The sequence below is a fragment of the Pseudomonas sp. GW456-E7 genome (genome assembly GCF_059424105.1).
Window position 1 is genome coordinate 1 of record NZ_JBWKZB010000020.1, and the last position, 57,671, is coordinate 57,671.

Sequence of the window (57,671 nt, forward strand, 5' to 3'; positions counted from 1 at the left end):
CTTTCGATCTCTCGTCAGCGGGAGGCGAATTCTACAGCGTTACTCGCTGCTGTCAACACCTCTTTTTCAACTTCCTTTCGGCTTCGATGACCTGAAGCAACCTGCTGTCGAAAACTGCGTAACTCTTTGTTTACCAAGGAGTTTTCCGTTTCGACTGCGCCGGAAGTGGGGCGAATTATAGGCCTCCAGAATCTGCCGTCAAGCACTGATTCAGGCTTTCTACCGATATGTGCAAAAACACTGCTTATATATAGACGCGCCTGCGGGGAATGCGCAGTATATTGCCCAACACAAATAGAAACGCCCTTGATTCCCATATTCCGGACGATGCCACCTAATGAATGATCAGCCCCGCAGCCTGGCCTCTACCCTGTTCTCGGTTGGGCTGCTGCTCATAGCCATGGCGTCGATCCAGTCCGGAGCCTCCCTGGCCAAAAGCATGTTCTCCGTTGTCGGCCCTCAAGGGACGACAACATTACGCCTGATTTTTGCCAGTGTGATCATGATGCTGATACTGCGTCCATGGCGGGCAAAGCTCACCGCAAGGTCCCTGCGCACTGTCATCGTCTACGGGATGGCACTGGGCGGCATGAACTTCCTCTTCTATATGTCATTGCAAACCGTACCGCTGGGCATCGCGGTGGCGCTTGAGTTCACCGGTCCATTGGCCGTGGCGATCTACGCCTCGCGTCGCGCGATCGACTTTTTGTGGATCGCCCTGGCCGCCGTCGGCTTGCTGCTACTGATACCGACTGGAGAAGCGAGCGCAGGAATCGATCTGGTAGGCGCCGGTTATGCCTTGGGGGCGGGGGTCTGCTGGGCACTGTACATTTTGTTCGGGCAAAAAGCGGGGGCCGATAATGGCGTGCAAACCGCCGCGCTGGGGGTAATGATCGCTGCGCTCTTCGTAGCCCCTATCGGTATTGTCCATGCCGGCTCCGCGTTGCTGACCCCTTCATTGATCCCCATAGCCCTCGGCGTCGCCGTCTTGTCCACCGCCCTCCCCTACACCCTGGAGATGGTCGCCCTGACCCGCATGCCTGCCAGAACCTTCGGTACGCTGATGAGCATCGAGCCCGCCTTCGGCGCGTTATCAGGCTTGTTGTTCCTTCATGAATACCTCTCGCTGTCGCAGTGGATGGCAATCATGTGCATCATTTTGGCCTCCGTCGGTGCAACCATGACCATGGGCAATTCCACCAGGCCAGCAGTCGCGGCAGATTGATAGCAGATATAACGCAGGTCTGGTATTTGCCGCTCAATTAGGCCATGTTTAGCCCCGCACCCAGAGTCATGCCATGGACAATTTCAGATAGGGATATCGGTACGCTTCAAGCGAAAGCGAATGCAGCCAGACCCGGGCACAAGATCCGGGGACGCTATAAGGACAGTAATGAAACGATTTTTGATGCTGATCGCCGTACTTGCAATTGCGGGCTGCGCAGCGACATCCGACACACAGATCAAGCACGGCAAGAAAGGGCTACACATCAACTGTTCCGGACTGTCTTCGTCCTGGGACAAGTGCTACGCCAGCGCTGCCAACTCCTGCGCACCCAAGGGGTACAAGGTCATCGCCAAATCGGGAGACGCCGTGGAAGAGCCCGGTGATTATCCGTTCGGCCTCAATCCCGCGGGTTATACCAGCCGCAGCATGATTGTCATCTGCAAATAGGCAGGGCCGTCGCGTCAGGTTCCCGAACTTGCGATCTGACGGCCGATTTCATCGTAGCTGGACTTCAGCACCGTGCGCTGGACATCCGGGCTAGCCAGCATACGCGCTACGACCAACGCGCCAATGCATTGCGACAGAATTGCCCACGCCAGGCTGTCGCTTTGCAGGACACCCGCCCAACTTTCCTGAAGGCGACAAATCCAGTGCTCTGCCTGTTGGCGGACACTCACATCGGAACGGGCAATTTCCGCCCCCAATGCCGGTAACGCGCAACCGGTTTCCGGATTCTCGACGTGAGACATGCTCAGGTACAGTTTCAGGCAGCGCTCAAGCTTGTCACGGTCCTGTCCTTCCCCCAGCCGCGCCAGACTTTGACCCAACTCACGCTCGACAATGGTTGCGAACAACTCGTCTTTCGATGAGAAGTGGCTGTAGAAGGCCCCACCACTCAAGCCAATGGCTTTCATCAGGCCGTCTACACCCACCGTGGAAAAACCGGACTTCTTGGCCGACAACGCGCTGCTTTCCAGCAGCCTTTGCCTGGTTTCCAGCTTGTGACTGGCCGAATAACGCATTGCCTTTCCCCTGAATTGCTCACCTTGACGTCTGTCGAATCATAGCATAACGTTCGTTTAGTTAACGATCGTTTACCAAAGGGATCAACCCATGAATAACAAGAAGGTCGTATTGGTCGTCGGTGCAGGTGATGCCACGGGCGGCGCCATTGCCAAGCGGTTTGCCCAGGAAGGGTTTGTCGCCTGCGTCACCCGCCGCAGCGTGGACAAGCTCCAGCCACTGGTAGAGGCCATCAAGGCTGATGGCGGCGAGGCCCACGGGTTTGCCTGCGATGCACGTAAAGAAGAAGACGTGATCGCGCTGGTCGAGCAGATCGAAAGCCAGATCGGCCCCATCGAAGCCTTTGTCTTCAACATCGGCGCCAACGTGCCGTGCAGCATTCTCGAAGAAACCGCCCGCAAGTATTTCAAAATCTGGGAAATGGCCTGTTTTTCCGGTTTTCTCAATGCCCGTGAAGTGGCCAAGCGCATGGCCAGGCGCCAGCGCGGCACGATCCTGTTCACCGGCGCCACCGCTGGCATGCGTGGTGCTGCCGGGTTCGCCGCATTTGCCGGAGCCAAGCACGGCATTCGAGCTTTGGCGCAAAGCATGGCCCGAGAACTCGGGCCGATGAACATTCACGTTGCCCATGTCATCGTCGATGGCGCCATCGATACCGATTTCATCCGTGAAAGTTTTCCCGAGAAATACGCTACCAAGGATCAGGATGGCATCCTCAATCCCGAGCATATCGCCGAAAACTATTGGTACCTGCACAGCCAGCCCCGCGATGCCTGGACCTTCGAGCTGGACCTTCGCCCCTGGAGCGAACGCTGGTAAGCCCTCCCCTACAACAATAAGCAGAGCGCACCGACCATGAGCAAAACCGTGGAATTCCTTTTTGACCTGGGCAGCCCCACCACTTACCTGGCGTATACCCAGCTACCGGCAATCTGTGAGCAGACCGACACCCAGCTGATCTACATCCCGATCCTGCTCGGCGGTGTGTTCAAGGCCACCGGCAACGCCTCCCCGGCGACCATTCCGGCCAAAGGCCGCCACATGATTCAGGACCTCGACCGTTATGCCCGGCGCTATGGCGTGCCACTGAAATTCAATCCGCATTTCCCGATCAACACCCTCATGCTGATGCGAGCCGTGACCGGTATTCAGTTGCACCATCCCGAGCGCTTTGTCGCCTTCATTGACTGCCTGTTCAAGGCCCTGTGGGTCGACGGACGCAACCTCAATGACCCGGCAACCGTGGCAACAGTGCTGAGCGGCAACGGTTTCGATCCCAATGAGGTACTGGCACTGACCGCCGACGAAACCGTCAAGGCGACGCTCAAGGACAATACCGAGAAAGCGATTCAGCGCGGCATATTCGGCGTACCGAGCATGTTTGTCGATAACCAGCTGTACTTCGGCCAGGATCGACTGGACTTCGTGCTCGAAGCCCTGAGTTAGACCTCGATGACCAGCCGCCAGGGTCAAAGCCTTTGTTGACTACATGAGCCGGGCGCTGGAGACAGCGCCCGAACTGAAAGTAATCAAATAGCCGCGGTACGAGTGTTCAGCCACTCAAGGGCCGCACCCTCGACCAATGGGCTCAGGCGTTCGCGCACTTCGGCGTGGTAGGCGTTGAACCACTGCTTTTCGTCTTCGCTCAGCAGCGTGGTTTCCAGGCAGCGGGTGTCGATCGGGCACAGGGTCAGCGTTTCGAACTTCAGGAACTCTCCGAATTCGCTTTTGCCTGCCTCACGGTTCATCGCCAGGTTTTCGATCCGCACGCCCCAACGGCCCGGACGATAGGTGCCCGGCTCAATGGACGTGATCATGCCCGGCTGCATCGCTGTCTGTGGCGCAGGCGCAGCCTGATAGGCGATGACTTGCGGACCTTCATGGACGTTGAGGAAGTAACCGACGCCATGACCGGTGCCATGACCATAGTCGACACTTTCCGCCCAGATGGGCGCACGGGCGATGGCATCGAGCAACGGCGACAGAATGCCTTTCGGGAACTGCGCGCGGGACAAGGCAATCACGCCCTTGAGCACGCGGGTGCAATCGCGTTTTTGCTCATCGGTCGGGGTGCCCACCGCAACCATCCGCGTGATGTCGGTGGTGCCGCCCAGGTACTGGCCGCCGGAGTCGATCAACAGCAGACCGTCCCCTTCGATGACCGCGTGTTCCTCTTCGGTGGCGTGGTAGTGCGGCATCGCGCCATTGGCATTGTAGGCGGCAATGGTATTGAAGCTCAGCGATACATAATCCGGACGGCGCTCACGGGCGGCGGTGAGTTTTTCGTCGATGGTCAGTTCGGTGATGCGCTCACGGCCCAGCGCCGAGTCCAGCCAGGCGAAGAATTCGCACAGTGCTGCGCCGTCCTGCTCCATGGCCTGACGGATGTGTTCGGCATCGGCCAGGCTTTTTTGCGATTTGGCCAGGGTGGTCGGGTTCAGGCCCTCGATCAGCTTCACCCCGCTGTCGAGGTTGTCCAGCAACCCCGCCGTGACCCGCGCCGGGTCGACTTGCAGGCTCGCGCCGCTCGGCACGGCGCGCAGTGCGGCAGCGACTTCGCTGTAATCGCGCAAGGTCACGCCGTCCTGTTCAAGGATGGCGCGCAGTTCGGCACTGACTTTGCTCAGGGCGACAAACAGCGTGGCCTGTTGCTGATTGATCAGGGCGAAGGAAACGAATACCGGGTTGAACGACACGTCGCCGCCACGCAGGTTGAACAGCCAGGCGATGTCATCGAGGGTGGCGATGAAATGCCAGTCGGCACCACGGGCCTGAAGGGTTTCTCTCAGTTTGGCGAGTTTTTCGCCACGGCTGACGGTCGCTTGTGGAGGCAGGTGCTGATAGATCGGTTCGTTCGGCAGGCTTGGGCGGTCGCTCCAGACGCCGCCAAGCAGGTCGATGTCGGTGCGCAGGCGGGCGCCACGCTCTTCAAGTTTAGCGCCCAGGGTCCGTGCCGAGGCCACGGCCATGACCGCGCCATCGACCGCGACGACGCCACCCTCGGGGGTTTGCTCGGCCAGCCATTCCAGTGGCCCGGGTTGACCCGGTTGCAGCTTGACCAGGTCAATGCCGCTGCCCTTGAGTTCCTTGGTCGCCTGCTCCCAATAACGGCTGTCGGCCCAGACGCCGGCAAAATCCGGGGTCACGATCAGGGTGCCGACCGAACCATGGAAACCCGACAACCACTGGCGCCCCTGCCAGTAACCCGGCAGGTATTCGGACAGGTGCGGATCGGCCGACGGCACCAGCAAGGCGTGAATGCCCTCCCGGCTCATCAGTTCGCGGGTTTGCGCCAGGCGCTGGGGCACCGATCCATTGATCGAAAGCTGCGTATTCATCGTGTCTCCTGCTAACCACTTCATCATTATTGTTGAGTGCCGATCAACGTCGGCGCTTCGTCGCCCTATTGCCAGAATGCCGGAGCACTGGCGCAGGCTGCCTTGATCAGTTGAACCGCCTGGTCGATATCCTGCTCGGTGGTGAAACGTCCGAGGCTCAAGCGGATGGTGCGGCTGGCCGAGCGGGCATCATGCCCCAGGGCCAGCAGCACATGGGATGGGGTATTGCTCGCGGAATTGCAGGCCGAGGTCGCGGAAAACGCGATCGAGGACAGCAACGCCGCCGGATTGAACTCGCCTTCTGCGAAGGTCAGGCTCAGGGTATGGGGAATGCGCCGGGTCGGGCTGCCGTTGAGACGCACACCGGGAATGCCCTGCAATTGCTCGAGCAAGCGTTCACGCAATCGCACGATGGTGGCTTTCTCTTCATCGAACGCAGCGGCCGCCAGTGCAAAGGCCGAGCCCATGGCCACGATCTGATGGGTCGCCAGGGTGCCCGAACGCAATCCGCCCTCATGCCCGCCGCCATGGATCTGCGCCTGCAATCGTTGTTGGGCACGCGGACCCACGTACAACGCACCGATGCCTTTGGGGCCGTACAGTTTATGCGCGGAAAACGACATCAGGTCCACCGGCCACTGCCCGAGGTCGATCGCCACTTTGCCCGCGCCCTGTGCGGCGTCGACATGGAACAACGCCCCGCGTTCACGCACCACCTGACCGATGGCGGGAATATCGTTGAGCGTCCCCAGTTCATTGTTGACCAGCATCAGCGACACCAGGAAAGTGTCCTCGCGCATGGCTTCGCTGACCGCTTGCGCGGTGATCAGCCCATCGGCATCCGGCACCAGGTACGTCACGGCGACACCGGCATCCTGCAGTTGCCTGGCGGTATCGAGAATGGCCTTGTGTTCGATCTGGCTGGTGATGATATGGCCACCGCCAGTGCCACGGCCCTGGGCTACGCCTTTGAGCGCGAGGTTGTTGGATTCGGTCGCGCCTGAGGTCCAGACGATCTGTTCAGGTGTCGCGCCGACCAGTTCGGCGACCTGGCGTCGCGCCTGCTCAACCGATTGCCGGGCCTGTTGGCCGAAGACGTGGGAGCTGGAGGCCGGGTTGCCGAAATTGCCGGTAAAGCCCAGACACTCGACCATCACCTTGATGACCCGCTCATCCACCGGCGTGGTGGCGGCGTAATCGAAATACAACGGACGTTTGTTCATAAAAGACTCGCAGAGCGTGTTCCGGGATCAGGAAGCTCGTGACTGTAAACGGCAAAGCGCAGCCTTGTGAGCTGCGCGCTGTTTTCAGAACGTTACCAATACCTGATCGGATGCCGTTAAAGAAGGACTACTTCATTTAAAAGTGCGTAGGAACGCTCCTGAAAAGTCAGCTTAACAGGCATCGGGCAACCGGTTGAAGCAATGCGTCAGCTAAAGCTTTCGAGCAACAGCGGATATAACGACCCCACGAGCAGCGCGGCCATGCCCCAATTGAACAGACGCAGCCAGCGGCGATCCTTCAGAACGTTGCGCAACAGCGTGCCGCAAGCGGCCCAGACACCGACGCTCGGCAGGTTGATGATGGCAAAAACGGCCGCAATCACGATCACATTAACGAAGTAACCCTGCATCGGTGTGTAGGTGCTGATGGCGCCAATGGCCATGATCCAGGCCTTGGGGTTGACCCACTGGAACGCGGCGGCGCCCAGATAACTGATCGGTTTCGCCTCGCTCTGCTGACTCTCCGACATGGGCCCGGAATGAGCGATTTTCCACGCCAGGTACAGCAGATACGCCGCCCCCATGTAACGCAGCACGGTGTAGAGCAAAGGGTAGGCCTGGAATACCGCGCCAAGGCCGAAACCGACCGCCACCACCAGTACAAAGAAGCCACAAGTGATGCCGAGCATGTGCGGAATCGTGCGGTTGAAGCCGAAGTTCACCCCGGAAGCCAGCAACATGGTGTTGTTCGGACCGGGTGTGATCGAGGTGACGAGGGCGAACAGGGCAAAGCCCAGCAGCAGGTCGAGTGAGAGCGTCATGGGTGGCAGTCCGTCAGGGTCGGTCAGGTGTTGACCCTATCGCACACCTTGGGCGAAACCCATGGACAGTTACGCGAAACTTGGAGCAGTACAGTTTTGCTTCAGCTTGGACGACCGTGAAGCTGTACAGATCGCCCGGCGTTCATTTCCCCCTGGTTGTCGTAGCTGAACGACTTTTGCGGCTGGCCGAGCAATTCGGCTTTCTTCGCGTGGTATTCGTCGAAGGACAATCCGCGACGGTTCAGCGCCTCCAGCGCCAGTTCTTTGCTTTCTTCAGCCGTGTAAGGCCGAAGCTCCGGGGAAACATGGCTGGCACATCCGGCGAGTACGGAGACGGCGAGCATCAGCAAAGTGGCGATCATCGGTTTCATTTCTGGCGTCCTGGCGACTGGGTTCGAGGCAATGAACACAGGCTACCCGCGCCTCCCGGGTAGCAGAAATCAACGCTTTCAATAGTGGCTATCAGGAAATGGCGATCATTGTCCTTATCAACACTCGCCCACCAGACTGCAATGCAGTGCGTTGTCGTGACTGCGCTCCAGGCTGTGCAGCACCTGGAACGATCCGAAGGTCACTGACTTCGCCTGATGGACGCGGATCAACTGCCAGAAATCCTGTTCGCCGTTTTCAAAGGCCTGGAACGCGGCCTCCCCTGCTTCGCGGGTTTGCCATTGCAGATAGTTGAGTACGCGCCGGCCATCGTCACTGGCCTGGATGCTGGCACTGAGAAAGCCGCGGTGGTGTCGGGCCAGATGTTCGGTCTGTGCCGACAAGGCCAACACCAGCGCGGGTTGTTGATGCGGCTCGATCTGGAACTCGATCAGCTGGGTAAAGCTGCGATTCTTCGCTGAGGCTTGCATGAAATGTCCCCCACTCACAGGAAGGCGAATCTTGCGATCCGAAGGCGTGCAGGGTAAAACCTCTAGTTAACTAGAGGTCAAGAGGCAATTTTTAAATGATCACCCCGCAAAACCTGCATAAGGAACTCACCGTCGGCCAGGTCGCGGCACGTAGCGGTGTGGCGGTCACGGCGCTGCATTTCTATGAGTCCAAAGGGCTGATCAAGAGCAACCGCAATCAGGGCAACCAGCGCCGCTACCCCAGGGAAGTGCTGCGACGGGTGGCATTGATCAAGGTTGCCCAGCGCCTGGGGATTCCTTTGGCGGAGATCGGCGAAGCGCTCAAGTCGCTACCCGACAACCGGGCGCCGACGGCGGCGGACTGGAAAATCCTGTCGGCGCAATGGAGCCGGGATCTGGATGAGCGCATCAACCAACTGACCCTGCTGCGCGATCGGCTGAACGGCTGCATCGGTTGTGGTTGCCTGTCGATGGAGGCCTGTCCACTGCGCAACGCAGGTGATGTGCTGGGGGAGCGCGGGCCGGGAGCGCACTGGTTGGAGCCGACCTGATGGCACTTATATGGCGTTGCTGCTCGTCGGGCGTTCGGTGAGGCGAAAGCGGCTGGCCTATATTTATTCGGCTGTACAACGAAGCAGGTACTTTCCACTCACAGAACAAGAACAGGGAGATCCATCATGAGTGTCAAACCCATTCCGGAGGGGTATCACAGCATCACCCCCTATCTGGGCATCCACAAAGCTGCCGAAGCCATCGATTTCTACAAGAAAGCCTTCGGCGCCATTGAGGTCATGCGCCTGGCCATGCCCGATGGTGGCATCGGTCACGCCGAACTGCGCATCGGCGATTGCCCGATCATGCTGGGCACACCGTGCGATCAGGGACCGCTGAGCAATCCGGACAATTCGCCGTCCGTGGGTCTGCATTTGTATGTGACGGATGTCGACAAGTCCTACAAACAGGCCATCAATGCCGGTGCCACCGTTGTATCCGAGGTCAAGGATCAGTTTTACGGCGATCGCTCGGGGACCTTGAAAGATCCCTACGGGCATCTGTGGTTCCTGGCGACGCGCAAGGAAAACCTGACTCAGGAACAGATTGAACAACGGGCGAAGGAGATGTTTCAGCAGGGTTGAAATCTTCGATGCCGGAGCGGGCCTCTTCGCGAGCAGGCTCGCTCCCACAGGGGCCCCGCCCCATCCTCCTGGTAATGCGAAACATTTACTTTCATTTTCTCTTTCGGGATTTCCTTTGCTCATCCGTCTTATCTAGATGCAGTCCTGTCGCGTAGGCAAAAGCCACGACTGGACCTTCAGGGCGCTCATCCCTGCGAAGCCCGCAGCCGAGCTGCCTCTCATCCAGGCAAGACCTTCAATATGTCAAAGAAATCCCGTTCAAAAATCTGGTTCCTGGTCCATAGCTGGCTGGCGCTGCCGATCTGGTTTTTCGTGCTGATCGTCTGCGTGACCGGCACCCTGGCGGTGATCAGCCAGGAAATCGTCTGGCTGGCCAACCCGTCCATGCGCGCCAGCCAGCCTTCGGACGATGCACCGCTGCTCAGCTATCAGCAGGTCATCGAGGCCATCAACAAGGCCGAACCGCAGACCGTGGTGCAGAGCATCAGTCGGCCCGACGAGTCGCACTTCGCGCTGGATGTCGAAGTCAGCTATCCCGACGGACGCTCGGTGGTGATTTATGTCAATCCATACAGCGGCGTGATCCAGGGCGTCGCGCCGGAGTTCAACTTCCGCGCCTTCACCCGGGCGCTGCACGGCTGGTGGCTGGTGCCGTTCACCAACGGTTACAGTTGGGGCTGGTACCTGGTGTCCTTTCTCGGCTTGCCGCTGCTGGCTTCGCTGGTCACCGGGCTGGTGGTCTACAAACGCTTCTGGAAAGGCTTTTTCCGCCCGACCCTGCGGATTCGCCACGGTGCGCGGATTTTCTGGGGCGACTTCCACCGCTTGAGCGGCATCTGGTCGATCTGGTTCATCGCGGTGATTTCCATCACCGGCACCTGGTTCCTGATCCAGGCCTTGCTGTTCGACAACCAGATTTCCATCTCCACGGAAAAGATCATTCCGGCGATGTCCCGCGAAGCGGTACCGCTTTCGCCCGATGGGTCGCCCCCGCCGCGCATCGACCTTGATCGCGCGATTGAAATCGCCACGCAGAAGATCTCCGGGCTGGAAGCCAGCTTCGTCAGCCTGCCGGGCAATGCCTACAGCCATCTGGATGTCGGGGGACGTGGTTGGTATCCACTGATGTTCCAGACCGCGACCCTCAACCCGTACACCGGCGAAATCGCCGCCTCGCGCCTGATTTCGGACCGTTCGACCCTGGAGTTCGTCACCGAGTCCATGCGCCCGCTGCACACCGGCGACTTCGGTGGCCTGTGGATCAAGCTGATCTGGGCGTTCTTCGGCCTGTTGCTGAGCATGATGGTGCTCAGCGGCTTGCTGATCTGGACCAAGCGCACGGCACTGGCCACGGCCAATGCCTTCAAGCGCAGCAACAGGACACCGCGCGGCGCCACGGCGCAGCCGGCCACCCGCAAGGAAACATCGGAGGCCAACCTGTGAGCAAAGACATTGCGGTCTCACAACCCTCGCGCCTGAGCGTGTTCTGGCACAAATGGCGCTTTCACCTGAACGTCCTGTTGCTGCTGATTCCGCTCGGTTTCATGCCCAAGTACTTCGCAGATGAAGCATTGATGCGTGGCGACAGTGGCCTGGGCGAACGCGAAGTCGGCGAAGTCCAGGTCGGCCCCTGGAGCCTGCGCCTGGCGGAGTTGCGCAACGCCGCCCCCACGCTCGATGGCCCGGCCGGCTACATGAAGGGTTTCAACGCAGCCCTGTGCGAGGCCTGTATCGGACAGGTCAAGGCCACCTACCTGCGCATCGGCAAACCCCGCAGCCTGCGCGCCGCCGGCGTGATTTTCTTCGGCACGCCGTACCGCATGGGCGCCTCACTGCCCGTCCCGGAAAAGACCACGGCCGACGCCGAGCTGTGGATCACCATGGAAGGCTGGGACGGCGCCATGCATCAGGCATCCATTCCTTTGAGCCAGGCCTCTCCCGCCACCATCGCCTGGCTGAACAAACAAGGAGGCAAACCATGATCAACCCGCTTCGTCCACTCAACACCCTGTTGCTGCTGCTCTGCGCCGGCTTCAGCGCCAGTGCCCTGGCCCACAACCCTATGTGCGAATGCAAGGCCATCGACGCCGAGCAGATCAAATGCACCGGTGGTTTTTCCGACGGCAGCGGCGCTCCCGGCGTGACCCTCGATGTGATCGGCTACGACGAAACCATTCTGGTGCCAGGCAAACTCGGAGCCGATTCGACCCTGACGTTCAAGAAACCCGGCGCCGAGTTCTACGTGCTGTTCGACGCAGGCCCCGGTCACGTGGTGGAAATCGACCAAGCGGACATCCAGGCGCCATGAATACTTCAACGACCCAAGTCGTGCGCCCGGCGGGTGCCGGCCACGAAACCCTCTACGTCCTGCTGTTGTGCCTGATGATCCTTGCGGTCGCAGGTTCGGTGGTGCTCTGGCGCGGGGAATCCCATGAGGTGAGCAGCGTCAACAGCCACCAACTGGATGCACGCCGCGATCTCAGCGCTGCCGAGCAAGGCATCTACGCCGATTTGCGGGTGACCCTGGACGAGATTCATTTGCTGCGCCAGGAACAGCAAACCCTGCCGACTCCCGAGGCCCTCGCCGACGAGGGTTTTGCCCCGTTTGCCCGGGATGCCAGCTCCGTCAGCCGTGGCAGCCATGACTGGCAATTGCTCAACGCCAAGGCCTACTTCGGCCAGAGCCAGACGCCGACGGTCGCCGGTTCATTCCTGATGCGCCTGACCGCCACCGATGACGCTCCGGACATCTGGCTCAACCGCGTCGGCACGCTCACCGCTCCGGCCGACCTCAGCGACAGCGCGCTCGAAAGCGCCGGCTGGCAACAGATCGTCGCGCAATTCGATGCCGGCGTGACCCGCCAGCACCGGCATTGACCCCTCGCCCTCACCCGAGAGAAGACCGCTTTCCCATGCCCATTTCATCTCAACGTTCTATCTTGCGTGTGCTGCTGATCGGCCTGCTGGCCTGCCTGCTGCCATCCCTCGCCAGTGCCGAGGCAGCCAAGCGCCTGCGCATCGGCATCACCCTGCACCCTTATTACAGCTACGTGGCGAACATCGTCGGCGACAAGGCCGAAGTGGTACCGCTGATTCCGGCCGGTTTCAACCCGCATGCCTACGAACCCCGCGCCGAAGACATCAAGCGCATCAGCGGGCTGGACGTGATCGTGCTCAACGGCGTAGGCCATGATGATTTCGCCGACCGCATGATCGCCGCCAGCGAAACCCCGAATGTGCCGGTGATCGAAGCCAATGAAAACGTGCCGCTGCTCGCCGCCACCGGTGTTGCCGCCCGGGGTGCCGGCAAAGTGGTGAACCCGCATACCTTCCTGTCGATCAGCGCCTCGATCGCCCAGGTCAACAACATCGCCCGGGAGCTGGGCAAGCTCGACCCGGCCAATGCCAAAACCTATACCGAGAACGCCCGCGCCTACGGCAAGCGCCTGCGCAAGATGCGCGCCGATGCCCTGGCCAAACTGACCCAGGCGCCGAACGCCGAGTTGCGCGTGGCCACGGTGCACGCTGCCTACGACTACCTGCTGCGCGAATTCGGCCTGGAAGTGACAGCCGTGGTCGAGCCGGCCCACGGCATCGAGCCGAGCCCGAGCCAGTTGAAAAAGACCATCGACCAGCTGCGTGAGCTGGACGTGAAAGTGATCTTCTCGGAGATGGATTTTCCCTCCACTTACGTCGACACCATCCAGCGCGAATCCGGCGTGAAGCTGTATCCGCTGTCGCATATTTCCTACGGCGAATACACCGCCGACAAGTACGAAAAGGAAATGACCGGCAACCTCAACACCGTCGTGCGGGCGATTCAGGAGTCGGGGGCATGACATCGAAAGAAACCATCCTGGCCGATACAGAGTCCCCTGTGGGAGCGAGCCTGCTCGCGAAGGCGTCCGGTCAGTCAGCATCATCGTTGAATGACACCCCGCTATCGCGAGCAAGCTCGCTCCCACAGGTTTTGGGACCGACTCTGGAGTTCGCCGACGTCAGCCTGACCCTCGGGCGCACGACGATCCTCGACAAGGTGACCTTCCAGGTCCGTCCCGGGAGCGTGCATGCGCTGGTCGGCCCCAACGGCGGCGGCAAGAGTTCGCTGATCAAGACCCTGCTCGGGCAAATGCCGCATCAGGGCCGCTTGAGCCTGCAGTGGTCGGCCGAGCCGGGGACCATTGGCTATGTGCCACAGGCGCTGGAGTTCGACCGGGGCTTGCCGATGACCGTCGACGATTTCATGGCCGCCATGTGCCAGCGTCGCCCGGCCTTTCTCGGCTTGAGCAAACATTACGCGGCGGCGATTGGCGAGGCCCTTGAACGGGTCGGCATGCAGGACAAGCGCAAGCGCCGCATGGGTGCATTGTCCGGCGGCGAACGCCAGCGGGTATTGCTGGCCCAGGGGCTGATTCCGCCTCCGCAACTGCTGGTGCTCGACGAGCCGATGTCGGCCCTCGATGAAGCCGGGATCCGGGTGTTCGAACGCCTGCTCGGCGACTGGCGAGCGGCGGGCATCACCGTGCTGTGGATCGAGCACGACCTGGAAGCGGTCGGGCGCCTGGCCGATCACGTCACCGGACTCAATCGCCGCGTGCTGTTCGACGCCACGCCGCAACAGGCACTGACGCCGGAGCGCCTGCTGACGCTGTTCTCGACTTACCCACGGAGCCTTGCCTGATGAGTTACGAAGCTTTTCGCCTGATGGTCCAGGGTTGGGCATCGTCGGGTTATCTGCCCGAGGCGCTGGCCTATGGATTTGTGGTCAATGCGCTGCTCGCCGGCCTGCTGATCGGCCCGGTGCTGGGCGGCCTGGGTACGCTGGTGGTGGTCAAGCGCTTCGCGTTTTTCTCCGAAGCCGTCGGCCATGCCGCGTTGACCGGCGTGGCCATCGGCATTTTGCTCGGCGAACCCTACACCGGTCCCTACGGCAGCCTGTTCGGCTACTGCCTGCTGTTCGGTATTTTGCTCAACTACCTGCGCAACCGCACCGGTCTGGCACCGGACACCTTGATCGGCGTGTTCCTCTCGGTGTCGCTCGCCTTGGGCGCCAGCCTGCTGTTGATTCTGGCGGGCAAGATCAACGTGCACATCCTGGAGAACGTGCTCTTCGGTTCGGTGCTGACGGTCAACGGCAATGACTTGCTGGTGCTGGCCATCGTCGGTTCGCTGGTGATGGCCCTGGCTTTGCCTTTGTACAACCGCATCATGCTCGCCAGCTTCAATCCGCAACTGGCGGCGGTGCGCGGGGTGGCGGTGAAGGCCCTGGATTATCTGTTCGTGATTCTGGTGACGCTGATCACCGTCGCCGCGGTGAAGGTCATCGGTGCGATTCTGGTCGGCGCGCTGCTGGTGATTCCGGCAGCGGCAGCGCGTTTGCTCAGCCAATCGCTGAAGGGCTTTTTCTGGTGTTCGGTGCTGATCGCCACCGTCAGCACGCTGTGCGGGATTCTCGCGCCGATCGTCTTCGACCTGCCGATTCCATCCGGCGCCGCGATCATCCTCGTGGCCGGTATCGTCTTCGCCCTGGCCGCCATTGCACGCGGCATCGTCCCCAGCCTGAAAGGGAACCTTGGATAAATGATTTTTTCTCTGCGCCAACTGACCCTCGCGGTGGCCCTGTGCGGGCTGGCCGCCACGACCTTCGCCGCAAACAACGGCAAACCGCTGCGCGTGCTGGCCTCTTTGCCGATCACTTATGGTCTCGGTGAAGTGCTGCTCAAAGGCACCGATGTCAGCCTCGAACGCGCCGCGCCGGCCAATCTGCCCGGCAGCCGCCAGACCGCCTACTTCACTGGCCGAGGTGCCCCGGCGCTGGCCCAGCTGGCGAAGGATGCCGATGCGGTGATCGGCCTGCGTTCACTATGGCCGGATGACCCGCTGTACCCGATCTCCCGGCGCAGCAATATCCGTATCGTCGAAGTCGATGCCGCCCGCCCGGTGGATGGCGCCCTGCCCGGCATCGCCGTGCAGCCGGGCAACAGGGTCGACGGCCTCAACAGTCAACCATGGTTTTCCAGCAACAACATGGGCCGCATGGCCGATGTGATGGCGGCGGACCTGGTACGCCTGGCTCCCGAGGCCAAGCCGAAAATCGATGCCAACCTGGCAGCCCTCAAGCAACGCTTGCTCAAGCTCAGTGCTGACAGCGAAGCGCGGCTGGCGACGACCGATAACCTCAGTGTGATGAGCCTCAGCGATCACTTCGGCTACCTGATCGGTGGGCTCAATCTGGAGCTGGTGGGGCTGGATGCGCGACCGGATGCGCAATGGACACCGGAAGCGCTCAAGGCGTTGAGCGCGATGCTCAAGGACAACGACGTGGCGGTAGTACTGCATCACCGGCAGCCGTCAGAGACGGTGAAAGCCGCGATTACTGAGGCCGGGAGTCGGTTGGTGGTATTGAGTACCGATGCTGAAGACCCGGTGGGTGAACTGGAGGGGAATGTGGACAGGGTGATCAAGGGGTTGAGCAACGGGCCTTCGGCCTAAGACCAACAGATCGCAGCCTTCGGCAGCTCCTACAGGTATTGCGCATCCTGTAGGAGCTGCCGAAGGCTGCGATCTTTTACCAGGAAGCCCGCTGATTCAAGCGGGCTTTTCAGCCGCCTGCTCATCCATCTTCTGGCGCAGGCTCAACGGACGCATGTCGGTCCAGGACTCTTCGATATAGGCCAGGCATTCCTTTTTCAGCCCGCTTTTGCCCACGGTGCGCCAGCCCTGCGGCACAGCTTTGTAATCGGGCCAGATCGAGTATTGCTCTTCATGGTTGACCACGACCTGAAAGAGGATGTCCTCGCGGTCGAATACTGAAGTCATGCTGTCTCTCCATCGATGTTGGGCGGGCTGCGCCGTGTGCGCAGCCGTTATGTAGAAGGAACGTTGCGCGGCGCGAAAAATTTACTGATCGCGGGTGGCAGCAGCCAGGGCCCGGCCGAAAATCCCGGCTACCTGATCGATTTCCGCAGCGCTGATCACCAGTGGCGGCAAGAAGCGCACCACCGCGCCATGGCGGCCACCGAGTTCCAGGATCAAGCCTCGCTTGAGGCATTCGCGCTGTACCAGGGGGGCCAGGCGGGCGAAGACCGGCGGGTGGCCTTGGGCATCCAGTGCGCCCGTCGGATCGACCAGTTCGACACCGAGCATCAAGCCACGCCCACGAATATCTCCCAGTTGCGGGAAGTCCCGTTGCAGGATGCGCAGGTGCTCGGCCAGGCGCTCGCCCATGGCGGCGGCATGCTCGCAGACCTTGTGTTCGACCAGATAACGCATCACCGCGGAACCGGCGGCCATGGCCATCTGGTTGCCACGGAAGGTCCCGGCGTGGGCACCCGGCAGCCAGGTGTCGAGCCACTCGCGGTAGACCACCACCGCCAGCGGCAGGCTACCGCCGATGGCCTTGGACATCACCACGACATCGGGAATGATCCCGGCGTGCTCAAAGGCAAACATCTTGCCGGTACGGGCGAATCCGCTCTGGATTTCATCGACGATCAGGGCGACGCCCGCCTTTTCGGTGATCCGCCGCACACCGCGCAACCAGTCCAGGTCGGCCGGGATCACCCCGCCCTCGCCCTGCACCACTTCCACGATCACCGCCGCCGGTAATTGCACCCCGGCCTCGGGGTCGTTGAGCAGGTTTTCCAGATAACTCAGGTTGGCTTTCACCCCTTGCGCACCGCCCAGCCCGAACGGGCAGCGGTAATCGTAAGGGTACGGCATGAACTGCACGCCGCTGCCGAGCAAGGCGCCCAGCGGCTTCTTCGGCCCGAGGCTGCCCATCAGGCTCAGCGCGCCCTGGCTCATGCCGTGATACCCGCCCTGGAACGAGATCACGGTGCTGCGGCCGGTGGCGGTACGCACCAGCTTCAGGGCGGCTTCCACGGCGTCGGTGCCCGTGGGACCGCAGAACTGGATCTTCGCTTCAGCGGCCAGGGCAGGCGGCAGCAGGCCGAACAGGTCCTGGACGAACTGATCCTTGACCGGGGTGGTCAGGTCCAGGGTGTGCAGCGGCAGTTCATCGGTCAGCACTTGCTGGATGGCCTGGATCACCACCGGGTGGTTGTGCCCCAGGGCCAGGGTCCCGGCACCGGCCAGGCAGTCGATGAACGTGCGGCCTTCGACGTCTTCGACGTAAATACCCTTGGCGCGCTTGAGCGCCAGGGGAATGCGTCGCGGATAGCTGCGGGCGTTTGATTCCTGCTGGCTCTGGCGGGCCAGCAGCGGTGATTCGTTGAATAGATAAAGCGTCTCGGCAGACGTCGGAGCGACCCGGGCCGGCTGATCTTCGATAAGGCTGGTAGCGACTGACATCTCTCGACCCCTCAATACGGTTTTCCTGTTCTGGAAACGCATCAGCGGGGTGGGGATTTAGAGCCCCCCAAAAAAACTGTGGGAGCGAGCCTGCTCGCGAAGGCGGTAGACCAGTCAACATTTATGTCGACTGACACTGCGCTTTCGCGAGCAGGCTCGCTCCCACATGTGTTCTGCTGTGGTGGTCACACCGGTTGCAGCGGCATCGTCAGCTCGACCCGCAAGCCGTCCGGTCGACTATCGAAATGCAGCGTGCAACCGCAACGCTGAACGATGGCCTGGACAATCGCCAGCCCCAGGCCGCAACCCGTGCTCTGGCCGTTGCGCCAGAAGCGTTGGGTCAGGTGTTGCAAATCCTCTTCGGCAATCCCCGGCCCATGGTCGCGCACCACGAACTGCACACGATTGCCGGTGGTTTCCAGGCTCAACTCCACCGTTTTGTCGACGGGAGTGTGGCGCAATGCGTTGTCGAGCAAGTTGCGCAGCGCGGCGATCGACAGCACGGCGGGCATTTGTACCGGCGCAGCGGAGACCTTGCCCGGCGCCTGAAACCTGATGCGCTGGCGATCACCGCTCGCCGCATCCTGGATCGCCAGTTTTGCCACTTGCTCGGCGTTGCACTGCACACCGTCGTCAAACGACAGGCTGCCCTCGACCCGCGCCAGCAACAGCAATTGCTCGAGGGTGCGGTGCATGCGATCCGCCCCTTCTTCGGCGCGCGCCAGGGATTGGTCCCGGGCGCTACCGTCGGTCATGCGCGCCACTTGCAGGTGGGTCTTGATTGCAGTCAGCGGACTGCGCAACTCGTGGGCCGCGTCACCGGTCAGGCGACGTTCGCGCTCGATGGTCTTGCCGATGCGCTGGAGCAACTGGTTCTGGGTTTCCAGCAAGGGTTGCAACTCGCTGGGCAATGGCTGGATCTGCAAGGGTTCCAGGGAGTCGGCGCTGCGGCGCATCAAGGCGTCGCGCATGCGGTTGAGCGGCGCCAGCCCCTGGCCGATGCCCAGCCAGAGCAGGCACAGGCAACCGAGCAGCGCCACGCCCACCGGTACCGAAGCGGCCAGCAGGATCGACATGTTCAACGCCTCACGCTCGATCTGCCGGTCGGCGGTGGTGATGCGCAGATCACCCCGGGCCAGTGTGAAACTGCGCCACGGCGCGCCGTCGATCATCTGATCGTGAAAACCCAGCTTCTCGGCCTCCAGGGTCTGCTGCGGATCGGTGTGGCTGCGGGCAAGGATTTCACCGCGCAGCGAGCTGACCTGGCACGCCATGCCACCCGGTATGTTCAGTTGTTCGGCGCTGAAGTGGGTGCCCTCGCCCTTGCTCGGCACGGGCGGCAGTTGCTCCATCAGGCCGGCGACCATGCGTGCCGACGCCACCAGGCGCTGGTCGAGGGAAAACATCATTTGATTGCGCAAATCGCTGAGCATCCAGGCCGCAGCCAGGGCCCAGATCAGCGCAAACGCGGCGCCGAGCGTCAGGCTCAGGCGCAAACGCAGACTCATCACTTCGATTCTTCTCCGCCATCAGCCGGCCCCAGGCGATAACCCAGGCCGCGCACGGTCTCGACAATGCCATTGCCGAGCTTGCGCCGCAGGTGATGGATATGGACGTTGAGGGCGTTGCTTTCCAGTTCGTCGTTGAAACCGTAGACGCTGTCCTTCAGTTGCTCGGTGGACAGCACCCGGCCACGGTTATGCAACAAGGCTTGCAACAGCGACTGCTCGCGACGCGAGAGGTCCACCGGCTGGCCAGCGAGTGTGGCTTCGCGGCTGCTCGGGTCGTAGGTCAGGGCGCCGTGTTCGATCAGGTTGACGCTGCGCCCCGCCACCCGTCGTAACAGCGTGTGCAGGCGCGCAGCAAGTTCGCGCAGGTCGAAGGGTTTGAGCAGGTAATCATCGGCACCGGCTTGCAGGCCATCGACGCGGTCGGTGACCGAATCCCGCGCGGTGAGGATCAAAACCGGCAACTCCAGGCCCTGATGGCGCAATTGCTGCAGCAGCTTGAGGCCGTCTTCGTCCGGCAAGCCGAGGTCGAGCACCATCACGTCGAACTCGGCCACCTTGAGCATCGCCCGAGCAGCGGACGCCGTAGCCACGTGCTCCACGGTCAGGCCCTGGGCGGTCAGGCCGGCGACGATGCCGCTGGCGATCAGCTCATCGTCTTCGCAAACCAGTACGTGCATGGGGAGCCTCGTAGAAATAAAGCTGATTAAGCCTTTGACCGATTAAGCCGACATTATGCCGCAGAGGCCTTCGCCACAAGACCGGGACGGTTAATCATCGGTTAATCGCCACACGCCACTGTGCACCTCACTCGTACCGGGCAAAGGCTTATCCATGCATCGTCTGTTTTTACTGTTTACCCTTTTGATCGCGGGCCTGGCCCAGGCGGGAACCAATCCGTTCGACACCAAACCTGAATTTCTCCCGGTTGATAAAGCCTTCACCTTTACCTCTGAACGCCTGGAATCCGGTGAAACCCAGCTCTATTGGCAGATCACCGAGGGCTACTACCTGTACCAGAAACGCTTGAAGTTCGACGGATTGCCTGTCGGGCAGCATCCTGCGCTGCCGGAAGGTGAAACCCACAGCGACGAGTTTTTCGGTGAACAACAAGTCTACCGCCAGGGTCTGGAACTGAAGATACCGGCGGGTGCCAGCGGCCAGGTCAAGGTCAGTTACCAGGGTTGTGCCGATGCCGGTTTGTGTTACCCACCGCAAACCAGGATCGTGGACCTGGGCAATACCAACGTGCAGGGCGCGGCCAACGAAGCACCGGACCAGGCGCTGGCCAGCGGCCTGCAACAACGGGCGCTGGGCTGGAGCCTGCTGGTGTTCTTCGGTCTGGGCCTGCTGCTGGCCTTCACCCCTTGCTCGCTGCCGATGCTGCCGATTCTGGCCGGGCTGATCGTTGGCAGCGGCGCCTCGCCCAAGCGTGGTTTCGCCCTGGCCGGCAGTTACGTGGTCAGCATGGCGCTGGTATATGCAGCGATGGGTGTCCTGGCCGCCTCCCTGGGGGCGAACCTGCAAGCCTGGTTGCAGAATCCCTGGCTACTGGGCAGTTTCGCGGCGATTTTCGTGTTGCTGGCGCTGCCGATGTTCGGCTACTTCGAGCTGCAACTGCCAGTGGCCGTGCGGGATCGACTGGAAAACGTTTCGCGTAATCAGCGCGGCGGAAGCCTGGTCGGCGCGGGTGTGCTGGGTGCGTTGTCGGGGTTGTTGGTCGGCCCGTGCATGACCGCCCCACTGGCCGGCGCGCTGCTGTACATCGCGCAAAGCGGTAACGCGTTGCATGGCGGATTGATTCTGTTCGCCCTGGGCATCGGCATCGGTGTGCCGCTACTGTTGCTGGTGACCGTTGGCAATCGCTTCATGCCCAAGCCGGGCGCGTGGATGAACCTGGTCAAAGGCATTTTCGGCTTCCTGTTCCTCGCCACGGCGTTGCTGATGTTGCGCCCGGTGCTGGATGAGTCGTTATGGGTCGGCCTGTGCGGGGCGTTGTTGTTGATTGCGGCGTACAGTGCCTGGAAACAGTCGGATGGCTTCGGTCGCATTGCTCAACTGTTCGGTGCCAGCTCGTTGCTGCTCGGCTTGTGGGGCAGTCTGTTGATGATCGGTGCGGCCGGCGGCAGTGATGATCTGCTCAAGCCGTTACAGGTCTTCCGCGCCTCCAATTCCGCCGTCGCTGCCATGCCCACCGGCCACGACGCCTTCACTACGATCAAGGACCCGGTTGCGCTGCAAAGGGAGCTCGATGTGGCGCAGGCTCAGGGCCAGTGGGTGCTGCTGGATTACTACGCCGACTGGTGCGTGTCGTGCAAAGTCATGGAGAAGCAGGTGTTTGGCAAACCCCAAGTGCTTGAAGCCTTGAGCGATGTACGCTTGCTCCGCCTGGACGTCACCGCCGACAATGCCGCCAGCCGCGAGTTGCTCGGCCGTTACAAAGTGCCAGGACCACCGAGCCTGCTGTGGATTGGCGCTGACGGTGAAGAACGGCGCAGCCAGCGCATCACCGGCGAGGTCGATGCCGATACCTTCCTGCAACGCTGGATCACCACCCGAGACGCCCGTTGATGCTGACCTTCACTCTCGGCACCTTTGCCATCGCGCTCAATCACCTGCTGCTGATCAGTGCGCTGGCGCTGGCCACTTTTGTCGGCTGGCGGGTGGCCAAGCGTGGCGGAGAAAACCCCGAGTCCGCGCTGTTCAGCCTGTTCCTGCTGGGCATGCTGGCGGCCCGGATCGGTTTCGTGGCGGTCTATTGGGCGCACTACCGCAATGATCCGTGGCAGATCATCGACCTGCGCGATGGCGGTTTTCTCGCCTGGCCGGGGGTGATTTTCGTGCTGCTCGCCACGCTGTATCGCGGCTGGCGTCGCCCGGGTCTGCGCCGCCCACTGGGCTTTGGCGCGGCCAGCGGCCTGGCGTTCTGGTTGTTGGCAACGTTCTCCCTGTCGATTTATGAACAAGGCACACGCCTGCCGGAAATCGCCCTGCGCAACGCCGCCGGTGAAACCGTGCAACTGGCCGACTACAAGGGCGGCCCGTTGGTCATCAATCTCTGGGCCACCTGGTGCCCGCCGTGCCGCCGGGAAATGCCGGTGCTGGAAAGCGCCCAGCAACAACGTCCGGACCTGACGTTCCTGTTCGTCAACCAGGCGGAAAGCATGCAAAGCGTCGCGACCTTTCTGGAAACCCAGGGCCTGAGCCTGTCCAACGTGCTGTTCGACGGCGGCGGGCGACTGAGCCAGGCCGTCGGGTCCATGGCATTACCGACTACGCTGTTCTACAGCCCCGAAGGTCGCCTGCTTGGCAGCCATCTGGGTGAGCTGTCAAACGCCAGCCTGGCTCGCGCACTGGAAAACTTCGACACCGTACCCGCCACCTCTTCAAGGAAACTGCCATGCCCCGCCTCCGCCACCTGCTGACCCTGAGCCTCGGTGCTGCCCTATTGCACCTGCCATCGGTGCAGGCCGAAGAGTTGCCCGATGCGATCAGGAAAATCGAGGCCAAGGGCGCGAAAATCGTCGGCCAGTTCGACGCCCCTGACGGCTTGCGCGGGTATGCCGCGCAATATCAGGGCCGCGGCATGGCGCTGTACCTGACACCGGACGGTAAACACGTGCTGCTGGGCAACCTGTACGACGCCGAGGGCAATGACCTGAGCAGCGCGCCATTGCAAAAACTGGTGTACGCGCCGATGGCCAAGGAAGTCTGGGCCAAGTTCGAAACCAGCAACTGGATCGGTGACGGCAAGAAGGATGCGCCGCGCGTGGTGTACCTGTTCAGTGACCCGAACTGCCCGTACTGCAACATGTTCTGGGAACAGGCCCGGCCGTGGGTCAAGGCCGGCAAGGTGCAGTTGCGCCACATCATGGTGGGCATCATCCGCGAAGACAGCCCGGGAAAATCCGCCGCACTGCTTGCCGCCAAAGACCCGGAAAAAGCCCTGCAGGATCACGAAGCCGCCGGCAAGGGCAGCTCGCTCAAGGCCTTGAAGGAAGTGCCGCCAGCGATTCAGGCAAAGTTCGCGGCCAACATGCAATTGATGGAAGAGCTGGAGTTACAGGCGACCCCGGCGATTTTCTACATGGACGACAAGGGTAATCTGCAACAACAGCAAGGCGCGCCTTCGCCGGACAAGCTGGTGAAGATTCTCGGGCCGAAGTAAGCAGGATCAAAAGATCGCAGCCTTCGGCAGCTCCTGCAGGGCTGCGATCTTTTTTCGAAAACCCTACGCCGGATTGCGCTCAGCCAAAAACTCCAGCAGCGCCTGGGTGACAAACTGCGGATTCTCCAGACTGGAAATATGCCCCGCCTCCGGCACCAGCACCCACGGGCAGCCGATCAACTCAGCCATTTCACGGGCTTCCTCAGGCGGACGCGGAATGTCCTGATCACCGCACATCACCAGAGTGCTGGCAGCGTCCAGCTCGCCCAGCCGGTTCATACAGTCATCACGACCAAAGGTAATGCGCCCCATCGGCACGATGCTTTCACGCAGGCGATCGGCGGGCAAGGCAGCCAACGCAGCACGGAAGTTCCGATACAGCGCCGATTGCGGGTCGATACCGGGGCGAAAGAAGATCGGCACCACGATATCCAGCAGCGCAGGAGTGATGACACCCGCCTCTTCGATCTGCTTCAACAGTGAAAAGTAATACTGGCGGGTCGGCTCAGGTTCCGCGCCGACGTAGGTGTCCATCAGCACCAGCCCGTTGATCCGGTGTGCAGCCGATAAGGCCAGGCGCGTTCCCCACATGCCACCGACCGACAAACCGACCAGCGTGGCCCGCTCGATGTCCAGATGATCGAGCAAGACCAATGCCTGACGCGCCAGGTCATCCAGCGATTCAGTGCCGACAGGCAACGGCCCGGATTGACCGTGCCCCCACAGGTCCAGGGCTATCACACGATACTGTTGCGCCAGCGCGGCAATCTGCGGCGCCCACATGCCCTGGTCCCACAGGTAACTGCCGGCCAGCAGCACCGCCGGGCCGGTGCCTTGATCGATATAGTGAAGGGCTTGTCCATCTATCGTTACGAAGGGCATCGACTGTCTCCGCGGGAAAAATTGAACCGGAAGACTGAGTGGCTGACCGGTCGCAGTCAATCGCCAGAATGTATGCGTTTGTATAAGCGCCATCGCGGGCAGGCGCTCGGAGCCATCGATCGGAATCACCTTTTTTCGCCAGTAAAACTGTCAACTCTGACAGTAGCCGCCACCCTGTTTCGAGTGCATACCTAACCACTGCCAAAATCGCCGATGTAGCGACAGGAGTGGTTACCGTGGCTAAAAAAAAGTCGCCGGAATTGCCGTACCCCAAAGTCAAGTACGCAACCAGTGAGAATCTGCTCTATCCCCTGGATGCCATGAATGGCACCAAGGTCACCGTTTCCTTTGAAGGCATGAGCAAAAGACACAGGATTCAATTGCATTGGGACGGGCCATCAGGGGCAGGCAGGCCAACACTGCCGGTTGTCAATGGCCGTGCCAGTGGCAGTGTGGGGATTCCGATCGATGCGTCAGTCCTCGGTGCCTGTGTCGGTAAAACCATTCCCGTTTGGTACACCGCGACACTGAACGATCAGACGCAAGAGTCTTACCGACTGGAACTGACGGTCGAAATGATTGAACCCGAGCACCTGCCAGCACCTGAATTTTGTGATCTGGAATTGGTTGAAGGCGATTGGTGGCTGGACATGCGTTGGTTTCCCGGCAATGCCCGGATCGCCCTGCCCAAGTGGCCCCTCATTGCCGCCGGACAGCGCTTGTGGATTCTGGCTGTAGGCAATGAACACCTGATTGGCAACTACCGTTTCGCGTGGGTAATGGAAAACCACGTCGTGACAACTCAGGAAGCCGAGTCTGGAGGTGAATTTGAACTGGAGCTCTCGCGCACCTGGCTGGCCGGTTGTGAGGACTATTCCTCCGTCACCTTGAATGTGGCCGTGACGTTCGACGGTGCACCCGGAACACCGCCGGTAGATCCTTCGGTCTCCCTCTTGCCGGAAAACGGCCATGAGCTGCTTCACACCACGGCCAAGCTACGGGTGACTGAAATTGAGGCGTTCGATGACTTTGAAAGCTATCCAAAAAAGGAGTTTCTCAGACCTGGCAGTACTATCGACACACGTTTTTTAAAGCTCGAACTGCCTCGAGACTCTCACACGGGCATCGGGCTCCATGTCGTGCGAACACCCTCCGAAAACTTTCCGGAAATGCTCAAGGGGCAGGCGTTGGCGCTGTGCTGCGCAGGCGCACTAGAACAATTGCGGCGAGCACGCTTACTGCTCAAGTGGAAGTGCAGCCGCATCAGGTTTGCCTACGCGACAACCGGCGAGGGTGCGACCTTCAGGTTCATGGGCGAGGGTGATGTATTGCTTGAGGAGCGCTGGGTGAAAAGCCGGACCTGGGTGAATTTTCAGGCCCCGCAAGGTCACCTGCTCCATTACATCGAAGTGGAAAGTTTAATGCACGGATCTATCGATAACCTGACCATCTGGCATAAGGGAGACCCCAATCCCGTCTGAGCATCCGACGGTACGCCGATGCAGCCTGCATCGACGTACCGTCAGCGTGACCCGTTCAACGGTGATGGAGATCTACAACCCCTCCAGCTCCGCCATCAGGTCATTCAAGCGATCCACCTTCTCCTCGGTGATCTCACTGGCCGCCAATCCGTCGATGTACCCGGCCAATTCCTCCACCGTGCTGCACTCGAACATCGCCCGCAACGGCACGTCCCGTTGCAGGGTTTTCTGCACTCGTGAGGCGATCTGCGTGGCCAGCAGCGAATGCCCGCCCAGTTCGAAGAAGTTGTCGCGAACACCCACCTTCTCGACCTTCAGTACCTCAGCCCAAATGTCCGCCAGGGTCTGCTCCAGATCATTGCGCGGCGCCTGGTAATCCTGGCTCTGCATTTGGCCGATCTCCAGCGCCGGCAGGGCCTTGCGGTCCAGCTTGCCATTGGCGTTGAGCGGCATCTTGTCCAGCCAGAGCCAATGCAGCGGCACCATGTATTCCGGCAGTTCGGCGCGCAGGCGTTGCTTGATCCGCTCCAATCCCTCGGCCGGACTCAACGCAACCTCCGTCGCCACCAGATAGCCCACCAGATGCTTGCCGTTCGCCCCTTCCTGCACACCCACCGCCGCATCGCGGACTTCCGGTTGTTCATGCAGGCGAGCCTCGATTTCACCCAGCTCGATGCGGTAGCCGCGAATCTTCACCTGATGGTCGATGCGCCCCACGTACTCCAACACGCCGTCGCTGCGACGGCGGGCCAGGTCGCCGGTGCGATACAGACGTTCACCCGGCGCGCCGAACGGGTTCGGCACAAACACCGGAGCCGTGCGCAGCGGATCGCTGACATAACCGCGCCCGACCCCGGTGCCGGCGACGCACAGTTCACCCACGGCACCCAGCGGTACCAGTTCCAGTGCCCCATCGAGCACATACAACAGGTTATTGTCGGTCGGCGTACCGATCGGCAAATAGCTGCCGCGGGTCGAGACCAGGTCGACACGGAAGAACGCCACATCATCCGAGCACTCCGCCGGACCGTAGGCATTCACCAGGCCGATCTGCGGATAGCGCAACAACCATTGATGCGCCAGCTCCGGCGGCATCGCCTCACCGGTCGGCAGCATCCAGCGCAGGCCGTCGAGGCTCATGCGCTCCTGGGCGAGCATGCCCTGGATCAGCGATGGCACGCTTTCAAGCACGGTGATGCCCTGGGCTGCAACATGCGCCAGCAAACCCTGCGGATCGTGGGCGATGGTGTTCGGCACGATGTCCACCCGTGCGCCGAACAGCGGTGCGGCGAGGAACTGCCACACGGAAATGTCGAAGCTTTGCGAGGCGGTCTGGGCGATCACGTCGGCGTCGCTCAGGTTCAGGTACGGCACTTTGCTCAATTGGTTATTGAGCATGCCGCGCTGCTCGACCATCACGCCTTTGGGCAAACCGGTGGATCCGGAGGTGTAGATCACATAGGCCAGGTTGTCCGCACTGCTGTAGATGCCGGGATTGTCCGCCGACAGCGCAAGGGCCTGGACCTCCTCCCAGACCAGCAGCCGTGGCCGGCTGGCGCAGCCGAACTCGTCGAGCAAGGCCTGCGCCTGTTCACGGCACGCTTGTGTGCACACCAGCAGTGGCGTGCGGCTCAGTTCGATGATCCGGCTCAGACGCTGGCTCGGCAGGCCCGGGTCCAGCGGCAGGTAACCCGCGCCGGCCTTGAAGCTGCCGATGATCATGCCGAGCAAGTCGAGACTGCGTTCGGCCAGCAATGCCACCGGTTGATCGCGCCCGACACCGGCGGCGATCAACGCATGACCGAGACGGTTACTGCGCTGGTTCAGCTCCAGATAACTGTACTGCCGATCAAGGCAACTGGCGGCAATCCGCTGCGGGTGGCGGACGACCTGCGTTTCAAACAATGAAACGTAACTCTGCTCCAGCGGATATTCGTGTTCGCTCCGGTTGCAGCCATGGAGGAGGAAGTCCTGCTCCTCGGCCCCCAGCAACGGCAGGTCGGCCATGTCACCATGGAAACCTTCCACTAGCGCCAGCAGCAAACGCTTGAACTCGCCGAGCATGCGCTCGACCGTGGCTTCATCGAAGTAGCGCTGGTCGTAGGACAGGTGCAAGCCCAGGTCATCACCCGGATAGCACACGGCCGTCAGCGGGAAGTTGGTGTGGGTCCGGCCCGAATCCGAGGTCGCGTTGAGGCTCTGCGCATGGTCCAGCACCGAGACTTCCACCGGGGCGTTTTCGAACACGAACAGGCTGTCGAACAGCGGCTGGCCTTTGGGCAACTCGCTTTGCTCCTGGATGTTCACCAGCGGCAGGTATTCGTATTCACGCAGTTGCATGTTGCTGTCGAGCAGACCGCTGAGCCACTGGCGCACGCTGCATCGCTGACCGTCCTCGGGCATCTTCACCCGCAGCGCGATGCTGTTGATGAACAGGCCGACGGTGCGCTGCATCTGCGGCATCTCCACCGGACGCCCGGCCACGGTGACGCCGAACAGCACGTCGCGATCACCGCTCAAGCGCCGCAGCACCAGCGCCCACGCCGCCTGGGCGAAGGTGTTGATGGTCAACTGATGGGCCTGGGCCAGTTCGCGCAATTGCGCACCGTCACGGGCATCGAGCCGGGTGTAGCGGTCGCCAACGATCATGCCGCCACTGTCGCCGGCATGTTCACGCAGGAACGGCCGGTCGCTCGGGATCGGCGTGGTCCGCTCAAACCCCTGCAGATTGGTTTTCCACCATTGCCGCGCTTCGTCCAGGCTCTGGCGTTGCAGCCAGCCAATGTAGTCGCGATAACGCGACACAGGCCCAAGCTGCGCTTCCCGGCCTTCGCCGAGGGCGCTGTAGATCTCGAAGAAATCGTTCATCAGCAGCGACCGGCACCAGGCATCGATGAGGATGTGGTGGTTGCTCATCATGAACCAGTAGCGCGCTGCGCCGACGCGGATCAGACGCAAGTGGAACGGCGCCTGGTTGAGCAGATCGAACCCGGCCTCGCGTTCGGTCCTGAGCAAGGTTTGCAGCTTCGGCTCTTGCTCGACTTCGGCGATATCACGCCAGTCGAGGTACTCGATCGGTGTGCTGCCCGGTTTGTGGATCACCTGCAGCATGTCCGCGCCGACGTTCCAGCAGAACGACGCGCGCAATGCTTCGTGGCGGGCGACGACGGCTTGCCAGGCCTGGGCGAAACGCTGCGGATCCAGCTCGCTGTTGATGCGGTAGCGGTCCTGCATGTAGTACAGGCCGGTGCCCGGCTCCAGCAAGGTGTGCAACAGCATGCCTTCCTGCATCGGGGTCAACGGGTAGACGTCTTCGATAACGGCGGCCGGGACTGGCAGCGCATCCAGTTGCGTCTGATTGAGTTGCGCCAGCGGGAAGTCCGACGGCGTCAGGCCACCGGCGTCGTCGCGCAGGCAATGCTCGATCAGACTGCTCAACTCACCGACGTAGGCATCGGCCAACTCGCCGATGGTTGACGGATCGAAGCGTTCGGCGCTGAACGTCCAGCGCAATACCAGTTCACCGCCATACACCTGGCTGTCGACGCTCAGCTCGTTGGGCAACGGTGCATGGGCATCGTGGGCCGCGCCGATGGCTTCATCCAGTGGATGGAACAGCGCGTCCGCACCGAAGCTCTGGTCGAACTGGCCGAGGTAGTTGAAGGTAATCGGTGCCTGCGGCAACGCCGCCATGCTGTGGCGACTCGGCTCATCGGCGAGGTAACGCAGCACGCCATGACCCAGGCCCTTGTGCGGCACGGCACGCAGCTGCTCCTTGATCGCTTTGATCGAGGCCCCCTGCCCGGCGGCTTCTTCGATATTCGACGGCGTCAGGCGCAGCGGATAGGCACTGGTGAACCAGCCCACCGTGCGGGTCAGGTCGATGTCGTCGAACAGCGCTTCGCGGCCGTGACCTTCCAGCTGGATCAGCGCCGATGGTTGACCGCTCCAGCGGCAAAGCACACGGGCCAAGGCGGTCAACAGCAAGTCGTTGACCTGGGTGCGATAGGCACTTGGCGCCTGTTGCAGCAACTGCCGCGTACGCTCGCTGTCGAGACGCACGCTGACGGTTTGCGCATGACGGTTTTGCCGCCCGCCTTGAGGGTGATCGCAGGGCAAATCGGCACTTGGCCCGGCCAGTTGCGCCTGCCACCAGCCCAGCTCTTCGCGCAGGGACTCGCTGCCGGCGTAGGCTTGCAAGCGTGCGGCCCAGTCCTTGAAGGCGCTGGTTTTCGCCGGCAGTCTCACCGACTGCTGCGCGTCCAGTTGGCGATACACGGTTTGCAGGTCATCCAGCAGCACCCGCCACGACACACCGTCCACCACCAAGTGGTGAATGGCGATGAACAAGCGTTGCTGGCCTTCAGGGCCATCGACCAGCAACACACGCAGCAAGGGTCCCTGTTCAAGGTCGAGACTGCGCTGGGCATCGGCGAACAAGGCCGCGCATTTATCCATGGACGAAACACGCACTTGCCACAACACCGGCGCATCGGAAATCGGCTGGTGCAAAGCCTGCCACTGGCCGGCATCCTGGCCAAAGCGCAGGCGCAAGGCGTCGTGCTGTTCGATCACCGCCAGCAACGCTTGCTCCAGGCGATGAGATTCCAGCACCACCGTCGGTTGCAACAACAACGCCTGGTTCCAGTGTTGGCGTTGCGTGATATCGGTGTCGAAGAACCAGTGCTGGATGGGTGTCAGGCGCGACTCGCCTATGATCAAGCCCTGTTCGGCATTGACCTGCTCGCTGCGGGTGGCCACGGCGGCGAGGGTCTGCACGGTCTGGTGCTGGAACAGGTCGCGAGGGCTGAAGTGAATGCCCTGCTGCCGCGCCCGGCTGACCACCTGGATCGACAGGATCGAATCGCCGCCCAGTTCGAAGAAGTTATCGTTGAGACCGACCTGCTCGACGTTCAGCACTTCGCACCAGATCTGCGCCAGCGTGACTTCGAGCTCGTTGCTTGGCGCCACATAGTCTTGGCGATTCAGCTCCGGGTCCGGTGCCGGGAGCGCACGGCGGTCGAGTTTACCGTTGCCGGTCAACGGCATGCTCGCCAGCAGGATCAGGTGCGTGGGCACCATGTAGTCCGGCAGTTGCGATTTCAGATGCGCCTTGAGGGCTTCGCGCAATATCGATTGCTGCGCTTCGCCCTGTTCGGCGACCTCCGTCACCAGATAGCCGACCAGTTGTTTGCCGCTCGGTGCGTCAAGCGCCAGCACGACCGCCTCACGGACCGAATCATGGTCCAGCAGGCGGGTTTCGATTTCACCGAGCTCGATGCGGAATCCGCGAATCTTCACTTGATGGTCGATGCGTCCAAGGTACTCCACCAGGCCATCGGCACCCTGGCGCACCAGGTCACCGGTGCGATAGATACGCCCGCCATCGGCGGCAAACGGATCGACCACAAAGCGCTCCGCTGTCATGCCCGGACGCTGGTGATAACCCTGGGCCAGGCCCGCGCCACCGACGTACAACTCGCCCGTCGCGCCTTGCGGCACCAAGGCCAGGTCGGCGTCGAGAATGTAGGCCACGCGGTCGCCGATCACACTGCCGATCGGTACGCTGCCGGCGCCCTCTTCCAGCACTTCAGGCGCAAGGCTGGCCAGCGGCATGACCACGGTTTCGGTCGGGCCGTAGGCGTTGAAGAACCGGCTCGGCTTGAACGCTGCACGAATGCGTGCCAGGTGCTCACCGGTCAGCGCTTCGCCGCCGGTGATGATCATGCGCACCGGCAGGGTCTGGTCCCGGGTCGCCAGCCATTGCGCCAACTGGCTGCCGTAGCTCGGCGTGAAACCGAGTACGTTGATCTGATGACGACGGATCAGGCCGCAGATTTCTTCCGCGTCCCACTGCCCTTGCGCTCGCAACACCACGTGCGCGCCGCTGAGCAGAGGCACCAGCAAACGCTCGGTGGCGGCGTCGAAGTTGATCGAATAGAAGTGCAGTTCGCAGTCGTCGGGGCGCATGCCGAAACGCTCGATCACCGCGCGGCAATGCATGGCGATTTCACCGTGGGACACCACCACGCCTTTCGGTTTCCCGGTCGAGCCCGAGGTGTAGATCAGGTAGGCCTGATGCTGCGCCAGACTGATCGGCGGCAGCTCGCTGGCCGGGAAACTGGCCAGCGCAGCGGCGTCCTCTTCAAGACACCAGCGGCCGACGGTCGCCGGCAACTCGCCCAGGGCCTTGAACATCGCCGCATCGCTGAGCAGCAAACCGATGCCGCTGTCTTCGATCATGTAGTGCAAGCGGTCCAGCGGGTATTCCGGATCCAGCGGCACATAGGCGCCGCCCGCCTTGAGGATCGCCAACAGGCCGACCACCATTTCCAGCGAACGCTCGAGTGCCAGGCCCACACGAACCTGCGGTCCGACACCTCGCTCGCGCAGCATCCAGGCCAGGCGGTTGGCGCGGCTATCGAGTTCGGCGTAGCTCAGGGTCTGCCCGGCGAAGGTCAGGGCCGGCGCATCCTGGCGCACCAGGGCTTGCTCGGCGAACAGGTGATGGATGCACTGATCCAGCCGATGTTCGCCCGCCTCGACGCCGAGGCTGTCGAGCAGTAGCTGTTGCTCGCCGGACGCCAGCAGCGGCAGTTCGCTCAAGCGTTGTTGCGGATCGGCAATCAGCGCCTCCAGCAGGTTGCGCCAATGCCCGGCCATGCGGGCGATGCGCGGTTCGTCGAACAGATCGGTGCTGTAGGTCAGGCAGCAGCCCAGGCGATGGTCGAGGTCGGTGACTTCCAGGTTGAGGTCGAACTTGGTCGCGCGGGCATCGTTGGCCAGGTACTCGACCGTCATGCCGGCCAGGGTGCGGCTTTGCTGGAACTCCCAGCGCTGCACGTTGCACATCACCTGGAACAACGGGTTGTAGGCCGCACTGCGCGGCGGTTGCAAGGCTTCCACCAGATGATCGAACGGCAGGTCCTGATGGGACTGGCCTTCGATCACGGTGTGGCGCACCTGCTCGAACAGCTCGCCGACAGACATCTGCCCGTCGAGCTGGCAGCGAAGCACCTGGGTGTTGAGGAATGCGCCGATCAGCCCCTCGCTTTCCGGACGAATGCGGTTGGCCACAGGCGCGCCGATGCGCAAATCAGTCTGGCCGCTATAGCGGTACAGCAGGGTCGCCAGTGTGGCGGTCATGGTCATGAACAGGGTCAGGCCGTGTTGTGCATTGAAGGCACGGACCCGTGCCGCGAGCTCGTCGCTCAGGTCAAAACGATACAGCTCACCCTGATGGCTTTGTACCGGCGGACGCGGACGGTCAGCAGGCAACTCCAGCAACGGATGCTCATGGCCCAGTTGCGTGGTCCAGTAATCGAGCTGACGCTGACGCTCGCCCGACTCCAGCCACTGACGCTGCCACACGCTGTAATCCAGGTATTGCACCGGCAACGGCGCGAGCGGCGACTCACGGTCGTCGACAAAGGCTTCGTACAGCGCGCTGAGTTCCCGGGCAAAGATGTCCATCGCCCAGCCTTCGGTGACGATGTGGTGCAGGGTCAGAACGAAGTAGTGTTCCTGCTCGCCGGTCTTGACCAGGCACGCACGCAACAGCGGTCCGGTTTCCAGATCAAACGGCTGGTGTGCTTCGTCGTCGGCCAGTTGCTGGACCTGCCATTCGCGACCTTCGGCATCCAGCGCGGTGAAATCCTTCCACGCCATGCGCACGCGGGTCTGCATGTGCACCTGCTGGCGAGCGACACCGTCAACGCTCGGGAACGTCATGCGCAGGGTTTCATGGCGCATGATCAAGGCTTGCAGCGCCGCTTCGAAACGCGCGACATCCAGCACGCCGCGCAGCCGCGCCATGCCGCCGACGTTGTAGGCCGGGCTGTCCGGCTCCATCTGCCAGAGGAACCACATGCGCTGCTGGGAATAGGACAGCGGCACCGCCTGGCTGCGGTCGATTGTTTCAATCGGCGGCTGTTTGTTGGTGCTGCCGCTGGCCTGGATCAAGCGGACCTGTTCGGCAAATGCACCCAGTTCGCTGTGTTCGAACAGCGTCCGCAGCGGCAACTCGACGTCACAGGCCTGACGGGTGCGGGAGATGATTTGCGTGGCCAGCAGCGAGTGGCCACCGAGGGCAAAAAAATCATCGCGCAGGCCGACTGGCGTCAGGCCCAGCACTTCGCGCCAGATGCCGGCGATCTGTTGCTCCAGTTCGGTGACTGGCTCAACGTGTTCGCGAACCTGCCACTGCGGTTCCGGCAAGGCGCGACGGTCGAGTTTGCCGCTCGGGCCGAGGGGCATCTGGTCCAGACGCATCAGCTGGGCCGGGACCATGTATTCCGGCAGCTGCGCCGTCAGCGCCGCTTTCAGGCGGGTCGTTTGAGCATCGATGGACTCAGCAGTGTCAGTGGGGGTGAAGTAACCGACCAGTTGTCCACCCGCCGCCGTTTCGCGCACCAGCACCACCGCTTGAGCGACACCCTCCTGCGCCAGCAGACGGGCTTCGATTTCCTGCGGTTCGACACGGAAGCCGCGCAGCTTGACCTGCTGATCGAGGCGACCGAGATACTCGATCACGCCATCGCCAGTCCAGCGTGCACGATCACCGGTGCGGTACAGACGCGCGCCGTGCTCGCCCAATGGATCGACGACAAAACGTTCGGCCGTCAGGCCCGGACGGCCCAGATAGCCACGCGCCAGACCGCTGCCACTGATGCACAACTCACCCGGCACACCGGCCGGCACCGGATTGAGCTCGCTGTCGAGCACGCGGCAGATCACATTGCCCAGTGGCCGGCCAATCGGCGAGCGTTCGCCATCGGCGCTGGAGCACTGCCAATGGGTGACGTTGATCGCGGTTTCGGTTGGGCCGTAGCGGTTGTGCAACTGTACGGCCGGCAGTTGCGCCAGCACGCGGTTGCGCAGCTCCGCAGGCAAGGCTTCGCCGCCGGAGAATACGCGGCGCAGGCTGGTGCATTGTGCGCTGAGCGGTTCGTCGATGAACAACGAAAGCAGCGGCGGCACGAAGTGCAGCGTGGTCACGCCGTACGCTTGCACAAGCTGCGCGATGCGATGGGGATCGCGGTGTTCGCCGGGGCCGGCAAGCAACAGGCGACTGCCGGTGATCAGCGGCCAGAAGCACTCCCACACCGACACGTCGAAACTGATCGGCGCCTTTTGCATCAACACGTCGGTTTCGTTCAACTGATAGGTTTGCTGCATCCATTGCAGGCGCTCGGCCAGCGCCGCGTGGGTGTTGCCCACGCCTTTGGGTTGGCCGGTCGATCCCGAGGTGTAGATCACATAGGCGAGGTTATCGCCTTGCAGATGCAGGCCAGGCGCCTGGCTTGGCCAGTTGTCCAGGTGCAAGGTGTCCATGGCGATCACACTGACGCCCTGGCTGGCCGGCAAGCGATCGAGCAACCCGGTTTGCGTCAGCAGCAATTCGACACCGCTGTCGCTGAGCATGTAGGACAGGCGCTCGGCCGGGTAGTCCGGATCCAGCGGTACATAGGCACCACCGGCCTTGATGATCGCCAGCAGGCCGATCAGCAGCTGCGGCGAACGCTCGCAGGCAATGGCCACGCAGACGTCCGGGCCGACGCCCTTGTCGCGCAGGTAGTGGGCCAGGCGGTTGGCCTGGGTGTGCAGTCCGGCGAAGTCCAACTGACCGCCGTCCCACAGCAGCGCCGTGCGCTGCGGGGTCAGCCGGGCTTGTTGGTCAAGCCGTTCCGGCAGCCATTGACTGGCCGGTGTGCAGGGTGCAACGGACCAGTTCGCTTGCTGATGGTGCTCAGGTTCAGTGAGCAGTTGCAGATCGCCGAGGGCGGTTTGCGGACGCTCGCAGACTTCACGCAACAGGTTGGCGTAATGCTCGGACAGACGCTCGATGGTCGCCGCATCGAACAACTCGCTGGCATAGTCGAAGGACAGGCTCAAGCGACCGTTGCGATCTTCTTCACTGTGCAATTGCAGATCGAACTTGGCTTCCCGGCTGTGCCACGGCAGCTCTTCGGCGAGCAACCCCGGCAGACGCTTCAAGGCACTGAGGTCGCGCTGTTGGTGGTTGAACATGACCTGGAACAAACCCTGTTCACGGGCCTGCGGGAAGGCTTCAAGCAGCTGTTCGAACGGCAAGTCCTGATGCGCTTGCGCACCCAGCGCTGCCTGACGGGTTTGCCCCAGCAGTTCAGTGAACGGCAGCCGTGAATCCACCTCGGCGCGCAGCACCTGGGTGTTGATGAAAAAGCCGATCAGGCCCTGGGTTTCCAGGCGCGGACGGTTGGCGTTCGGTACGCCGATGCGGATGTCACGCTGACCGCTGTAGCGATGCAGCAAGGCCTGGAACGCGGCGAGCAGCAGCATGAAGGAAGTCGAATCGTGGGCCTGGGCGGTCTGGCGAATCCCATCGCTGAGGGCCGCGCCCAGACGCAGGGTATGGCGGGCGGCGCTGTGCAGTTGCTGTGCGGAACGTGGATGATCGGTGGCCAGGCTCAGGGTCGGATGCTCCTCGCCCAAACGGGCTTTCCAGTAGGCCAGTTGCCGCTCGCCCTCCCCTTGCGCCAGCCATTGGCGCTGCCAGCTGGCGTAATCGGCGTACTGCGTCGGCAATGGCGCCAGCAGCGCTTGCTGGCCTTGGGAGGCTGCCGCATACAGGCGCGAGAACTCGTCGATCAGCACATTCAGCGACCAGCCGTCAGCGATGATGTGGTGCATCGTCACCAACAACTGATGTTCTTCGTCGTCGAGGCGAACCAGCGTCACCCACAGCAGCGGGCCTTTCTCCAGATCGAACCGGGTACGCGCCTCGTCCTCACGGATTTGCAGTGCGCGGGCTTCACGTTCGGCGACCGGCAGATCGCTGATGTCGATCATTTGCAAGTTGAGCCCGGCACCCGCAGTGACCTGCTGCAGGGCCACGCCATCACGCTCGAAGAAGCGCGTGCGCAGGGATTCGTGGCGCTCGATCAACTGCTGGAAACTGGCGCGCAATGCGTCCTCGTCCAGCTCGCCACGCAAGCGCAAGGCACCCGGAATGTTGTAGGCGCTGCTGTGGGGGTCGAGTTGCCAGGTGATCCACAAACGGTTTTGTGCCAGCGATTGCGGCATCGGTTGCTGGCGTGACAGCGCTGTGATCGCGCCCTGGGCCAGGCCACCGTCCTGTTGCTGACGGGCCACGGCATCGGCGAATGCGCCGAGGGTCGGGGCCTCGAACAGCAGGCGCAGGTTCAACTCCAGCCCCAGCGCTTCACGCAGACGCGCCACCACTTGCGTCGCTGCTATGGAGTTGCCGCCGAGCAGGAAGAAATGATCGTCGGCGCCCACCTGCCCGACCTGCAATTGCTCGCACCAGATCCGACCGATCAGGCTTTGCAGCTCAGAGCCCGACTCGACCTTGCTTGCACTTTCGCTGCTGGCCGACGGGAACAGCGCGTAGCTGTCGAGGCTGCCGTCCGCCAGTCGACTGCGGCACGCCGAGCGTTGCAATTTGCCGCTGGACGTCTTGGGCAGCGCGCCCGGATTGAGCAGCACCACCACGCTCGGTGCTTCCTGATACGCCTCGGCGACAGCCTGGCGAATGGCCTTGATCAGGGACTCGGGCGGCAGGATTTTCTGCACGCTGCGGCTGATTTCGGCGGCGATGCCGATGCCCTCCTGACCATCGACCGTGACGGCAAAGGCAGCAACGCGGCCCTTGCGCACCACTTCCACTTCGCACTCGACGGTCTGTTCGATGTCCTGCGGGTACAAGTTGTGCCCGCGCACGATCAGCATGTCCTTCAGGCGGCCGGTGATGAACAGCTCGCCGTTGCGCATGAAACCCAGGTCACCGGTTCGCAGCCAGGTCTGGCCGGCGTGCCGGACGAATGTCTTGGCTGACGCCTCAGGGTTGCGCCAATAACCGAGGGCGATGCTCGGCCCGCTGGCCCAGACTTCACCGACGGCGTTGTCGGCCAGTTCGCTGAGCGAGACCGGGTCGACGATCAGCACGGCGTGAGCCGGCTGGCTGATGCCACAACTCATGATCGGGCTGCCCTCGCCCGCTTCCACCCGGTTCTGCGCCAGGGCCTGATCGTCCACCCGCAGGCTGCCGATGCCTTCGCCGCGCGCGGTACCGGCCACAAACAAGGTGGCTTCGGCCAGACCGTAGGAGGCCATGAAGCTGTCCGCAGCGAAACCGCAGGTCGCGAACTTCTCGGCGAAGCGTTCCAGGGTGTCGAGGCGAATCGGCTCGGAACCGGAATACGCCACGCGCCAGCCACTCAGGTCAAGCCGCTCCAGGGCCGATTCGCTGACCCGCTCGCTGCACAGGCGATAAGCAAAATCCGGCCCGCCGCTGATGGTGCCGCCGTATTCGCTGATCGCTTCCAGCCAGCGCAACGGCCGGCCGAGGAAGTACGCCGGTGACATCAATACGCAAGGCACGCCGCTGAAAATCGGCTGCAGCAAGCCGCCGATCAGGCCCATGTCGTGGTACAGCGGCAGCCAGCTGACGATCACGTCGTCGGGGTTGAGGTCGATGCCGAAGCCGTGACGAATCAGCAATTCGTTGGCCACCAGATTGCCGTGGCTGACTTGCACGCCCTTGGGCAGTGCGGTGGAGCCGGAGGTGTATTGCAGGAAGGCGATGTGATCGTCCTGCATATCCGCCGCGACCCAGCGTTCGGCCAGTGCACCGTCGAGGGTGTCGACACACAGCAACGGCGGCGCCCCGTCGATTTGCTGCAATAAATCGCGCAGCCCGGCGCTGGTCAGCAGCAGGCGCGGTTGGGCATCACTGATGATCGACAGCAGGCGTTCCTGGTGATGACGGCGCGTCGACTCCGGCGGGTAGGCCGGGACCGCGATCACCCCGGCGTACAGGCAACCGAAGAACGCCGCGACGTAATCCGGGCCGCTGGGAAACAACAACACGGCGCGGTCGCCAACATCCGCTTGAGCCTGCAAGGCGCCGGCAATCGTCCGCGCCCGCTGATCCAGCTCGCGATAACTGAGCACCACAGCCTGTTCCGGGGTCTCGGCAAGAAAACGCAGGGCCACCCGATCCGGCGTCAGGGCCGCACGGCGCTGAAGGGCTTGGACCATTGTGCTGGGGAGTTCGAACGCGTCGGTCATGAGGTTTCCTGCCTGATTTCGGCTTGCAAATGGAATCGATTTTCTGGCGTCGCACCCTGATCGAGGGCGCGCGGGACGCGGTCTTCGCCGACCGCGCAAGGCATTGGCAATGCGGTTGTGACCGGGGCTGCTGCCCGGTGCCATTCACCAATGAGAACGGATGACGTCTTGAAATAATTAGTCGCCAGGTTGCAACGCCAGGCGGGCTGAAGGGGGCGTCAACGTGTCGCAGTTCGCACTCTGCACTTTTGTCGTGCAGTAATTCTTTTTCTCATTTGACAATCATTATCATTAAGCCTAATTTGTCGCTCGATTGTGCAGGACGGCCCCCCGGTTTATCCCCGTCCCACTAACCTTTTGGCAGCAGGGTGATTTCCATGATGGAACCAGTATCCACAAGCAGGTGCGATACACCGCTACTTCAGGCATTCGTCGATAATCGACTGATTCTGGTGAAGATCGCAGCCCGTATTACCGGTTGCCGCTCACGTGCCGAAGATGTTGTGCAGGACGCGTTCTTCCGGTTGCAGTCGGCCCCGCCCATCACCAGTTCGATCAAGGCCCAGCTCAGCTACCTGTTCCAGATCGTGCGCAACCTGGCGATCGACCACTACCGCAAGCAGGCGCTGGAACAGAAGTATTCCGGCCCTGAAGAGGAAGGGCTGAATGTGGTGATCCAGGGTGCGTCACCGGAAACTTCGCACATCAATTTCTCGACGCTGGAGCACATTGCCGATGCGTTGACCGAGTTGCCGAGCCGCACCCGCTACGCCTTCGAGATGTATCGCCTGCACGGCGTACCGCAAAAAGACATCGCCAAGGAACTCGGCGTCTCGCCAACCCTGGTTAACTTCATGATCCGCGATGCGCTGGTGCACTGCCGCAAGGTGTCGGGGAATCGGGCGGACAGTTTTTCCCATCGTTGAATTTGTGGTGTCCGCTCTAAAAGATCGCAGCCTTCGGCAGCTCCTACATGGAATTGCGTTCCCCCTGTAGGAGCTGCCGAAGGCTGCGATCTTTTTTTCAAGCCAGTCTGCACCGATCGAAAAACCGCTCACGCCCCAACACCATCAAGGCCGCGCGCTTGTGCGGGAAGTCGAACTCTTTCTCGCAGTGAAAGCACTGGTTGTGCATGTACCCGATCATCTTCGCGTTATCGGCACGCGGCTCGGCCACTACGCGCTGCGTGCGCGGATCATCGAGAAACAGGTAATGCACCAGCGCCGATAACCAGCTCGCCACCTTGTGCGGACCGCGATGGTTTTCCTCACCCACCAGCATGTGAATGCCACGGTCGTAATCACCGGCATCATAGAAGGGTGCGATGCGATCCTCCTTGGCCCAGTAGGCTTCGAAGTAAGCGAACGGCTGATCGTCGAAACACCCGATCAGCGTCAGGGTGTGCGGATCGGCCTCGAGTTTGCTCAGGTATTGGCGATGCTGTTCGAGACTGCCCTCCTCCTGCCAGAAGCTGGCGACGCGCGGACTGTTCTGCCAACGATTGAAACGCGCCAGGTCTTGCTCGATTTCCAGGGTACGCAGGGAAACCCAGGCGCCCAGCCGCGCATCGAATCGTCGATACACCTCACCACGGGGTTTCACCGCTCGCAGTGGGTGACGCTTGCCGCCGGTGATGACCATTTGCTGTGGGTAGCTGCCGGTAAGGGAATGCCCCAGCCATGGCTGCGGCAACTGCCAGAACAAGGTGCGCTCGCAGCAATACTCGCCGCTGACGGAAGTCGGAATCAGCAAACCACTGAGCACAGCTTCGTGCGGCACCTCTTGCAGTTGCCAGACCAGGCGCTGACAGTCGGGGTCGCGAGCGAACAGCCAGTAACAGGCCGCCCATATCGCTTGCCCTTCGGGGTGACTGAAGCGCTCCAGCAATTGCACGTGCAACTCGGGGCCACGATTGAGCCGCAGGGTCAGCAACGGTTGCCCTTCCAGGCTGAGGCTCAGGCGGCCTAGCGTTTCATCAGCGGCAAGACGACTGCCGGTCGGCAGGCACAGGGCAGTCAGGTCATTCAGATTGGACATGGGGGCAGGCTCACGATAATCGTCGACAGTTCAACGAGGTGACGTCAGCCACGGCGGGAAATTTAGGAAAAGAACGTCAATTGACGACTTGAGGCGGCGGTTCTTTGTGCGGGACCGGCACCACCGCAATCTTGTACGGATCGAAAATCCTCAGCATCTGGCCACTGTCGCGCAAGCCCTGCAACAACTTGCCGAAGGCCTCGCCACTGATGGGGGCCGCCGGGCGCAGGATGGCGTAATGGTGATAGACCTGATCGATGCGATCGGACGCCAAGAGCTCCTTGGCGACATTCGGATTGCGCAAAAAATAGTCGTTCAGGTAAGAGCGCGTGACCAGGGCGATGTCGGCGCGACCGCGTAACACCATCAGCAGATTGCTGTCATGGGAATAGGTCAGCGTGGCGTTGTAGTTTTTCGCCAGGTACTGGGGCTCGGCATTGAAGTTGGCAAACTCGTAGTGATAGCCGCTGAAGAGTGCCAGGCGCTTGCCGCTCAGGTCGGCAAAATAGCTTTGCTGCCGATCGGGCAGGCGTTGCGCGACAAAAATCTCGGCGTCTTCCAGCCCCATGTCGACGGCGGTATGGGGAATGTCTTCCCAACCCCAGGCCGGATTTTCGAAGATGGCCATGTCGACCCGGCCCTGCTTCAAGTCACCGAAACGCCGTGGAATGGACGTGGGCACCAGGACAAACTGATAGTCACTTTGCGCTGCGTTCAGGGCCTCGACCAGCTGCGGCAGCAACCCGGTATCGGCGCCGGATTCCGGGCGCACGGTGTAGGGCGGAAAATGCGCGGCACCAATGCGCACCAGTTGCGCAGCCTGGGATGGCAGCATCGTTAACACCGCAAGCGTCGCGAGCAAAAGCCGCGAAGCTGTCCGAATTGGCGACCCCCTCAAAACAAGCTCACTCCCCAATAAAACGGCATCGATGACTTCAAGCTAGGCGTTTTCGTCAAGTTAGCCAGTTTAATGCTGGCCAACACAAGTTTATTGCCGGTCTTCCAGCACCAGAATCAACGCTTCATCGGCCAACTGATCAAGGCTCATGCTACCGCCGGCGCGAAACCAGGTGGTGGTCCAGGACAATGCGCCGGTCAGGAAGCGACGGGTGATGAACACATCGCCGCGGATAAACCCGGCGCTCTTGGCTTCGCCCAGTACTTGCAGCCAGATGTCTTCGTAGATTTCGCGCAGCGCCAGGACCTTGGCCTGGCCCTCTTCGGACAGCGAGCGCCATTCGTAGACCAGCACGGCCATGGCCTCGCCGCTGCCGCCCATGATCGACTGCAATTCACAGCGGATCAGCGCCAGCACCCGTTCGCGCACATTGCCGGCCTCGGCGATGGCCGCACGCATCAACGCGGTGTTGTAGCGGATGGTTTCCTCCATCACGGCGCGCAGGATTTCGTCCTTGCTTTTGAAATGGTGGAAAATACTCCCGGACTGAATGCCTACGGCACCGGCCAGATCGCGCACGGTGGTGCGCTCATAGCCTTTATTGCGGAACAGGTGGGCCGCCACTTGCAGCAGCTTGCCACGGGCGCTGTCCGGGTCGGTCAATTGGCCGTCGTCCACCAATTCACGCATGACCCTCAGGGCTTTTTGCTCGTCCACCCGTTCTCTCCTACAGTCGATCAATCAATAACGCCGATCACCCCGAAAACAGCGGGGTTGCGCGGGCAATTTAAGCTCATGGATGCAACCAAGCAAGCGCTTGGCAGAAGATAACCCAGCCATTTACAAACCAAGCGCTTGCTTGGTAATGTCGACGCACTTGAGTTGGAGGTGGCTATGGAACGGACTGCGCCAAAATCAATTCGCATCGGTTGCGCCAGCGCGTTCTGGGGCGATACCTCGACCGCTGCCGCACAACTCGTGGAACACGGGCATCTTGACTATCTGGTCTTCGACTACCTGGCCGAGATCACCCTGTCGATCATGGCCGGCGCACGGATGAAAGATCCCCAGGCCGGGTATGCGGGCGACTTCATCGAAGTGCTCGCGCCCTTGCTGCCGCAGCTCGCGCAGCACAACATCCGGGTCATCAGCAATGCCGGCGGGGTCAACCCACAAGCCTGTGCCGCCGCCCTGCAAGCGGCCTGCGACAAGGCCGGGGTGGCGTTGAAGATCGCCGTGCTGCTGGGTGACGACCTGCAACCGCAACTCAAACAGCTGGGCAGCCAAGGCATTCATGAAATGTTCAGCGGTGCGCCCCTGCCATCGAGGTGCGTCTCGACCAATGCCTACCTCGGCGCACCGGGCATCGTCGAAGCCCTGCGTCTGGGCGCGGACATCGTGATCACCGGGCGCGTGGTCGACAGTGCGGTGGTCAGCGCTGCGCTGGTGCATGAATTCGGCTGGTCGTGGCACGACTACGACAAACTCGCCCAGGCCGCATTGGCCGGCCACATCATCGAATGCGGCGCCCAGTGCACCGGTGGCAACTTCACCGATTGGCGCGACGTGCCCGATTACGAACACATCGGTTTCCCCATCGTCGAAGTCAGCGCCGACAGCCAGTTCATCGTCAGCAAAGCGCAAGGTACCGGCGGGCTGGTCACACCGCTGACGGTGGGTGAACAGATGCTGTATGAAATCGGCGATCCGCGCGCGTATCTGCTGCCCGACGTGGTGTGCGACTTCACTCAGGTCAAACTGCTGCAGCAAGGCAAGAACGCGGTGCAGGTGCACGGCGCCAAAGGCCTGCCGCCGACGACTCAATACAAGGTCAGCGCCACGTATCCTGATGGTTTTCGCTGTACCGCCAGTTGCCTGATTGCCGGCATCGATGCCGTCGACAAGGCGCGCCGAGTCAGCGCGGCGATCATCAACAAGACCTCGGAAATGTTCAGCCAGCGCGGCTGGGCGCCGTACAGCGAGGTGAATATCGAGTTGCTGGGCAGCGAGGCCACCTATGGCCCCCACGGCCAGCGGCAGGACAGCCGCGAAGTGGTGATCAAACTCGCCGTGCGCCATCCGGACAAGCAGGCCTTGATCGTGTTTTCCCGGGAGATTGCCCAGGCCGCCACCGGCATGGCGCCAGGGCTGACCGGCATTGTCGGTGGCCGGCCGACGGTGTATCCGCTGATCCGACTGTTCTCGTTCCTCATCGACAAAACCGCCTGCACGCTGGACATTGATTTCATGGGCCGGCGCCACCCGTGTGCCCTGCCCGCCCTCGATACGCTCGACCCGCTGGACCTGCCAGCCCCGTTCGCCGCGCCGGAGCCGACCGGCCAGGCCGACGCCAGCGTGGCCCTGGTCAAGCTGGCGGTCGCCCGCTCTGGCGACAAGGGCAACCACAACAACATCGGCGTCATGGCCCGCGATCCCGAATTCCTGCCATGGATCGCCGAAGCCCTGACCCCGGAAGTGATCGTCGACTGGATGGGCCACGTCCTCGATCCCATCCACGGGCGGGTCGAACGCTGGTACTTGCCCGCCAGCCACAGCCTGAATTTCCTGCTGGAAAACGCTCTCGGCGGCGGCGGTGTCGCCAGCCTGCGCATCGACCCGCAGGGCAAAGCCTTCGCCCAGCAACTGCTGGAAATCCAGATCCCGGTGCCGCAGCGCATCGCCGACCAGTTCAACTAGAGGATTGTCGCCATGGCCTACGATTCGATTTTCAAAGCCGATTTGTTTGCCGGCCAAAACATCATCGTCACCGGTGGCGGCAGCGGCATCGGCCGCTGCACCGCCCACGAACTGGCGGCCCTCGGCGCCCATGTGCTGCTGGTCGGGCGCAAGGCCGACAAGCTCAAAACCGTTGCTGCGGAAATCGCCGAAGACGGCGGCAAAGCCGACTGGGCCGTTTGCGATATCCGCGAGGAAGAAGCGGTGACGCATCTGGTCAGTGAGCTCATTCGCAAACATGGTCCGATCCATGGCCTGGTCAACAATGCCGGCGGGCAGTACCCGTCGCCCTTGGCCTCGATCAATCAGAAGGGTTTCGAAACCGTGATGCGCACCAATCTGGTGGGCGGTTTCCTGATGGCCCGGGAAGTGTTCAACCAGTCCATGAGCCAGCACGGCGGCGCCATCGTCAACATGCTCGCCGACATGTGGGGCGGCATGCCCGGCATGGGCCACTCCGGCGCGGCACGTTCGGGCATGGACAACCTGACCAAGACCGCCGCGTACGAATGGGGTCATGCCGGCGTGCGGGTCAATGCCGTGGCGCCGGGCTGGGTTGCCTCCAGCGGCATGGACACCTACGAAGGCGCCTTCAAGGCCGTGATCCCGACCCTGCGCGAACACGTACCGCTCAAGCGCATCGGCACCGAATCGGAAGTCAGCGCGGCGATCGTTTTCCTGCTCAGCCCGGCAGCGGCGTTCGTCAGCGGCAGCACCCTGCGCATCGACGGCGCCGCCAGCCTCGGCGGGCGCGCCTGGCCGATCCACAAGGCGACCAACAGCGAGTCGTACAACGGTTTCCACCGCGCCTACATACCCGACGTGTTGAAGGACAAGGAATAACCCATGCCGGTGATTCAGTCGCAACTCGATCCCCACAGCGAGCCGTTCGCCCAGAACCGCAAGGCGATGCTGAGCGCTATCGAACAAGTCCGCGTGCTCGAACAGAACCTGCTGGGCAAGGCCGCCGAAGCCAAACCCAGGTTTGAAAAACGCGGTCAGTTATTGCCCCGCGAGCGCCTCAATCTGCTGCTCGATCCCGGCGCGCCGTTTCTCGAACTGGCGAGCCTGGCCGGCTACAAGCTGCACGACGACAAGGACGGCAGCTGCGCCGGTGGCGGCCTGATCGCCGGCATCGGCTATGTGTCTGGCGTGCGTGTGCTGGTGGTGGCGAACAACAGCGCGATCAGGGGCGGGACCATCTCCCCCACCGGTTTGAAGAAATCCCTGCGCCTGCAACAGATCGCCATGGAAAACAAACTGCCGGTGATCACCCTCGCCGAAAGCGGCGGCGCCAACCTCAATTACGCGGCGGAGATTTTCGTCGAAGGCGCGCGCAGCTTTGCCAATCAGGCGCGGATGTCGGCCATGGGTTTGCCGCAGGTGACTGTGGTGCACGGCTCGGCCACGGCGGGAGGCGCCTATCAGCCGGGTTTGTCGGACTACGTGGTGGTGGTGCGCGGCAAGGCCAAACTGTTTCTCGCCGGGCCGCCCCTGCTCAAGGCTGCCACCGGCGAAGTCGCGACCGATGAAGAACTGGGCGGCGCCGAGATGCACGCACAAATCGCCGGCACCGCCGAATACCTGGCTGAAAACGATGCCGACGGTGTGCGTCAGGTACGCGAGATTGTCAGCCTGCTGCCGTGGAACGAGCAGCTGCCCCCACTCCCCGATCGACGCTGGGAGGAGCCGCTGTACCCTATCGACGAACTGCTCGGCCTGATTCCGGATGACCCGAAAAAACCCTACGACGTACGCGAAATCATCGCCAGGATTGCCGACGCTTCGAACTTTCTTGAGTTCAAGGGCGAGTTCGATCAGCAGACCGTCTGCGGTCACCTGAAAATTCAGGGACGCGCCTGTGGCTTCATCGGCAACAACGGCCCGATCACGCCCAAGGGCGCGAGCAAGGCTGCGCAATTCATTCAGCTGTGCGACCAGAGCCAGACGCCGTTGCTGTTTTTCCACAACACCACCGGGTTCATGGTCGGCACCGAATCCGAACAGCAGGGCGTGATCAAACACGGCGCGAAGATGATTCAAGCGGTGGCCAACGCCCGGGTGCCGAAGCTGACCATAGTCGTCGGCGGCTCCTACGGTGCCGGCAACTATGCAATGTGCGGACGCGGCCTCGACCCGCGCTTCATCTTCGCCTGGCCCAACAGCCGCACCGCCGTGATGGGCGGCGCGCAAGCGGGCAAGGTGCTGCGCATCGTCACCGAGGCGAAACAGGCCAAGGACGGCCTGGTGCCCGATCCGAAAATGCTCGACATGCTCGAACAGGTCACCGCGCAGAAACTCGACAGCCAGTCCACGGCGCTCTACGGCAGCGCCAATCTGTGGGACGACGGTTTGATCGACCCGCGCGATACCCGGACCTTGCTCGGTTACTTGCTGGACATTTGTCTCGAGGCCCAGGTGCGGCCATTGCAAACCAACAGTTTTGGCGTAGCCCGGCTCTAGGCCGGCTCAAGGAGAACAATAAAAATGATCTTCACCCAGGAACACGAAGCACTGCGCCGCACCGTGCGCCAATTCGTCGAGCACGAGATCAACCCGCACGTCGAGGAATGGGAAAAGGCCGGGCGCTTCCCCATCCACGAGATCTTCCGCAAGGCCGGTGATCTCGGCTTGCTGGGGATATCCAAACCGGAAAAATTCGGCGGCATGGGGCTCGACTACAGCTATTCGATCGTCGCTGCCGAAGAATTCGGCACCATTCATTGCGGCGGCATCCCGATGTCCATCGGCGTGCAGACCGACATGTGCACGCCGGCACTGGCCCGTTTCGGCTCCGATGAGCTGCGCGAGGAATTCCTGCGCCCGGCCATCAGCGGCGAGCAGGTCGGCTGCATCGGTGTTTCCGAAGTCGGTGCCGGTTCCGACGTCGCCGGGTTGAAAACCACTGCGCGCAAGGACGGCGACGATTACGTGATCAACGGCAGCAAGATGTGGATCACCAACTCGCCGAGCGCTGATTTCATCTGCCTGCTGGCCAATACGTCGGACGACAAGCCGCACATCAACAAGTCGCTGATCATGGTGCCGATGAATACGCCGGGCATCAGTTTGAGTTCGCACCTGGACAAGCTCGGCATGCGCAGTTCGGAAACCGCACAGGTGTTTTTCGACAACGTGCGCGTGCCGCAACGCAATCGCATCGGCCATGAAGGCGCGGGGTTCATGATGCAGATGCTGCAGTTCCAGGAAGAGCGCCTGTTCGGCGCGGCCAACATGATCAAGGGCCTGGAATATTGCGTCGACAGCACCATCGAATACTGCAAGGAGCGCAAAACCTTCGGCAATGCGCTGATCGACAATCAGGTCATCCACTTCCGTCTCGCTGAGCTGCAAACCGAGATCGAATGCCTGCGGGCGCTGGTCTATCAGGCCACCGAGCAATACGTCAAAGGCCAGGACGTCACGCGCCTGGCCTCGATGGCCAAGCTCAAGGCCGGGCGGCTGGGCCGCGAAGTCAGCGACAGCTGCCTGCAATATTGGGGTGGCATGGGCTTCATGTGGGACAACCCGGTGGCCCGCGCCTACCGCGATGTGCGGCTGGTGTCGATTGGCGGCGGCGCCGACGAAATCATGCTGGGGATCATCTGCAAACTGATGGGCATCCTGCCGGGGAAAAAGAAATGAACAACCTGCCGGTTTGCCAGACCTTGCTGCTGGAACTGCACAACGGCGTATTGCACGTCACCCTCAACCGCCCGGAATGCCGCAATGCGATGAGTTTGCAGATGGTCACCGAGTTGCGCTCGGTGCTGGCGGCGGTACGCGATAAACCAGGGGTTCGCGCGCTGGTGATCGGTGGCGTCGGCGGGCACTTCTGTGCGGGCGGCGACATCAAGGACATGGCCAACGCCCGCGCTCAGGGCCCAACTGCGCACCGGGACCTGAACCGGGTGTTCGGCGCACTGCTGCAAGAGGTGCAACACGCACCGCAAGTGGTGATTACGGTGCTGCAAGGCGCGGTACTCGGCGGAGGTCTCGGCCTGGCCTGCGTCAGCGATATCGCCCTGGCTGATCACCAGGCGCAATTCGGCCTGCCGGAAACCAGCCTCGGCCTGTTGCCCGCGCAGATCGCACCGTTCGTGGTCCAGCGCATTGGTTTGACCCAAGCCCGGCGCCTGGCCCTGACCGCGGCCCGTTTTGATGGCCACCAGGCACGGCGCATGGGGCTGGTGCATTTTGTCGAGCATGATCCACAGGCCCTGGCCGAGCGTCTCGATGAGGTGTTGGCCCATGTCTTGTGTTGTGCGCCGGGGGCGAATGCGGCGACCAAGAAACTCCTGCTGGCGAGTGCTGGTCAGCCGTCGGATGAGTTGCTTGATCAGGCTGCCGAATGGTTCAGCGAAGCGGTGACCGGGGCAGAAGGCGTCGAGGGAACGATGGCCTTCGTACAAAAACGCAAACCGGGTTGGGCCATTTAAAAGCTTCGTCGGAACGCCGCCCGGAGCAGGCTCGCTCCCACATTTGAAATGCATTCCCCTGTGGGAGCGAGCCCGCTCGCGAAGAGGCCAGCACTTTCACCGCACAATTTGAGAGACGCCCCCCATGCCCGGACTGAAAAAAATCCTCATCGCCAACCGCGGTGAAATCGCCTGCCGCATCCAGCGCACGGCCCAGGCGCTGGGCTATCGCACGGTTGCCGTGTTCAGCGACGCCGACGCCGATGCCTTGCACGTGCAGATGGCCGACGAGGCGGTCAACATCGGTCCGGCCGCGGTGCAACAGTCTTATTTGAACATCCCGGCCATTCTCGACGCCGCCCGGCGTACGGGCGCGGATGCGATCCATCCGGGCTACGGTTTCCTCTCGGAAAACGCCGGGTTTGCCCGCGCGTGCCAGGATGCCGGCATCACCTTCATCGGCCCCAGCCCCGAGGCCATCGAACTGATGGGCAGCAAGCGCCTGTCGAAGATCGCCATGATCGAAGCCGGGGTGCCCTGCATCGACGGTTATCAAGGTGACGGGCAGGACGACGAGACCCTGAGCCGCGAAGCCGAGCGCATTGGCTATCCGTTGATGATCAAGGCCAGCGCTGGCGGCGGTGGACGCGGCATGCGCCTGGTGCACGAAGCCGGCAACCTGCTGGAACAGATTCGCACGGCGCGCTCCGAAGCCCTGAACGGATTTGGCAGCGGCGAACTGATTCTCGAACAGGCACTGATCGAACCCCGTCATGTCGAGATTCAGCTGTTCGGTGACCGGCATGGCAACCTGATTTACCTCGGCGAGCGCGATTGTTCGGTGCAGCGCCGGCATCAGAAAGTCATCGAGGAAGCCCCCTGCCCGGTGATGACCCCTGAACTGCGCCAAGCCATGGGCGAAGCAGCGCTCAAGGCCGGCCGGGCGGTGCAGTACGTCGGCGCGGGCACCGTGGAGTTTCTGCTGGATGCCCGCGGGCAGTTCTATTTCCTGGAAATGAACACCCGACTGCAAGTCGAGCACCCGGTGACCGAATTGATCACCGGGCTGGACCTGGTGGCCTGGCAACTCAACATCGCCGAAGGGCAACCGCTGCCCTTGCGCCAGGAGCAGGTGCAACTCACGGGCCATGCCATGGAAGTGCGCCTGTATGCCGAAGATCCGGCCCAGGGTTTCCTGCCGCAAACCGGTCGCGTCGTGGCCTGGGAACCGGGATTGCAGGACGGCGTGCGGATCGACCACGGCCTGATCGAAGGTCAGCTCATCAGTCCCTTCTACGACCCGATGCTCGGCAAGCTCATCGCCCACGGCGCCACCCGCGAGGACGCCCGGCGCAAATTGCTGCGAGCGGTACAAGACAGCGTGCTGCTGGGGGTGCAAAGCAATCAGCGTTTGCTCGAAAGCCTGCTGGAGCACCCGCAGTTCGCCAACGGTGACTTCAGTACCGGGTTCATCGCCCAGCACTTTGCCGACCATGCCTGCCTGCAGTCCCATGCTCCGGGCGCGCAACACCTGGCCATCGCAACCGCCCTCTTCTACCAGGCGTCGGCACAGGCTCATCCCGCCCCGCTGGGCGGTTGGCGCAACAATGCCAGCGTTCCCCTGCACTATCGCATCGGCCTTGAGGATCAGGACTGGGTGGTGACGTTGCAGGCAATCCCGGGTGAACCATTGCGCATTCAGGTCGGCGATCGCTGCCTCGAGCTGAAGGTCCTCCACTGCGACGGGCGCCGGGCCACCCTCGAAATCGATGGCATCCGCCAGCGCCACGCCTATCGCCTGGAGGCAGGGCAACTCTGGCTGTTCAGCCGACCGGGCAACTTGCAGTTTGCCGATCGCACTCAGGCGCAGTTTTCCAGCCGGGCCAGTGTCAGTTCCGGCACCCTCAAGGCCCCGATGGACGGTGCGATTGTCGACGTCCTGGTCAATGAAGGCAGCCCGGTCACCAAGGGCCAGCTGCTGGTGGTACTGGAAGCGATGAAAATGGAGCACCCCTTGAAATCAGGCATCGATGGTGTGCTGAAACGCTTGCAAGTCAAAGTCGGGGATCAGGTGAAAAACCGGCAGATACTGTTGGAGGTCGAATAAGGCGCTAGGCGGAACCGCCGGGTTTGGCTACGCTCAAACCCTACAGGACGCGGATACCAGGAACCCTGCAATGCCTCACTGGCTGGTCATTGATCTGGAGGCCACCACCGATGAGGGTGGATGGCCCGTAACGGATATGGAAATCATTGAAATCGGTGCCACCCTGGTGGACCGCAAGGGACGTGAACTGGACCAGTTCCAGCGCTTCGTCCGCCCCTTGCGGCGGCCGTTGCTGACGCCGTTTTGCCGCGAGCTGACGCACATCACCCAAGCCAACATCGATGCCGCGCAACCGCTGGGCGAAGTCTGGCCGGCGTTCGAACGCTGGCTCGGCCACCACCACACGCGACTTGAAGGCTGGGCCAGTTGGGGCGACTACGATCGCAAGCAACTGCTTCAGGATTGGCAGCAAATGGGACTCGCCAGTGTGCTGGCCAACGTGCCCCACATGAACCTCAAACAGCGCTTTGCCAAGGCCCGACGCCTGGAACGCCCGCTGGGGCTCAACGGCGCCCTGCAACTGGCCGGCCTGCAGTTCACCGGCCAGCAACACCGGGCGCTGGAAGATGCGCGCAATACCGCACGCCTGCTGCCACTGGTTCTTCCGCTTTAGACAGGTGACGACACTCAGGGCCTTGTGCATACTGGCCGGCCCTTTTTAGCCCTTTTCGAGGAATCGCCCATGTTTAAAGTCAACGAGTACTTCGACGGCACCGTCAAGTCGATCGCCTTTGGCACCGCAGAAGGTCCAGCGACCATCGGCGTCATGGCTCCGGGCGAATACGAATTCGGCACCAGCCAGCGTGAAATCATGCACGTGGTCAGCGGCGCATTGACCGTCAAACTGCCAGACAGCAGCGACTGGGAAACCTTCGCCGCCGGCAGCCAGTTCAACGTGCCGGCCAACAGCAAGTTCCAGTTGAAAGTGGCCGTCGACACCGCTTACCTGTGTGAATACCGCGGCTAAACCCGCAGGCTTTACCGACATAAAGGTCAGCGCAATAAAAATGCCCGTGTTTTCGACACGGGCATTTTTTTGCTCTGCGCAAAATTATTCGAGGATCTCCACCGGCATACCGACTTCAAGTCGACCGTTGCCGTCGTTGACCAGGTTCTGGCCAAACATCGCGCCGTCTGCCTGCGAACGGTATTTCTGCAGGGTTGCCAGGGGTTCGCGGTCGTCGCTGCGCTCGCCGGTTTGCGGGTCGATGGTGGTCAGGATGCAGCGTGAGCAGGACTTGACCACGCGGAACTCGACATCGCCGATGCGGATACGCTTCCAGCCGTCCTCGGCGAAGGCTTCACTCCCTTCGATCACCAGGTTGGGCCGGAAACGCAGCATCTCCAACGGACGCCCGACCCGTTTCGACAAGTCCTCGAGGGAGGCCTGGCCAATCAGCAACAGCGGATAGCCGTCGGCGAACGCCACTTGGTCGTCATCCTTGCCGTAGCCCGCCTCCGTCATCCGCGCCCGATCAAGCGGCACTTGCACCAGACGTGTCGGTTTACCAATAAATTCGCTGACCCAGGCTCCGGCTTCATCGCCTGCATCGGGGACCCGCAAGGTATCGCGCCAGATCGTCACGCCACGCAGTTCTGCATCACGACCGGGCAAGGCTACCTCGATCGGCGAATGACCAGGCGCACTGAGGGTCAAGCCGCCTTCGGCATTCCACAGCGCCGACAACTGGCTCATCTGCGCCACCGCACGCTGGGTCAGGAAACGACCACTGGTTTCATCCACCAGCATCCAGCGGCGATCGCCGTCCAGACCGAGTTTATCGAGACCGATCTGTTGCAGCGTCTCGCCCCTGGCGGACTTCAACGGATAACGATACAACGCGCTCAGACGCAACATGGCCAGCTCCCTGTCAGGCAAAACGCCACACTATACGAGCTTGATAACTGAATCAAAGAGTGACGATCAAACACTACACCCCCTGTGGGAGCGAACCTGCTCGCGAAGTGTGAGCGTCAGTCGAAAACTATGCCAACTGTCACACCGCCTTCGCGAGCAGGCTCGCTCCCACAGGTTGTCCGCAGTTTTATTCAGGCCGGTACTTCGTCAAGCATCAGGCGCTGGCGTACCACGTCGACGAGTTTGTCCGGCTGGAATTTGGAGAGGAAATTGTCGCAGCCGACCTTTTTCACCATCGAATCGTTGAAGCTGCCGGACAAAGAGGTGTGCAGCACCACGTACAAGCCGCGCAGGCGCGGGTCGTTGCGAATTTCAGTCGTCAGGCGATAGCCATCCATTTCCGGCATTTCCGCATCGGTGAAGACCATCAGCAGTTTTTCGGTCATGTCCACGCCGGTGTCGGCCCAGGCCTTGAGCATGTTCAAGGCCTTCAACCCGTCGCTGGCGATGTGCATCTTCACGCCCAGCTGTCCCAGGGTATCGCGCAATTGCGCCAGGGCCACGTTCGAGTCATCCACCAGCAGCACCTCACGGCCACGGGCGCGTTCCAGTACCGGATCTTCGAGTTTGTCACGGGAGACCTTGGCGTTGTACGGGACGATTTCGGCCAGGACCTTTTCGACGTCGATGATTTCCACCAGTTGATCATCGACCTTGCTGATAGCCGTCAGGTAGTGCTGGCGGCCGGCGCTGCTCGGGGGCGGCAGGATGGCTTCCCAGTTCATGTTGACGATCCGGTCCACGCCACCGACCAGGAAGGCCTGAACCGAACGGTTGTATTCGGTGACGATAATCGTGCTGCCAGGCCCCGGCACCAGCGGGCGCATGCCAATGGCCTGGGACAGGTCGATCACCGGCAGGGTCTGGCCGCGCAGGTTGACCACGCCGCAGACAAAAGGATGGCGCTGCGGCATCAGCGTCAACTTTGGCAGCTGCAGGACTTCCTGCACTTTAAAGACGTTGATCGCGAACAGTTGCCGTCCGGCGAGCCGGAACATGAGAATTTCCAGGCGATTCTCACCCACCAGTTGCGTGCGTTGGTCTACCGTGTCGAGAATGCCGGCCATCAATGACTCCTGGTCTTGTTCGGATGAATTCACTTAGAGAAGGTTATCGGCTGTTTCTGCCGAAGCTTGACCCTCTCTAAAATGCCACGCAGGGGCATTGATGTCACATTAACATCATGCTTTACTGGCGCTGTGATTACATCTGCTGCACTTCTGCGCCGCGACCCCGATTCTTGCGAAAGGTTCCGCTGCGTAAGGGATTCCCCTATCAACAATCAGGTGCAACCTGATATTCGCAATATCCAATAGCCATTAATGTGACGCCATTCTCATTGCATGAACGGAGTCAGGCTTTTGTGTGCGATCGCAAGTCAGTGGCCAACCACCCTCTCGTGTTCCCCAGCCTGCCTCCGGGCCAGCCGCTGTTCGTTCACCCGACGACTCGGCAATGCCGGGGTTCCGACCGCCCTCGTCGACACACACGATATCCCCTCATTTGACATGACGTTGTGGAGATAAGTATGCCGAACGACCGTAAAGAGTGGGCCCAGCGGCTCCCGGAGTTTCTCGTCGAGGCTGAAACACTCCTGGCTAAAACCGAGGAATGCCTGAGCCATCTGCAGTTGATCAGCAATGACAAGGACGCCATCGACTGCATGCTCAGCACGCTGCTCAAGCTGGCCAACAAGGCCGATGCCCTGGCGTTGGCGGCCGTGTCTGAATTTTCTCTGCATATTCATGGTTTGCTGAACCACGCACAGAACACCATGAGCCTGCACGACGAGGCGCTGAGCGCCCTGAAAGACTGTCTGACCCTGATTGCCTGGCAACTCGAACTCATCGACCAGACCACCGGGCAGCTCAGCCTCGACGACAGCGAGCAGGTCACCCTTATCGAAGCCTTTGCCTTTCAGGTCGGGCAAAGCCGGTTTCAGCCACCGGTCAATTCCAGGCCGTTCACCCTCGTGCCCTATTCGGAACGACAGGCTTGAACTAATCCAACTATGCCGTATGGCGTGGTTTGGTTTTCAGTACCGCACTGTTACTTGAGTGCGCCTATGTCGCAAATGAATATTTCATAGCTATAAACGACATCTTTAAAACAACCACTATTGCCTATCGACACTGGCGTGCCAGTCTTGATCAGGTATTGCCTGGTATAAACAGCAAAACCTCGGGGCTACGGCATTTTGCGATGGCAACAAGCAACTAGCTCCATTATGGAAGCATTGCCGAAACGACTGGATTCCTGACTTTTCGGACATGCATACGGACGCGACCAACGGTATCTTAAGTGCTACTATGCCGCCTGTTAGTTGACGCCAATTAATGGCTGCGTGATCGCAGCCGGACACAGCTCGCTGCAGTTCGCAGCTGAACTCGTCGGCGCTCCACATAAAAAACAGGGGCCTGTCAGCCAGCATGACCGGTCAGCCCGCAGCGAACATCCATTGGCTCCATCCGCTATGTACGCCAGCCTCAAGTCAATCGCCAAGTGGCCACCCTCCCGGGAAAATGCTCGGACATTCACGCTGCTGCTATGCGCCTGTTCGACCCTCGGCAGTTTGCTGGTCCATGGCTTGTCCATTGCGCTGCCCCTGTCATTGCTGGTGCTCAACATTGCGGCGCTGACCAGTGTTGCCGTGCAGTACTGCCTCTCGCGTAAATCGATCAAATTCCAGCCCCAGGAACTGGCCGACCGGTTGTTGCAGGTCCAGGAAAACGAGCGTCACCGACTGAGCCGTGAACTGCATGACGACATCGGTCAATTGCTGACCGCCGCAAAATTGCAAAGTGACTGGCTCAAGCGCCGGATACCCGAAGAGCTCCAGGGACAATGCACGGTCCTCTGCGACACGCTGGAAGAAACCCTGGCCAAAGTTCGTGACGTATCCGCCATTCTCAATCCCCGGCAGTTGACCAGCCTCGGGCTGGAAGCCAGTCTGCGGGCACACCTGCTCAAGACCCTGGCCAACACCCCGGTGCACTGGAGCCTGGAATGCCAGCAGCGCCTGACCGGCATCCCGGAGGAAATGGCCGTGGCGGCGTTTCGCATTACCCAGGAAGCGGTCACCAACATCCTGCGACATGCGCAGGCCAAGAACCTGCTGGTATGCCTGCAGCGCCTGCCCCAAGGCCTGAGGTTGCAGATCAGCGATGATGGTCAGGGCTTCGCCCCCGCAACGGACCCAGGTCGCGAAGGGCAACGCGGCATGGCCGGGATGTCGGAACGGATCGATCAACTGGGCGGCACGTTGACCGTTACCAGCGAGCCGGGCAAAGGCACTCAAATCGAAGCTCTATTTCCCTGGGCGCCCCGTGCGCTCGAACGGGCCAGTTCGAATAAGGTTATGCATTGACTTGTAACTTACTACTGGTGGATGACCACTCGCTGATCAGGGCTGGCGTGCGCGCCCTGGTAATGGACCTGCCCGGCTACGCCGTCATCGGTGAGGCCAATGACGGCTCGCAGTTGCTCGAAATGGTCGGGCATCTGTCCCCGGATATTGTCCTGCTGGATATTTCGATGCGCCAGACCGGTGGCCTCGAAGCCTTGCAACAGCTCAAGCGGGTGCGCCCGCAAAGCAAGGTCCTGATCCTGTCGATGCACACCGACCCGGCCCTCATCATGCAGGCCCTGGAGTCCGGAGCCCACGGCTACCTGCTCAAGGACACCACGGCGACCGAACTCGAGCACGCGCTGGACGCCTTGCGCAACAACGAGCGCTATCTGAGCCCGGCCATTGCCCACACGGTGATCACCCAGGCCCTGAGCCGAAATCAGAAGCACCAGCCCGAACCTGCCGACTCGCACAACCTGACGGCACGCCAGCTGGAAATCCTGCGGTTGATCGTTCGTGGCAAATCCACCCGAGAGATCGCCAACGGCCTCGGGTTGAGCGTCAAGACCGTCGAAACCCACCGCTCGCAGATCATGAAGCGGTTGCAGATCTACGATGTGGCCGGCCTGGTGCTGTTCGCCGTGCGTGAACAAATCATCAGCCTTGATGACTAGGCACTTCACTGGCCCGTAGCAGCGGCGAATCTTCAGGCAAATGCACGAGCAACGCCGCCGGGCGGACCGAGAAACGCAGGTTGTCCCCGACCAGCGGCTCACCATCGAGGTTGATGCAGAGCCCTTCCGAGACCTTGATCTCGATCCAGGGCAGGCGCACCCGGACAAACATGTTGTCGATGCCAAAACCTTCGGTCAGCAGGTTTTTCAAGGTACCGACCACCTCCTGCGGTGCCGGCAGGATACTGATGTCCAGCAAACCATCATCGACCAGGGCCTGTGGGCACAATTCCCGCCCGCCACCGGCCTGCCGGCCATTGCCGATGCCCAGCGCCAGCAGATCGCCGCTCCAGTGGAAATCCGGTCCCTGCAATTCACCGTAGGCGGTATGCAGCTCATTGAAGCGTGACAGGCCGGTGAACAGGTACGCAGCACCGCCAAGGATTTTCTTCAACTCCTCCGAGGTGTTCGCCGTGACATGA

The 57,671-nt window shown here is 61.7% G+C and carries 48 protein-coding genes (1 of these 48 running past the window's edge); 30 read left to right on the forward strand and 18 right to left on the reverse strand.

Annotated elements, in window-relative coordinates; all coding sequences use genetic code 11:
• Positions 1-337: 337 nt before the first annotated feature.
• Complete coding sequence (rhtA, locus tag AC07YV_RS14575) at positions 338-1,225, forward strand: threonine/homoserine exporter RhtA (RefSeq protein ID WP_102700863.1); 888 nt, start codon at positions 338-340, stop codon at positions 1,223-1,225.
• Positions 1,226-1,393: 168 nt separating this feature from the next.
• Positions 1,394-1,675 carry a hypothetical protein gene (locus AC07YV_RS14580; protein WP_007973400.1) on the forward strand — a complete coding sequence of 94 codons (282 nt, stop codon included), beginning with the start codon at positions 1,394-1,396 and terminating at the stop codon, positions 1,673-1,675.
• Between the two features lie 14 nt (positions 1,676-1,689).
• Here AC07YV_RS14580 and AC07YV_RS14585 read toward each other — a convergent pair whose 3' ends face one another.
• Positions 1,690-2,250 (reverse strand): TetR/AcrR family transcriptional regulator, encoded by a 561-nt coding sequence (locus tag AC07YV_RS14585; protein ID WP_102700862.1) that lies wholly within the window; start codon positions 2,248-2,250, stop codon positions 1,690-1,692.
• Between the two features lie 91 nt (positions 2,251-2,341).
• On the opposite strand from AC07YV_RS14585, the gene AC07YV_RS14590 reads away from it, so the two are divergent.
• Together AC07YV_RS14590 and AC07YV_RS14595 are read left to right on the forward strand one after the other, a co-directional pair.
• Entirely contained in the window at positions 2,342-3,070 is a 729-nt protein-coding gene (locus tag AC07YV_RS14590) for an SDR family oxidoreductase (protein ID WP_102700861.1), read from the forward strand.
• Between the two features lie 36 nt (positions 3,071-3,106).
• Complete coding sequence (locus AC07YV_RS14595; protein WP_102700860.1) at positions 3,107-3,697, forward strand: 2-hydroxychromene-2-carboxylate isomerase; 591 nt, start codon at positions 3,107-3,109, stop codon at positions 3,695-3,697.
• 83 nt (positions 3,698-3,780) lie between these two features.
• Here the strand turns inward: AC07YV_RS14595 and AC07YV_RS14600 are convergent, their stop codons facing one another.
• From AC07YV_RS14600 to AC07YV_RS14620, 5 genes are all read right to left on the reverse strand, one after another.
• Complete coding sequence (locus tag AC07YV_RS14600; protein WP_102700859.1) at positions 3,781-5,589, reverse strand: aminopeptidase P family protein; 1,809 nt, start codon at positions 5,587-5,589, stop codon at positions 3,781-3,783.
• A 65-nt stretch (positions 5,590-5,654) separates the two neighbouring features.
• On the reverse strand, positions 5,655-6,812 hold the full coding sequence (locus AC07YV_RS14605) for a cysteine desulfurase family protein (RefSeq protein WP_102700858.1): 1,158 nt from the start codon (positions 6,810-6,812) through the stop codon (positions 5,655-5,657).
• A 206-nt stretch (positions 6,813-7,018) separates the two neighbouring features.
• A complete protein-coding gene (locus tag AC07YV_RS14610; protein ID WP_102700857.1) occupies positions 7,019-7,633 on the reverse strand; it encodes a LysE family translocator in 615 nt (204 codons plus the stop codon).
• Positions 7,634-7,734: 101 nt separating this feature from the next.
• On the reverse strand, positions 7,735-8,004 hold the full coding sequence (locus AC07YV_RS14615) for a hypothetical protein (RefSeq protein WP_007973410.1): 270 nt from the start codon (positions 8,002-8,004) through the stop codon (positions 7,735-7,737).
• A 117-nt stretch (positions 8,005-8,121) separates the two neighbouring features.
• On the reverse strand, positions 8,122-8,493 hold the full coding sequence (locus AC07YV_RS14620; protein WP_102700856.1) for an antibiotic biosynthesis monooxygenase: 372 nt from the start codon (positions 8,491-8,493) through the stop codon (positions 8,122-8,124).
• 95 nt (positions 8,494-8,588) lie between these two features.
• On the opposite strand from AC07YV_RS14620, the gene soxR reads away from it, so the two are divergent.
• The 10 genes from soxR to AC07YV_RS14670 all read left to right on the forward strand — a co-directional run bounded on the left by soxR (position 8,589) and on the right by AC07YV_RS14670 (position 16,121).
• Complete coding sequence (gene soxR / locus AC07YV_RS14625) at positions 8,589-9,044, forward strand: redox-sensitive transcriptional activator SoxR (protein WP_102700855.1); 456 nt, start codon at positions 8,589-8,591, stop codon at positions 9,042-9,044.
• Positions 9,045-9,170: 126 nt separating this feature from the next.
• Positions 9,171-9,629, forward strand: coding sequence for a VOC family protein (locus AC07YV_RS14630; protein ID WP_102700854.1), 459 nt, complete (start codon positions 9,171-9,173; stop codon positions 9,627-9,629).
• 240 nt (positions 9,630-9,869) lie between these two features.
• Positions 9,870-11,072, forward strand: a complete 1,203-nt coding sequence (locus AC07YV_RS14635) for a PepSY-associated TM helix domain-containing protein (protein ID WP_102700853.1) — start codon at positions 9,870-9,872, stop codon at positions 11,070-11,072.
• A complete protein-coding gene (locus AC07YV_RS14640; protein WP_102700852.1) occupies positions 11,069-11,611 on the forward strand; it encodes a PA2404 family protein in 543 nt (180 codons plus the stop codon). The genes AC07YV_RS14635 and AC07YV_RS14640 overlap by 4 nt, the downstream gene beginning before the upstream one ends.
• Positions 11,608-11,937 (forward strand): hypothetical protein, encoded by a 330-nt coding sequence (locus AC07YV_RS14645; protein WP_095968110.1) that lies wholly within the window; start codon positions 11,608-11,610, stop codon positions 11,935-11,937. Before AC07YV_RS14640 ends, AC07YV_RS14645 begins: the two co-directional genes overlap by 4 nt.
• Entirely contained in the window at positions 11,934-12,506 is a 573-nt protein-coding gene (locus AC07YV_RS14650) for a DUF6162 family protein (protein WP_102700851.1), read from the forward strand. The genes AC07YV_RS14645 and AC07YV_RS14650 overlap by 4 nt, the downstream gene beginning before the upstream one ends.
• 35 nt (positions 12,507-12,541) lie before the next feature.
• Positions 12,542-13,468, forward strand: a complete 927-nt coding sequence (locus AC07YV_RS14655) for a metal ABC transporter substrate-binding protein (protein ID WP_102700850.1) — start codon at positions 12,542-12,544, stop codon at positions 13,466-13,468.
• Positions 13,465-14,310: a metal ABC transporter ATP-binding protein gene (locus tag AC07YV_RS14660; protein WP_494990321.1), complete on the forward strand. Its 846-nt coding sequence runs from the start codon at positions 13,465-13,467 to the stop codon at positions 14,308-14,310. Before AC07YV_RS14655 ends, AC07YV_RS14660 begins: the two co-directional genes overlap by 4 nt.
• The gene (locus AC07YV_RS14665; protein WP_102700848.1) at positions 14,310-15,209 is read left to right on the forward strand and encodes a metal ABC transporter permease; all 900 of its coding nucleotides are present in this window, start codon (positions 14,310-14,312) and stop codon (positions 15,207-15,209) included. Before AC07YV_RS14660 ends, AC07YV_RS14665 begins: the two co-directional genes overlap by 1 nt.
• Positions 15,210-16,121 (forward strand): metal ABC transporter substrate-binding protein, encoded by a 912-nt coding sequence (locus AC07YV_RS14670; RefSeq protein WP_102700847.1) that lies wholly within the window; start codon positions 15,210-15,212, stop codon positions 16,119-16,121. It abuts the gene before it with no gap.
• Between the two features lie 96 nt (positions 16,122-16,217).
• Here AC07YV_RS14670 and AC07YV_RS14675 read toward each other — a convergent pair whose 3' ends face one another.
• From AC07YV_RS14675 to AC07YV_RS14690, 4 genes are all read right to left on the reverse strand, one after another.
• The gene (locus AC07YV_RS14675) at positions 16,218-16,448 is read right to left on the reverse strand and encodes an MbtH family protein (protein WP_102700846.1); all 231 of its coding nucleotides are present in this window, start codon (positions 16,446-16,448) and stop codon (positions 16,218-16,220) included.
• A gap of 81 nt (positions 16,449-16,529) precedes the next feature.
• Complete coding sequence (locus AC07YV_RS14680) at positions 16,530-17,942, reverse strand: aspartate aminotransferase family protein (protein ID WP_102700845.1); 1,413 nt, start codon at positions 17,940-17,942, stop codon at positions 16,530-16,532.
• Between the two features lie 185 nt (positions 17,943-18,127).
• Positions 18,128-19,453, reverse strand: a complete 1,326-nt coding sequence (locus AC07YV_RS14685; protein ID WP_102700843.1) for an ATP-binding protein — start codon at positions 19,451-19,453, stop codon at positions 18,128-18,130.
• Positions 19,450-20,130 (reverse strand): response regulator, encoded by a 681-nt coding sequence (locus AC07YV_RS14690; RefSeq protein WP_007973435.1) that lies wholly within the window; start codon positions 20,128-20,130, stop codon positions 19,450-19,452. Before AC07YV_RS14690 ends, AC07YV_RS14685 begins: the two co-directional genes overlap by 4 nt.
• 154 nt (positions 20,131-20,284) lie before the next feature.
• Between AC07YV_RS14690 and dsbD the strand changes: the two genes are divergently transcribed.
• The 3 genes from dsbD to dsbG are packed head-to-tail and all read left to right on the forward strand — an operon-like array spanning position 20,285 to position 23,618.
• Positions 20,285-22,021: a protein-disulfide reductase DsbD gene (gene dsbD, locus AC07YV_RS14695; protein WP_102700842.1), complete on the forward strand. Its 1,737-nt coding sequence runs from the start codon at positions 20,285-20,287 to the stop codon at positions 22,019-22,021.
• Positions 22,021-22,875: a TlpA disulfide reductase family protein gene (locus AC07YV_RS14700; RefSeq protein ID WP_102700841.1), complete on the forward strand. Its 855-nt coding sequence runs from the start codon at positions 22,021-22,023 to the stop codon at positions 22,873-22,875. The genes dsbD and AC07YV_RS14700 overlap by 1 nt, the downstream gene beginning before the upstream one ends.
• Entirely contained in the window at positions 22,851-23,618 is a 768-nt protein-coding gene (gene dsbG / locus AC07YV_RS14705; protein WP_102700840.1) for a thiol:disulfide interchange protein DsbG, read from the forward strand. Before AC07YV_RS14700 ends, dsbG begins: the two co-directional genes overlap by 25 nt.
• Before the next feature lie 63 nt (positions 23,619-23,681).
• Here the strand turns inward: dsbG and AC07YV_RS14710 are convergent, their stop codons facing one another.
• Positions 23,682-24,500 carry an alpha/beta fold hydrolase gene (locus AC07YV_RS14710; RefSeq protein ID WP_102700839.1) on the reverse strand — a complete coding sequence of 273 codons (819 nt, stop codon included), beginning with the start codon at positions 24,498-24,500 and terminating at the stop codon, positions 23,682-23,684.
• A 236-nt stretch (positions 24,501-24,736) separates the two neighbouring features.
• On the opposite strand from AC07YV_RS14710, the gene AC07YV_RS14715 reads away from it, so the two are divergent.
• On the forward strand, positions 24,737-25,981 hold the full coding sequence (locus AC07YV_RS14715; RefSeq protein ID WP_102700838.1) for a hypothetical protein: 1,245 nt from the start codon (positions 24,737-24,739) through the stop codon (positions 25,979-25,981).
• A gap of 72 nt (positions 25,982-26,053) precedes the next feature.
• Here AC07YV_RS14715 and AC07YV_RS14720 read toward each other — a convergent pair whose 3' ends face one another.
• On the reverse strand, positions 26,054-39,052 hold the full coding sequence (locus AC07YV_RS14720) for a non-ribosomal peptide synthetase (RefSeq protein WP_102700837.1): 12,999 nt from the start codon (positions 39,050-39,052) through the stop codon (positions 26,054-26,056).
• A gap of 377 nt (positions 39,053-39,429) precedes the next feature.
• Here AC07YV_RS14720 and AC07YV_RS14725 point away from each other — a divergent pair, with 377 nt between their 5' ends.
• A complete protein-coding gene (locus AC07YV_RS14725; protein ID WP_102700836.1) occupies positions 39,430-39,978 on the forward strand; it encodes an RNA polymerase factor sigma-70 in 549 nt (182 codons plus the stop codon).
• Between the two features lie 97 nt (positions 39,979-40,075).
• Here the strand turns inward: AC07YV_RS14725 and AC07YV_RS14730 are convergent, their stop codons facing one another.
• The 3 genes from AC07YV_RS14730 to AC07YV_RS14740 form a co-directional block, all read right to left on the reverse strand.
• Positions 40,076-41,089, reverse strand: coding sequence for a GNAT family N-acetyltransferase (locus tag AC07YV_RS14730; RefSeq protein ID WP_102700835.1), 1,014 nt, complete (start codon positions 41,087-41,089; stop codon positions 40,076-40,078).
• Between the two features lie 76 nt (positions 41,090-41,165).
• Positions 41,166-41,924, reverse strand: coding sequence for a substrate-binding periplasmic protein (locus tag AC07YV_RS14735; RefSeq protein WP_102700834.1), 759 nt, complete (start codon positions 41,922-41,924; stop codon positions 41,166-41,168).
• Between the two features lie 153 nt (positions 41,925-42,077).
• Positions 42,078-42,704 carry a TetR/AcrR family transcriptional regulator gene (locus AC07YV_RS14740; protein WP_007973446.1) on the reverse strand — a complete coding sequence of 209 codons (627 nt, stop codon included), beginning with the start codon at positions 42,702-42,704 and terminating at the stop codon, positions 42,078-42,080.
• Between the two features lie 177 nt (positions 42,705-42,881).
• On the opposite strand from AC07YV_RS14740, the gene AC07YV_RS14745 reads away from it, so the two are divergent.
• The 8 genes from AC07YV_RS14745 to ppnP all read left to right on the forward strand — a co-directional run bounded on the left by AC07YV_RS14745 (position 42,882) and on the right by ppnP (position 52,215).
• The gene (locus AC07YV_RS14745; protein ID WP_102700833.1) at positions 42,882-44,684 is read left to right on the forward strand and encodes an acyclic terpene utilization AtuA family protein; all 1,803 of its coding nucleotides are present in this window, start codon (positions 42,882-42,884) and stop codon (positions 44,682-44,684) included.
• Positions 44,685-44,696: 12 nt separating this feature from the next.
• Positions 44,697-45,566, forward strand: a complete 870-nt coding sequence (locus AC07YV_RS14750) for an SDR family oxidoreductase (protein WP_007973449.1) — start codon at positions 44,697-44,699, stop codon at positions 45,564-45,566.
• Between the two features lie 3 nt (positions 45,567-45,569).
• Complete coding sequence (gene atuC, locus AC07YV_RS14755) at positions 45,570-47,186, forward strand: geranyl-CoA carboxylase subunit beta (protein WP_102700832.1); 1,617 nt, start codon at positions 45,570-45,572, stop codon at positions 47,184-47,186.
• 24 nt (positions 47,187-47,210) lie between these two features.
• Positions 47,211-48,368 (forward strand): citronellyl-CoA dehydrogenase, encoded by a 1,158-nt coding sequence (gene atuD, locus AC07YV_RS14760; RefSeq protein WP_008020379.1) that lies wholly within the window; start codon positions 47,211-47,213, stop codon positions 48,366-48,368.
• A complete protein-coding gene (locus tag AC07YV_RS14765; RefSeq protein WP_102700831.1) occupies positions 48,365-49,162 on the forward strand; it encodes an enoyl-CoA hydratase/isomerase family protein in 798 nt (265 codons plus the stop codon). The genes atuD and AC07YV_RS14765 overlap by 4 nt, the downstream gene beginning before the upstream one ends.
• Positions 49,163-49,286: 124 nt before the next feature.
• The gene (locus tag AC07YV_RS14770; protein WP_102700830.1) at positions 49,287-51,248 is read left to right on the forward strand and encodes an acetyl/propionyl/methylcrotonyl-CoA carboxylase subunit alpha; all 1,962 of its coding nucleotides are present in this window, start codon (positions 49,287-49,289) and stop codon (positions 51,246-51,248) included.
• Positions 51,249-51,318: 70 nt separating this feature from the next.
• On the forward strand, positions 51,319-51,861 hold the full coding sequence (locus AC07YV_RS14775) for a 3'-5' exonuclease (RefSeq protein ID WP_102700829.1): 543 nt from the start codon (positions 51,319-51,321) through the stop codon (positions 51,859-51,861).
• Between the two features lie 69 nt (positions 51,862-51,930).
• Entirely contained in the window at positions 51,931-52,215 is a 285-nt protein-coding gene (gene ppnP / locus AC07YV_RS14780; RefSeq protein WP_007940055.1) for a pyrimidine/purine nucleoside phosphorylase, read from the forward strand.
• A gap of 84 nt (positions 52,216-52,299) precedes the next feature.
• Here the strand turns inward: ppnP and AC07YV_RS14785 are convergent, their stop codons facing one another.
• Positions 52,300-53,106: an MOSC domain-containing protein gene (locus tag AC07YV_RS14785; protein ID WP_102700828.1), complete on the reverse strand. Its 807-nt coding sequence runs from the start codon at positions 53,104-53,106 to the stop codon at positions 52,300-52,302.
• A gap of 191 nt (positions 53,107-53,297) precedes the next feature.
• Positions 53,298-54,233: a chemotaxis protein CheV gene (locus AC07YV_RS14790; protein ID WP_007973464.1), complete on the reverse strand. Its 936-nt coding sequence runs from the start codon at positions 54,231-54,233 to the stop codon at positions 53,298-53,300.
• A 461-nt stretch (positions 54,234-54,694) separates the two neighbouring features.
• Here AC07YV_RS14790 and AC07YV_RS14795 point away from each other — a divergent pair, with 461 nt between their 5' ends.
• From AC07YV_RS14795 to AC07YV_RS14805, 3 genes are all read left to right on the forward strand, one after another.
• Positions 54,695-55,165 (forward strand): hypothetical protein, encoded by a 471-nt coding sequence (locus AC07YV_RS14795; protein WP_102700827.1) that lies wholly within the window; start codon positions 54,695-54,697, stop codon positions 55,163-55,165.
• Positions 55,166-55,639: 474 nt separating this feature from the next.
• Positions 55,640-56,533, forward strand: coding sequence for a sensor histidine kinase (locus AC07YV_RS14800; RefSeq protein WP_102700826.1), 894 nt, complete (start codon positions 55,640-55,642; stop codon positions 56,531-56,533).
• Positions 56,530-57,189 (forward strand): response regulator, encoded by a 660-nt coding sequence (locus AC07YV_RS14805; RefSeq protein ID WP_102700825.1) that lies wholly within the window; start codon positions 56,530-56,532, stop codon positions 57,187-57,189. Before AC07YV_RS14800 ends, AC07YV_RS14805 begins: the two co-directional genes overlap by 4 nt.
• On the opposite strand, the gene yegS is transcribed toward AC07YV_RS14805, so the two are convergent.
• Positions 57,173-57,671 carry the 3' portion of a lipid kinase YegS gene (gene yegS, locus AC07YV_RS14810; RefSeq protein ID WP_102700824.1) on the reverse strand. It continues 419 nt past the right edge of the window, so 499 of the gene's 918 nt are visible here — the last part of the coding sequence; the start codon falls outside the window, past its right edge; it ends in the stop codon at positions 57,173-57,175. The genes AC07YV_RS14805 and yegS overlap by 17 nt on opposite strands.

Bases quoted from the DNA above. Each gene is read 5' to 3' on its own strand.
- rhtA (WP_102700863.1), top strand. From the start codon at position 338: ATGAATGATCAGCCCCGCAGCCTGGCCTCTACCCTGTTCTCGGTTGGG.
- AC07YV_RS14580 (WP_007973400.1), top strand. From the start codon at position 1,394: ATGAAACGATTTTTGATGCTGATCGCCGTACTTGCAATTGCGGGCTGC.
- AC07YV_RS14585 (WP_102700862.1), bottom strand. From the start codon at position 2,250: ATGCGTTATTCGGCCAGTCACAAGCTGGAAACCAGGCAAAGGCTGCTG.
- AC07YV_RS14590 (WP_102700861.1), top strand. From the start codon at position 2,342: ATGAATAACAAGAAGGTCGTATTGGTCGTCGGTGCAGGTGATGCCACG.
- AC07YV_RS14595 (WP_102700860.1), top strand. From the start codon at position 3,107: ATGAGCAAAACCGTGGAATTCCTTTTTGACCTGGGCAGCCCCACCACT.
- AC07YV_RS14600 (WP_102700859.1), bottom strand. From the start codon at position 5,589: ATGAATACGCAGCTTTCGATCAATGGATCGGTGCCCCAGCGCCTGGCG.
- AC07YV_RS14605 (WP_102700858.1), bottom strand. From the start codon at position 6,812: ATGAACAAACGTCCGTTGTATTTCGATTACGCCGCCACCACGCCGGTG.
- AC07YV_RS14610 (WP_102700857.1), bottom strand. From the start codon at position 7,633: ATGACGCTCTCACTCGACCTGCTGCTGGGCTTTGCCCTGTTCGCCCTC.
- AC07YV_RS14615 (WP_007973410.1), bottom strand. From the start codon at position 8,004: ATGAAACCGATGATCGCCACTTTGCTGATGCTCGCCGTCTCCGTACTC.
- AC07YV_RS14620 (WP_102700856.1), bottom strand. From the start codon at position 8,493: ATGCAAGCCTCAGCGAAGAATCGCAGCTTTACCCAGCTGATCGAGTTC.
- soxR (WP_102700855.1), top strand. From the start codon at position 8,589: ATGATCACCCCGCAAAACCTGCATAAGGAACTCACCGTCGGCCAGGTC.
- AC07YV_RS14630 (WP_102700854.1), top strand. From the start codon at position 9,171: ATGAGTGTCAAACCCATTCCGGAGGGGTATCACAGCATCACCCCCTAT.
- AC07YV_RS14635 (WP_102700853.1), top strand. From the start codon at position 9,870: ATGTCAAAGAAATCCCGTTCAAAAATCTGGTTCCTGGTCCATAGCTGG.
- AC07YV_RS14645 (WP_095968110.1), top strand. From the start codon at position 11,608: ATGATCAACCCGCTTCGTCCACTCAACACCCTGTTGCTGCTGCTCTGC.
- AC07YV_RS14650 (WP_102700851.1), top strand. From the start codon at position 11,934: ATGAATACTTCAACGACCCAAGTCGTGCGCCCGGCGGGTGCCGGCCAC.
- AC07YV_RS14655 (WP_102700850.1), top strand. From the start codon at position 12,542: ATGCCCATTTCATCTCAACGTTCTATCTTGCGTGTGCTGCTGATCGGC.
- AC07YV_RS14660 (WP_494990321.1), top strand. From the start codon at position 13,465: ATGACATCGAAAGAAACCATCCTGGCCGATACAGAGTCCCCTGTGGGA.
- AC07YV_RS14665 (WP_102700848.1), top strand. From the start codon at position 14,310: ATGAGTTACGAAGCTTTTCGCCTGATGGTCCAGGGTTGGGCATCGTCG.
- AC07YV_RS14670 (WP_102700847.1), top strand. From the start codon at position 15,210: ATGATTTTTTCTCTGCGCCAACTGACCCTCGCGGTGGCCCTGTGCGGG.
- AC07YV_RS14675 (WP_102700846.1), bottom strand. From the start codon at position 16,448: ATGACTTCAGTATTCGACCGCGAGGACATCCTCTTTCAGGTCGTGGTC.
- AC07YV_RS14680 (WP_102700845.1), bottom strand. From the start codon at position 17,942: ATGTCAGTCGCTACCAGCCTTATCGAAGATCAGCCGGCCCGGGTCGCT.
- AC07YV_RS14690 (WP_007973435.1), bottom strand. From the start codon at position 20,130: ATGCACGTACTGGTTTGCGAAGACGATGAGCTGATCGCCAGCGGCATC.
- dsbD (WP_102700842.1), top strand. From the start codon at position 20,285: ATGCATCGTCTGTTTTTACTGTTTACCCTTTTGATCGCGGGCCTGGCC.
- AC07YV_RS14700 (WP_102700841.1), top strand. From the start codon at position 22,021: ATGCTGACCTTCACTCTCGGCACCTTTGCCATCGCGCTCAATCACCTG.
- dsbG (WP_102700840.1), top strand. From the start codon at position 22,851: ATGCCCCGCCTCCGCCACCTGCTGACCCTGAGCCTCGGTGCTGCCCTA.
- AC07YV_RS14710 (WP_102700839.1), bottom strand. From the start codon at position 24,500: ATGCCCTTCGTAACGATAGATGGACAAGCCCTTCACTATATCGATCAA.
- AC07YV_RS14720 (WP_102700837.1), bottom strand. From the start codon at position 39,052: ATGACCGACGCGTTCGAACTCCCCAGCACAATGGTCCAAGCCCTTCAG.
- AC07YV_RS14725 (WP_102700836.1), top strand. From the start codon at position 39,430: ATGATGGAACCAGTATCCACAAGCAGGTGCGATACACCGCTACTTCAG.
- AC07YV_RS14730 (WP_102700835.1), bottom strand. From the start codon at position 41,089: ATGTCCAATCTGAATGACCTGACTGCCCTGTGCCTGCCGACCGGCAGT.
- AC07YV_RS14735 (WP_102700834.1), bottom strand. From the start codon at position 41,924: ATGCTGCCATCCCAGGCTGCGCAACTGGTGCGCATTGGTGCCGCGCAT.
- AC07YV_RS14745 (WP_102700833.1), top strand. From the start codon at position 42,882: ATGGAACGGACTGCGCCAAAATCAATTCGCATCGGTTGCGCCAGCGCG.
- AC07YV_RS14750 (WP_007973449.1), top strand. From the start codon at position 44,697: ATGGCCTACGATTCGATTTTCAAAGCCGATTTGTTTGCCGGCCAAAAC.
- atuC (WP_102700832.1), top strand. From the start codon at position 45,570: ATGCCGGTGATTCAGTCGCAACTCGATCCCCACAGCGAGCCGTTCGCC.
- atuD (WP_008020379.1), top strand. From the start codon at position 47,211: ATGATCTTCACCCAGGAACACGAAGCACTGCGCCGCACCGTGCGCCAA.
- AC07YV_RS14765 (WP_102700831.1), top strand. From the start codon at position 48,365: ATGAACAACCTGCCGGTTTGCCAGACCTTGCTGCTGGAACTGCACAAC.
- AC07YV_RS14770 (WP_102700830.1), top strand. From the start codon at position 49,287: ATGCCCGGACTGAAAAAAATCCTCATCGCCAACCGCGGTGAAATCGCC.
- AC07YV_RS14775 (WP_102700829.1), top strand. From the start codon at position 51,319: ATGCCTCACTGGCTGGTCATTGATCTGGAGGCCACCACCGATGAGGGT.
- ppnP (WP_007940055.1), top strand. From the start codon at position 51,931: ATGTTTAAAGTCAACGAGTACTTCGACGGCACCGTCAAGTCGATCGCC.
- AC07YV_RS14785 (WP_102700828.1), bottom strand. From the start codon at position 53,106: ATGTTGCGTCTGAGCGCGTTGTATCGTTATCCGTTGAAGTCCGCCAGG.
- AC07YV_RS14790 (WP_007973464.1), bottom strand. From the start codon at position 54,233: ATGGCCGGCATTCTCGACACGGTAGACCAACGCACGCAACTGGTGGGT.
- AC07YV_RS14795 (WP_102700827.1), top strand. From the start codon at position 54,695: ATGCCGAACGACCGTAAAGAGTGGGCCCAGCGGCTCCCGGAGTTTCTC.
- AC07YV_RS14800 (WP_102700826.1), top strand. From the start codon at position 55,640: ATGTACGCCAGCCTCAAGTCAATCGCCAAGTGGCCACCCTCCCGGGAA.